The following is a 41,029-nucleotide window of genomic DNA, read 5'->3' on the forward strand; positions in this document are numbered from 1 at the left end:
GCTTTATGGATACATTATCTGTCTATTTAACATGTGATAATATAGCCTGGATCGATATGGCGATGGCTGCTGAAGAGGCCCACGCAATTGCAATATTTATGCGCGCAGGAGCTTACTATCTTTATGATGTCAATACAAAGTCTTTGGAAGATAATTACGATCCGCGCTACAGTGCACTGCAATTCGGTACTTTAAGTGCAGCCCGTGAGTATCTTTTGACCAAATATGAAAAGTATGCACAAGTAAAGGAGCCAGGTGATGGCTGTGTATTTTTTGTTGAACGCGGCGGAAGAGTACAAAACTATCCAACATGCACACAAGAAGAGGATCGTCTTAAATTTTTAGAGACTGTAAGGGCATTAAAAGCTTTTAAACTGAATGGCCAAAAACTAAAGGAAATTCAAAAAAAGATCTTCGAGACTGCACTCAAATTTGCAGCCGAAGGTAATGTTGATGCAGAATATCAGCTCGCTGAATGTTATGAGAAAGGCGAGGGGACAGATCTAGATCTTTCTAAAGCGCTTGAATATTACGAAAGAGCAGCAAAGCAAGGCCATGAAGGAGCCATAGAGGCGCTAAAAAGACTTGAGGGTTAACCTCAAGTCTTTTGTTGACGTTTGCTTTCCGTGGTTGAATTTTAACCAGGCCTATCAACTCAAAATGGAACTTCGTCATCAAGATCTGAATGGCCTGATTTTGGGCCTGCAGAAGGTTGCCCATAAGCGCCTGCTGGTGGGAAGCTTGAGAAAGAGTCGCTTTGATCATTAAAAGCCTGTCCGTTAGAAGCAGAGTTGTTGCCATAAGAAGATGAATCACCTGAACGGCCATCTAACATGGTCAAGATACCTGTGAAAGGGCGGAGAACAACTTCAGTTGTGTAGCGCTCTTGTCCTGATTGATCAGTCCATTTGCGTGTTTCCAATTGACCTTCAAGGTAAATTTTTGCGCCTTTTTTGAGATATTGTTCACAGATGCGCACAAGAGGTTCGCTTAAGATTGAAACACGGTGCCATTCTGTTTTTTCTTTGCGTTCACCAGAGGTTTTGTCTTTCCATGACTCTGATGTTGCAATTGATAGGTTTGCGACTTTTCCGCCATTTTGAAATGAGCGAACGTCAGGATCTGCTCCTAGATTGCCAACTAAAATAACTTTATTTACACTGCCTGCCATGATGAATGATCCTCTTGTTAAAATGAATTGTGATCAGGATACACAAGATTGTCAGAATTGCAAACAGAAATAAGCATCATGTTTCTTTTGTTTCGCGGCCTGATAAAAATCGATTTTTTGTAAAAATCCTCTTGTCAAAATGTGCTATAGACGATATCTTATATCCAATTCGTATGAATTGTCTCCTGAGAGGCCCACTTGGCGGAACCGGTAGACGCAAGGGACTTAAAATCCCTCGGCAGTAATGCCGTGCCGGTTCGAGTCCGGCAGTGGGCACCATTTGAAAGAATGGTGCCTTTTTTATTGTTTCCTATTGCGATTAAGACTTTTGACCCCCCTCTTTTGGAGAAAGTTGTTGTCTTTTGGAGTTGTTTCCATTTGCTGCTCTTACTCGTTTCTTTGGTTTTAGATCGCTTTCAGGAGAAGCTGAAGGTGCGTCACTCAACTCTTCAATAGATATGTTGTCAAGGGGTTGATCAGGTCGAGGGTTTGCTTTTGGTTCAGGGAGGAGAGAAGCCTGGCCTTGAAGAGTCCAGCGAATAACTTGATGATCTAAGCCTCTGGATTCAATCATCTCAATCCGGCAATGAAGGGCCTGAATTGAGGCATTGAATCTTTTTTCTAGTTTAGCGATTTGTTTTTGATGTCTTGCTTCCTTACTGCGCATTTCGTCTTGGTGTCTTTCATCCTTTTTCTGTATTTCCTCTTGATGTCTTTTTTCCATTGCCTGCATCTCCTCTTTATGGAGCGCTTCTCTTTCTTGCATTTTCAATAATATTTGCTGAAAATGATTATCGGGCCCTGGTTGTGTCCGTGCGTTTATCGCTGCTTGTTGCGCCTTGGCGGCTTCTTCTTGTAGTGCCTTAGTTTGTAGTTTTTTGATCTCTCTTTTAGCCCAGATGATACCATTCTTGGCCTCTCTAAATCCCTGAGTCGCTGCTTTTTTAAACCACTCAAGAGATTTGTGGAGATCTTGCGATACGTGAATGCCGTGTCCATAATACCAGCCGAGGTTGTATTGAGCGACTGCGATTCCTTGTATTGCTGCTTTTTCATACCATTCGAAGGCTTTCGCTCGGTTTTTGGGAGTTCCTTGGCCTTGATCATAGAGCGAGGCTAATCTTGTTTGAGCTTTAGCGATCCCTTGTTCGGCGGCTTGTTGATAATAATAGATCGCTTCTATAAGATTTTTCTCCATAGCAATGCCAAATTGAGAACAGATAGCCAAATTCCATTGCGCGGGAGCAAAGCCTTGCTCAGCAGAGAGCTTCATGAGTTTGAGACCTTCATCACTATTGAATTCATGGTCGGTTAGTGTCATTGGTAAGTAGCCAGATGGAATGATAAAGCGACAAGCTCTTATATAATTCATGAAACCAGTATTGTCTTTAAGGTCTGTAGGGAGGTTGACTTGTTGAGAGAGTGAGAGGTAGGCTATCGATCTTTCAAATAATTTCAGATTGTGAATTGTGATATCATGTTTTCGAACTTCTATTCTTTTAGGTAGTTTGGAGCTGACAATAAGGTGGCCTCCCTTATTTAGCTCATAAAGATCGAAAGTAAAAACCTGCGGCTGTGTTTGAACGGGTTGTATATTGGTCATTTTGCTTTTCCCATCATGAACAAGTTTAAAATTATAGAATATAATTGCATTTAAATATTATAAAATATGGAAAAGTCAAACCTGGAAAACGGTTGCCTTATAGCCTGCCTACGCCTCATCTTCGATGGATGCTTCGGTAGACACTCCTACGTCTAACTTGCTTCTGGCTTGTCGCCCGAAGCTCGACTTGTCCTCCGAAGCTTTGGCATAGGAGGAAGAGTATAGGGTGGCGGATCCGGCGAGATTCGAACTCACGACCTTTGGCTCCGGAGGCCAACGCTCTATCCAGCTGAGCTACGGACCCGCAAACTCTCATGATGAGAGAAATTTTCATTGTAAAAAGCTTAGGCGGCTTTTACAGCAATGCCTTTTTCAGCTAAAAGAGTTTTCAATTCGCCATTTTGGAACATTTCTTTGACAATGTCTGATCCGCCAATAAACTCACCTTTGATGTAGAGCTGCGGAATAGTTGGCCAATTGGTATATTCTTTAATCGCTTGACGAATCTCATCATTTTCAAGAACATTGACAGCATGAAAAGTCAAGCCCAGATGATTTAAAATCTGGCAAACAATTGATGAGAAGCCGCATTGTGGGAAATCAGGCGTTCCTTTCATGTATAAAACAATATCATTGTTCTTAATGTCTCTATCAATTTGATCAAGAATATTTGTCATTTTAGCCTCACTGAATAAATTACATTCGTCATTCAATAGAAACTAAAGGCTTCAATATAAAAAGTCAAGGTATTCTTAAAAGAAAAAGCTGCATGATTCTTCAAGAATCGTACAGCTTGACTCTATTTTTCATTAAAAAAGCAGTTTAAGACTGCGCTTTTGAGGTGCTGATTTTTACATCCATACCTCTAGTCGAAAAAATCTTTGTATCATGTTGTTTCACGTCTGTGAAGGCATCGGGCCGATACTTTTTAGCAGCCGATTGAAGTTGATTTGGATCAATTGCCAGTACAAAGCGACTTGTGTTTGTTTGATGCATCGCAATCGATTTTTTTAGCATATGAGCGAATTTTATGCCGTAGTTTAACAAAGAAGGTTCACTTTTAATTTTATTTATCAATGACATCATTACCTCCGATCAGTATGATCTTAAGTATCATAAATCTTGAAAACGAACACCGTGATAAAATTTATATCAGTTTATATCTTACATATATTTAAGGAATATGGATGTCAAATCCTTAATGGCTGGGTGACAATTAAACCATATTTAACCTAAAAAGATTTTGAGGGTATTGTTTGGAGTTGATTAGACAATTGGAGTCTTTTGGCCTTGATTATCAAGGGCTACATAAGTAAAAAGCCCTTCAGTGACTTGTCTTTCATCACCGCTTGCATAGTTTCTGACCCAGGCCTCAACCTTGATTTGAATCGAGGTCCTGCCAATTTTGGTAATTTCACAAAAACAGCTGACTTCATCGCCAACTTTTACAGGGTGATGAAATTTCATGGCTTCAATACCAATTGTCGTTACGCGAGATTTAGCTCTGATTTTTGCTTTAGCGGATCCAGCAAGATCCATAAGAGATAAAAGCCATCCGCCAAATATATCCCCATTCGCATTGGTATCACAAGGCATTGCCATCATTCGTAAAGAAGGTCCTGCATGAAAATCGGGTGTATCAGCCATTGTTTATCTTTCCTTTTTTATTGAGTTATCGTAACAAATAATGGTTAATAAGAATGAAAAAAGGAGGGTTGTGACCCTCCTTTTCAATTCTATTGAAGTTCGACTTATCGTGAGTAGAACTCGATAACCAAGTGTGGTTCCATTTGAACTGGGTAAGGAACATCTGACAAAAGCGGAACGCGTGTCATAGATCCTTTGTGACCTTCAGTTGAGTAATAATCAGGAACATCTCTCTCAGCCATAGCTTGAGCTTGGATAACCATTGGAATTTGGCGTGATTTTTCACGAATCTCGATCACATCGCCAATTTTAATTCTGTATGAAGGGATGTTAACGCGCTTGCCATTGACCAGGACGTGACCATGGTTTACAAACTGGCGAGCAGCAAAAACTGTTGGTACGAATTTCAAGCGATAAACAGCTGCATCGAGTCTTGTTTCAAGAAGGCCAATAAGGTTTTCTGATGTATCACCTTTACGGCGTGATGCTTCTTTATAGAGCTTAACGAATTGTTTTTCGCCAATGCTACCATAATAGCCTTTTAGTTTTTGTTTTGCTTTAAGCTGTGTACCATAATCTGTTGGCTTTTTACGGCGAACACCGTGTTGGCCTGGGCCAGATTCTCTTTTGTTCACTGGGCTTTTTGGTCTTCCCCAGAGGTTTTCGCCTAAGCGGCGGTCAATTTTATGTTTTGCGTCAATACGTTTAGACATAGTATAATGAACCCTAAATATAAAGGTTATGCTTCCAACAATTCAATTTGCCGATCCCTCATTGGATCAGAAATGACGGGGAATTCTTCGAAAAGAACACCCACCTGTCGGAAAATTCTGTTCATCCTATCAAAATGAGTGCAAAAGTCAAGGTGTTTTTAATTATTTTGAAAAAAAGACACTTGAATCCTTTTCTGGTGTGAAAAAAACTTTTAATCGAGAGAGAAATCTGTTTTAATCCTAGCATGTTGTCTTTATTTGAAAATTTATCGCTAAGTTTAAAATCCTCTGCTGGGAAGAAATCAGCTGAGGCTTTTCGTACGATTTCAGAGGTTTCACAGCTTTTGGATGTCAAGCCTCATGTGTTACGGTTCTGGGAGGGTAAATTCAAGCAAATCAGTCCAGTGAAGGCGAGCGGCAATCGTCGTTATTACCGCCAAGAAGACATATTGATTTTAGCCAAAATTCGAGATTTGCTTTATAAGGAAGGCTTTACGGTTAAAGGAGCGCAGCAGGCGCTCACTGATGCTTTGAAGCAAGAGAAAAAAGCGACAAGTTCTGAGCCGATTATAGAGCAGTCAGCTGATTCTATTGTTTTGCCAAATGAAGAAGTACAAGTTGTAAAATCAGCATTTTCTCAGGGCAAGAGGGATGCGCTTATTGATGACATTCAGGCATCTTTGATGGATTTAAAGGCTTTTTTAAAGTCAGCTTAATTATTTTATAAATTGCGTGATGATGATCTTGACATTTGACTTAGATAATGGTTTAAATGATGCATCATGTAAGGCACATATACATGAACGCTTTATGCCAACGACCAGATAAAATTATACTATGAACGAGGAACGAAGTGTAGTTAACCTACATGAGTGACGAGTGAAGCAGTAGAATTTTAAAATGGGGTTTGGCACTATATCCGGAGGGGTGGCCGAGAGGCTGAAGGCGGCGGTTTGCTAAACCGTTATACGGCGAAAGTTGTATCGTGAGTTCGAATCTCATCCCCTCCGCCAGCCTACGCTAAAGCTTCGGCTGGCAGGCCGAAGATTTAACGAAGGCTGTCCGCCGAAGCACGTAGTGCGAAGGAGGGCTGTTAATAAAATCTCATAAAGTCACAATATCCATGTATTATTATGTATATCTTATTCAATCTTTGCCTTATCCTGACCAACGCTATGTAGGTATTACACAGGGCCTTAATAATAGGCTTGATGTCCATAATTCGGGTGGTTCTGTTCATACAGCAAAATATAAGCCTTGGGAGTTAGTGATGTATTTTGCTTTTAAAAACGAAAGTAAAGCAAGGCATTTTGAGAAATATCTTAAATCTGGATCAGGTCGTGCTTTTGCTCAGAAACGATTTTGGATTTCTGATCTATCGTTTAAAAACGATGAGGCTATGTTGAATCGCAGCATGTGAAGTGGATGCTTTACAAGCCCAACATAAAGCATGAAACTCCACAACCCAACTTCTAAAAAAGGAAATTAAAATGAAAACAATTGGTCTCTTAGGCGGAACGGGTTGGTCTTCAACTATCGGCTATTACAAAGCGCTCAATGAACTCGTCGGAGAGCGGCTTGGTGGCTTGCATAGTGCAAAAATATTGCTGAAAAGCATAGATTACCACGACATCATGAGTCATTACGGGAAAGATCATGATAAAGTTGCAGCGCTCTTAAAAATGGAGCTGCTTGAATTAATCAGCTTGAAACCTGAGTGCATTGTGATTTGCTGTAATAGTCTTCATAAATATTACGATCGCATTAAGCACGAGCTTCAAACACAGATCCCTTTTATGCATGCTGTCGAGCTTGTGGCAGAGTATCTGCTTACTCAAAATCAGAAGTCGGTTCTTTTGCTTGCGACGACTTTTACCATGGAAGATGGATTTTTTGCACGCATATTAGAGCAAAATGGTATATCAGTGACGATTCCAACCAAAGAAGAAAGAGCTCAAATGCACGAAATTCATGACGAATTGATGCATAATATTGTGACTGACAAGTCTCGAGATTATTTTGCAGATCTCATCAAGAGGCATCAAAATCTCGATGCAGTTGTGCTCGGCTGCACGGAATATCCAATGCTTGTTGATGTTGCAAATTCAGTCCTACCTGTCGTCGATCCAGTCAAGCTTCAAGCAAAGGCTGCTGTTGATTTTGCTTTGGCTGATGCGTAAGAACTAAAAATGAAGAAATTTTTTAAGGGACAGTGAGTCTGGGATACAGGAGCAACCCTCTTGAGACCAACCCCAACGCATATTCAATGCCACAGCAAAAGGCTATTATTCATTCATTTTTAACTGTTTGTTTTTATAATGAAATTCCAAGAACGAATAACATAAAACTAAGGAGTCTACAATGTTCATGATGCATATGAGTTTACTATTGCCTACGGTGTTTTACTGGGTAGTACGGCCCTTTTAATTTGGTGCAAACAAAACCAAGGAGAAGGAAGTGCCTTTGGTAAGGCCGTCGGTTATGTAACCTTCATTTCTGCCATTTTTTCCCTACTTTGCATTACCTATTTTGCCTTTAAATATTGGAATCAGGGTTATTTTGAAACGTCAGCGTGTACGCCCATGGATATACTTGAAAACATGATGAAAAAGTGAGGATAAACAGCGGAATGCAAATAAAATGCCTTTTTTTAATAGTATCGTTGCTGATTCTACTAGGGGTGTCGACTCATTCACATGCTGAGACAGTTGAGTATAAGCTCATTATAAATGAGCAAAAGGTCAATATCACGGGGAAAGAAACAACAGCTCTAACGATTAATAATGCCATTCCTGGTCCTACGCTTAAAGCAAAAGTTGGGGATATCTTCCGCGTCAAAGTGACAAATAATTTAGATATAGATACCTCCATTCATTGGCATGGTGTGTTGGTTCCCAATGATATGGATGGGGTGCCTTTTATCAATGGGCCGCCTATTAAAGCGGGAGAAACTTTCACCTATGAATTTCCGATAAAGCATAGTGGCACTTTTTGGTATCATGCCCATTCTGCACTTCAAGAACAACAAGGTTTGTACGGTTCACTTGTTTTTTATCCTGAAAATGAGGTCAAGGATTATGATGAAGAGTATGTTCTCATTTTATCTGATTGGACGAATGAGAACCCTGATAATGTTTTAGCCAATCTCAAAAAAGATTCAGATTATTACGCATTGAAAAAAGATTCAGTCCAGTCATGGCTGAAAGTTTTACAAAATGGGTCTGATGCAGTTAAAATTAGAATCAATAATGCTCTGACACGTATGGGGCCAATGGATATGTCTGATATTGGATATGATGCATTTTTGATTAATGGCAAACAATCTTCACATCTGAGAGATACGAAACCAGGAACGCGTGTGAAGCTCAGGATTATAAATGCTGCAGCTTCATCTTACTTTATTTTTGAGTATTCTGGTGGTCCTATGAAAGTGATTGAATCTGATGGTGTACAGATTTCGCCGTTTACTGCTCAAAAAATCCGGATAGCAATGGCTGAAACATATGATGTTATTGTTACGATTCCAGATAAAAGAACATATGAATTTAGAGCTTCTGCAGAAGATGGTACAGGGTTTGCTGTTGTTCATTTTGGTGAGGGTGAATTGTTGTCTGCACCTGCATATCCGAAACCTAATTTGGTTTTAATGGATATGAGCGGCATGGATCATGGTGGAATGGGTGGGCATGACATGAGTAAAATGGACATGGGTAAGAAGAAAGTGGATCATTCCTCTATGAAGATGTCATCTACGGCGATAAAGTCTGATCATGATATGAAACAGACTCCAATGGATCATTCTGCAATGAAGGGTATGGGGAGTACTGATCATGGTGCAATGGACATGAAAAGTGATGAGTCACTGTCGGTTGAAATTCCATTACAACATATTGATTATTTGAGTGATTACAAATTGATTTCTTCACCTGTTATCACCACTCTGCCAAAAGGTCATCCGCAACGCATTGTTACATTAAGGTTAACTGGCTCAATGGAAAGATATGTATGGACAATCAATGACACGCCAATGTATGCAGCAGATGAAATTGTGATTAAAAAGGGTGAGAACGTTAAATTTGTGCTTGTGAATGAAACGATGATGAATCATCCAATTCACTTACATGGCCATTTTTTTAGAGTTTTAAATGGTCAAGGGGACTATAGCCCACTTAAGCATACAGTCAATGTATCTCCATTTGAAACTGTGGAAATTGAATTTGATGCGAATGAAGAAAAAGATTGGATATTTCATTGCCATAATCTCTATCATATGAAATTAGGAATGGGAGGTGTGATCCATTATGATGGTACTGTTCATGACCCGGTATTGAAAAAGCATGCAGGGGATCATTCTTCAGAACATGGAAATGTATGGTTTCATTCTTTAACGATAGAAGGATATTCAAACTTTGCAGATGTTATTGCGAAGCTGATGAGAAATGATGACAATTTTATTGTTGATGCACGGTATAATTACGATAAAGATCATGACATAGAAGCCACCTATCTTAGATATGTTTCCCAATTTTTGGGGTTTTATGCAGGTGTTAAGTTTGAAAGAGACGATGGTGATATCAAGAATAGGGGCGTCTTTGGCGCAGTGTATACATTACCTCTTTTAATTGATGCCGATTTAAGGGTTGATACGGAAGGGGATTTGCGTCTGGGCCTGTCTAATCATCACCAATTGGCAGATAGAATTTCTCTCGATTGGAATTGGAATACTGATAAAGACTATACGATTGGTCTTAGTTATGAAGTCACAAAACAGATAGAATTTTCTGGAAATTACGACTCCAGAGAAAAATTTGGTATCGGATTCAATTTTAAATTTTAGGAAAGGGCTAAATATGCTGCCGGAGATTATTCCAAATTGGCACCCAATTTTTATTCATTTCACGATTGCGCTTTTTTCTGTGGCAACGGTATTGATTATGAGTAGCTTATTCATTAAAAATGAAGTTGGCGAAAAAATATTAAATTGTGGATATTTTAATTTATGGCTTGGATGTCTATTTACAATTATCGCTGTTGCTGCTGGATTTCATGCCTTTTATACGGTGCTGCATGATGAGCCTGCACACATGGCTATGGTAACCCACAGAAACTGGGCTCTAATTACCGCGTTTTCTTTTCTCATTTTAACCCTTTGGTCAATCAAGCTATATCATGATCATAAAAAGCAAAACCTTGTCTTTATAGGGTGCTTGTTGGTTGCAACTTTATTTTTGTCCATCACTGCGTGGAAAGGTGCAGAGGTTGTTTATAGGTATGGTGTGGGAGTGATGTCCTTGCCAAATCCTGACGTTCATCAGCATGAAAGATAAAAACCTCTATGTGATCCTGAAGGAAGATAGCATCGGCAATTTAACTTTTCCGAATCGCGACAAAATCGCCTTTATATTCGACGGCAATGAGGCCCTTCTCTTGAATCTGAGCCGTAAGTGAAAGACGAGATAGATTTCTCTTTGTTAAGCGATCGCAAAATTGAGCATAGGCCTTTTCATCTTCAATTTGACAGGTAACTTCAAAATCACCAGTGACAGGGGATTTATAATCAATCTCGCCTTTTGAAATCACGATCTCACATTTGATATTTAACTGTTTTGCATTCAGAAATGCAAGGCTCCAGCAAGCGAGGGTGGCGATGCTATAAAGGCTTCCGCCAAAGACGGTCTTTTTGTGATTGATGTTCACATCAAGTGGTGCTTGTAAAATGATGCATTTGAGCTCAACCTTTTTCACGAGAATTCCTAATGCTTTTGCCATAGGGATCTGTTCATAAAGATAGACCTGAAGCTCACTTGGATTCATGTTTTTCTCTATGCTTGATAATGATGCAGAGTAGCTTCAATGCGCCATCCATTTGGATCAACTATAAAAGCGCCATAAAAGCCTGGATGATATTCTGGACGCGGTCCTGGGGTGCCGTTATCCCTGCCGCCTAGCTCTAAACATTTTTGGTACCAGGCATGAATGGCTTCAACTGTCGGTGCCAAGAAGGCAAGATGAAAGCCACGTGCTTTACCAATTGCCTCATTCAGGTTTGGTTCTTTTTCTTGAGCGATCCAGAAGGAGGGCTTTCCATTTATGCCGTAGCCCGCCAGTTCATTATCTTCCATGTCAAAGGTCATGACACGCTCATAGCCTAAGATTTTAAGGGTTTCATCATAAAAGTGAAGGCTCTGTTTAAAGTTATTGACTGAAAATGAAACGTGATCAAGCATTTGGTATCCTTTTTTGGCTTTACTTAGAATTGAGGTTATTAAAGCATTCTATAAGACATTTTTCCATATAAAATTTATCCTGATCAGTCATTGTCTTTGTCATGATGGCCTCAACCTCTGCAATGATTTCATGGGCCTGCTGGACAATGCGATGACCTTCATCGGTGAGTTCTGTACATAGAATTCTCCCATGGTCAGGATCGCCTTTACGCTGAACAAGAGCCTGTTTCTCTAAGTTTGAAACAATACCATGCATGGTTTGCGCTGTGATAAAAGAGGCTCTGGCAAGAGCTGCATTCGAAATACCAGGTCTTAATTCTAATTGTGCTAACACAGCATATTGAGGCGTGGTAAGATCTAGAGATCTGAGGGCCTCATCCATCTGAAGGCGTAAAATATGCTGTGTTTGCTTCAGTTTATAGCCAAGCAGTCCCGTTACTTTGAGTTCATTTTTTGGCCTTGACATATCAGTGTCCTTATATTACTTTATCAGTGTGCTGATATTATAACAGGAGATTAAAATGAAAACAACCACTCATGAGAGAGAAAATTATTTAGCTGTCGTCGAGGCTTATTATGGTTATATGTTACAAAAGAATTTTACTGCGATGGGGGCCTGTCTGCATCCGGATGTGCACTTCATTGGACCTCTTGCAGAATTGTCTGGGCGAGATGCTGTTGTTGAGGCAGCCAAAAGATTAAGCCAGATGTTGGCTGATATTCATATACGCGCTAAATTTGCTACAGGTGATCAGATTATGCTGGCTTATGATTTTATCTTCAGCGGCTCTATTGGCAAGCTGAGGGCTTCCGTTTTGATGGATTTTAGAGATCAGCAGATTTCAAAAATTGAATTATTTTACGACGCCCGCCCCTTTGAAGACAAAAGGGCGGAGATCTTTGGGAGGTGAGGGGGGGATGATTATGCTTCGTTGATCAAGCTCTCTTCGTTTGTATCTTCAGGATCGATTACCTGAGTTGGAGCTGGTGTATGATCGATGAATTCTAGATTAGGCATCGCTTCTTCAAGGTTTTGAAGGTTTTTAACATCAATATTTGAGAGGGTGATTCGTGTAATAGAAGGAAAGCGGTAATTGGAAAATTCAGAAAAGTCGAGTGTTTCTGATTCCTTTGTATCCTTATCTGGCTCTGTCATGGTATCAGCGTACTCTAACGATTTTTCAAACTTGATTTCTCTTAAATTCGGTGACATTTTTAGAACTGACAGAATATCAGTTGTTGTGATAGGTCTATAATCTTCAGATGTAAGATCACGCCGCGTTAAACTAAAGTTTGTGAGCGCTGGGAGAGAATCGATATTGAGCGCAGAGAGAGCACTTTCCAAATCTATTTTATCATCTTGAAGCTCGATGTCTTTTATATGAGGGGCGGCTCGTAGTAATGCTTGGAGGTAATTTGTTATATGACCTTGTAGATATACCTTTTCCAGAGACAGATTAAGCGGTGGAAATTTTTCTGCACCATTTTCAGTATATTCCAATATATTTAATTGTTTTAAATTGGGCGCTGCGAGTAAAACGCTTTGTAGATCTTTCATTGTGAACTCTGGGCCAAATACACAAAAGCGCCTTAGGTTAGGTAGTGAATTTGGTTGTAAGTAAGTGAAGTCTCCATTGACATTGGATGCGCAAAGAATGCTGATGCTTTTCAAATTGGGTGCAATTTCTAAAAAAGCTTGTAGATCTTGGGACATATCGATTTGAGAGTTATCAAAAACGAGTTTTTCAAGAGACACTAGGGGTGCATTTTTAAAAAGCCGTGTGAGGGCCTTGAATTCAAATCCGGTGTAGTATGCTGTCAGGCTAAGTTCTTTGAGATGGGGAGCTGCTTTTAGGCAAGCTTGAAGAGTTTGAATGGTCAATCTCCGTTCATCTAGAGATAGAGTCTCAAGTTCTGGAAGAGAGCCAGCTTCAAGAGCCGATAGGGCTGCCACTGTAATATCCCGATTTTCTTCTAAATCGATCTTTTTTAAATGGCCAACAGCTCTTAGAGTCGCCTGATGGTCTGTCGGCGTGGTTACTGAAAAAGCATGGAATTTGCCCAAGGTTTCATCAGATAGTTTGGATGTTTGTGTATTTGATTCTAATTGTGGTGTGTGATGTATTCCTGACATATTGATATTCTCTAATGTTAATATTACATAAGATATATAAAATGTATCGAATAGATAGTCAATAAAAAATTAATGTTTCCCATAATGGATCATATCAAGGAAAATGGCTTTTGAGCCTGATAGATTGCGATAGCCATGGGGCTGGTCTGCGTCAAAGCGCATGCCTTCATTTTCAAGGACATCGTGCCAAGTATCCCCTATAAGAACTTCGATATTGCCACTTGAAACAATCACATGCTCTATAACGTCTTTTTGGTGAGGAGGAGACAGGTGCTCGCATCCCGGAAGTAATTCGATAATAAAGACTTCAAAGCCTAACTGTGCATCAAATGCAAAAATAGGCATTATTTTGATCTTATCATCTGCAGGGTGCATTTGTTGTAAATGACCGCTACGGTGTGTAAAGTTTGGATCAGTGGGCTGTAGGTCTTCGACAAAGGAGGAAAATGAGACGTTAAAGCCACTCGCAATTTTCCAGAGCGTTGCAATTGTAGGGCTTGATTCACCCCGTTCAATCTGGCCGAGCATGGCTTTACTGACGCCTGTTTTTTGACTTGCGACATCAAGGCTCCAGCCTTTTTGGCTGCGGAGCGATTTTAAAGTGCTCGAAATTTTTTCTGCAAGATCAGTCAAGGCTCACCTATTCTTAAAAAAGACTTGTGCGTTATAACGCACGATGCTATAGTCTTTTTATTGTGCGCTATAACGCACAATATGTAAATCTGAATTTGAATCATGAGAGGAAAAAATGGATCATCAATTAACTAAAAGTGCGCAATCTGTTCAGGAAGCTTTACATAATGTTGGCCTGAGTTGTAAAGTTGTTGAGTTATCAAGCAGTGCCAGAACGGCGAGCGATGCTGCTGCGAGCGTTGGTTGTGACATTGCGCAAATCGTAAAATCTCTCATTTTCAAAACAAAAGAGACAGCAAGGCCGGTTTTGATATTAACATCAGGCTCGAACAGAGTTGATGAAAAGCAGATAGCGCAGCACTTAGGGGAACCTATTGTTAAAGCGGATGCTGATTTTACAAGAGATGTGACAGGTTTTGCCATTGGTGGTATTCCGCCGATTGGTCACAAAAATCCGATAGATTTGATTTTTATCGATGAAGATTTGATGGCGCTTGATGAGATTTGGGCGGCAGCAGGGACGCCAAATGCTGTCTTTTGCCTGAAGAGCAGGGACTTGCTTGCGATGACAAAGGGAACTGTTATAGATATTGGAGAAAAGCAATGATTTTTGAGAATAAGCTGGTGGTGATTGTCAATAAAGATCTGGAGACTGGTGTTGCCATGAATGCAGTGGCTCATGCTTCGCTCGCGCTTGGAGCACAGCTTGGGCAGGAGACATGTTTCCTGCAATCTAACATTGATGCAAGTGGGAATGATTGGAAAGTATCGGGCATGCCCTATATTGTTCTGCGGGGTAAGTCGAATGACATTAAGAAGGCTGTTTTGCGTGCGAAGGAAGCAAGCATATGGCAATTGGCCTTTGTCGATAGTATGACTGGCGGCACTTACTTAGAACAAATAGAGACAATCGCTCAGAAAACAGAAGAAGAGCATATTTACTATGCCGCCGTTCTCTTTGGGAAAATGGATACTGTTACTGATATAACCAGAAAGCTCTCGCTTTATAGGTGAGAGTGATAGGGCAGTGTCATGTAAAATCACCTATAGATCCGATAACGAGTTCAGGATATCTAAACCGCCTTAAACACGAGCGATGCGTTGGTACCGCCGAAGCCAAATGAGTTAGAAAGTGCAAATTTGAGCTTTTTCTCTTTTGGAACTTGTGGAACAAGATCAACACCAATACAAGATTCAGATGGATTCTCAAGATTCAATGTTGGCGGGCAAATACTATCGCGGATTGCCAAGATTGAATAGATCGCCTCAACAGCGCCAGCGGCACCTAAAAGGTGGCCAATTGATGATTTTGTTGATGACATTGTGATTTTATCAATTTGATTGCCAAAGAGACGTTTGACAGCGCCAAGCTCAATTTCATCACCAACGGGTGTTGATGTACCGTGCGCATTGATATAGTCTACATCCGTTGCAGCAATGCCGGCACGCTTTAATGCCATCTGCATTGAGCGGAAACCGCCGTTGCCGTCTTCAGGAGGTGAGGTGATATGATAAGCATCACCAGACATGCCGTAACCAACAACTTCAGCTAAGATATTTGCGCCACGCTTTTTAGCATGTTCGTATTCTTCAAGAACAAGAACACCAGCACCTTCACCCATGACAAAACCATCACGGCCACTGTCATAAGGGCGAGAGGCTTTTTCAGGCGTGTCATTGTAAGCTGTTGAGAGTGCGCGAGCTGCAGCAAACCCAGCCATACCAATACGATTGACAGCGGCTTCAGCGCCGCCAGCAAGCATAACGTCAGCATCATCCCACATGATGATACGAGCTGCATCGCCAATCGCATGAGCGCCGGTTGAGCAAGCTGTTACAACGGCATGGTTAGGTCCTTTAAAGCCATGTTTGATCGAAATCTGACCTGAAGCTAAGTTGATCAAGCAGCTTGGAATAAAGAAAGGAGAAACGCGTCTGGGTCCTTTTTCATGGAGAGTGATCGCTGTGTCAGCAATGCCGCCCAGTCCGCCAATGCCAGAGCCGACCATAACGCCAGTTCTGCAGAATTCTTCTTCAGTTTGGGGCTTCCAGCCAGAGTCAATGAGAGCTTCATCAGCTGCTGCGATTGCATAAAGGATAAAATCTTCAACTTTTCTTTGTTCTTTTGAATCAAGAACATTGTCGGGATGAAAGAGTCCTGATTCTTTTGTTGCAAGATCAGCTGTTTCAGCACGTGGTATAATACCGCCAATTTTGACAGGAAGATCTGAGACGTCAAAGTTTTGAATTGGGCGAATACCCGATTTGGAAGCTAAAAGTGATTTCCAGTTGTAGTCTACGCCAGCACCTAGTGGTGTGACCATTCCCATTCCTGTAATAACAACGCGTCTCATCTTTTCCTCATTCGGCTTTGTGTCAATGTTCTATGTCTCGAAAGACATAGGGTCGTAATTCGTTACTGTGATTGGATGAAAGAAACTGCATCTTGAACAGTACGGATTTTTTCAGCCGCATCGTCAGGAATTTCAATTCCGAATTCTTCTTCCAATGACATAACAAGTTCAACTGTATCTAAGCTATCTGCGCCTAGATCATCAATGAAATTTGCAGAAGGCACAACTTTTGCTCTGTCTACATTTAAATGTTTTACAATGATGTCTTGAACTCTTTGTGTAATATCACTCATATTTTCCTCGTTGTTTTCAAGTTTGTTTTTAGTCTTTGTCAGAAATTGACAGTGTCTTAGACCATAAAGCTTACCCATCTTTTACAGTAATTTCTATTCCTTTTATAAAATAGTCATCAAGAAAAAGATGGGTCAGTTTTTTAGTTCTCTTGGCTTGCGACGTAGTCGACAACGTCTTGAACAGTGCGAATTTTTTCAGCTGCATCGTCTGGAATTTCAATGCCAAACTCTTCTTCAAATGACATAACGAGTTCAACAGTATCAAGACTATCTGCGCCCAAATCATCGATGAGGTTTGCTGATGGAACAACTTTGCTTTCATCAACGCTTAGATGCTCAACAATAATCTTTTTCACTTTTTGTTCAATATCGCTCATTTTCTTACCTTCTTTCCTTTTGTGTATAATAAATAGTAAACCATTCTTTGATTGTCAAAGATGAGTCTATTCCTGGTTTAATTTGAAATATAAAACCCCTTTGTTGTCAAGTGAATGAAAACAATACCTTGAGTTTTTACCATAAATATCCCTGAGTGGCTAGTATTATTTTCATTTTTTGATCAAATCATAGCCATTCCACCATTAATATGGAGGGTTTGACCTGTGACGTAAGCAGCCTCATCACTTGCAAGATAAAGAACACCGAAAGCGATATCTGCTGGGCTTCCCATCTTTTCAGCTGGGATTTTTGAGAGGATAGCTTCTTTTTGAGTATCATTCAGTTTATCAGTCATTTCAGAGCCAATAAAGCCTGGTGCAAGAGCATTCACCGTAATGCCTCTGCTTCCAACTTCAAGAGCGAATGATTTTGTAAGGCCTGTAAGGCCAGCTTTTGAGGCGACATAGTTGACCTGTCCTGGATTGCCAGTATGGCCAACGATGGATGTGATGTTGATGATGCGACCCCAGCGATTTTTCATCATAGGGCGAATGGCTGCTCTGCAAAGGCGGAAAGCAGATGTGAGATTGACTTCAAGGACCTTTGCCCAATCTTCATCTTTAATGCGCATCGCAAGATTATCAGCGGTCAGGCCTGCATTATTCACCAATACATCGATTTGGCCGAATTTTTCAACAACTTGACCGATGAGGGCATCTACAGCCGCTCCATCGGAAAGATTGCATGGGAACAGCGCACTTTCGCCGTCAAGGGATTTTTGAACTTCTTCAAGGCGTTCAATTCTTGTGCCTGAGAGAGCAATTTTTGCGCCAGCCTTTGATAAGACACGGCAGATTTCTGAACCGATACCGCCTGATGCGCCAGTGACGAGTACAACTTTGTCTTTGAGTGAAAACATGTTTCTGTTCCTTACTTATTGTTATTGATAGGTTAAAGAGTGATGAGTGCTTGTTCAATTTCAGCAGGGGTGCAAAGGCTTGTTGATGTTGAGTCTTTATCAATCCGTTTGATAAGGCCTCCTAAAACCTTGCCAGCGCCAAGCTCGTAGAATGAATGAACGTCTTGTGATGCCATAAATTCAACGCTTTCACGCCATTTAACGGTTCCTGTGACTTGTTTAACAAGAGCATCCTTGATCTCTGCTGCTTTAGAGATAGGCTTTGCTGTAATATTTGTAATGAGCGGCACTGAGATGTTAGAGATTGTGACTTCGCCAAGAGCTTCTTGCATTCTGATGGCTGCAGGCTCCATGAGTGCACAATGGAAGGGGGCGCTGACAGGCAGTAGGATTGATCTTTTTGCGCCATGGTTTGTTGCAAGGGCAATCGCTCTTTCAACAGAGCTTTTATGCCCGCTGACGACAACTTGACCCGGTGCGTTATCGTTTGCTGCCTCACAGATATCGGTCTGAGCGGCTTCCTGAGCAACTTTGACAGCTGCTTCAAAATCAAGTCCTAGAATGGCTGCCATAGCGCCTTGTCCGAAAGGGACGGCTTTTTGCATGGCTGATCCTCTGATCTTGAGGAGTCTTGCTGTATCGGCAAGAGAAAAAGCGCCTGCTGCGCAAAGGGCTGAGTATTCACCTAATGAATGGCCAGCAACATAAGAAGCAGTGTTTGCAAGGTTGAGACCGCCTTGTTTCACAAGAACGCGATAGACAGCAAGGCTAACGGTCATAAGGGCGGGCTGGGTGTTTTCTGTTAAGGTCAGATCATGTTCTGGCCCTTCGAAAATAATTTTGCTGAGTTTGAAAGAGAGCGCATCATCAACTTCTTGAAAGACGTCGCGTGCCTCGGAGAAAGTATCGTAGAGTTCTTTGCCCATGCCAATGAATTGACTACCTTGACCTGGGAATACAAAAGCTTTTTTCATCATATCCTCATGATTGTTGAATCTATCTTGATCAGAGTGAACACCACTCTCTTCCTTCTGTCAAGGCAAAATAAATCTGAACTTTCTCCATTTTTTCAAAAGTAGCAAAATTTATTTCCCAAATCACAAGTTTTCTTGGATTGATCAGTCTGATGATGTTTTATCGTTCGTCCTGTAAGGGGGGGGTAAAATGATGCGGTTCTTGTTGCTCATGGGATGTAATCAGAATAGTTCAGAGTGACTGCCAGTTCGATATAAGATGAGCCTATCATTTGTCCTGTCTCGAAAATATATGAGCAGCCAATCTGGCTCAAGATGGATTTCCCAGCAAGGCTTCCAATTGCCTACTAATGGATGATTTTTATATTTTCTTTCTAAAATTTTATCAGAGATTAGCAGTTCTAAAACTGTCTCTAATATTGAAAAATCCTTTTGCTGCTTTTTGAGCTTTTTGATATCTTTCTCAAATTGTTTTTTTGTTATTATTTCCAAAGCTTTGACAATTCCTTAATGCTTTGGTATTGAGTCCCGCCCTCTTCGTTAAGCGCCCCAAGTGTGTTTTTGTTAGGGGTTTTCCCTATTGGTAGGAAAGGTAATCTTCCCTGATTTACCGATTGCGTCAGAAACATTCTGACGGCATCCGTTGTCGTAATGCCCATATCATTAAACAAGGCATCTGCCTGTGCTTTTAATTCATCTGGGATTCTCGTTTGCAATGTGGCCATCGTAATTTTTTCCTTCTCTGACTATAAGTAGAGTACCACAGAAAAATGATAATGTCAATGCATTTGTAATGAATTTGTAGTGCAATTGTATTGCTCCTCAACGCTGGAAGACAAAGCAATTTGTATCTTTGCAAAAATCTTTCATGCTTTGAATTGTTTTGCCGATTTTAAGGACATTGTCAATTCGGTTGCCAAGGAAAACCCAGCTTTCAGAAAATGACTCTGACTCATCAGCAAGCCAGTAGAGAAGTGTACTTGTATAAACACCAGCTAAAAGACCGCGTTTTGTGTAGAAGTTGAAGTCTGTTGATTGATCTCCTGCCCAATACCAGATGTCATCAACTGTTTTATAGAGCATCTTCATGCCGGCAGAGAGATGAAGGGGGTTTGCAAGAAAGGCAGAGCCCCGTCTAACTGCTTCTCTATGAGGAGCAAGACTTTCAAAGCGAGATCTGACAGCAATGGTGATACGATCGCGGATTTTTAATTTTGTTTTGTCGATTGCGTCTAACTTATGAAGCATTTGTGCATCAGCCCATTTGCCAAAATGAAGCAGAATATCTTCCATGCCGAGAGGAAAAAGAGTCAAACAATATTCAGGTTTGATATTAAGGTCAGCGCAACTTGCCTTGAGTGCCTTGTCACTCCATCCATCAAAGGGTACATAGGTGAGCATTCTCTCAAGAATTTGTGTGCGCAGCATTTCATTTTCGTTGTTTTGATTGTCTTTGATTTTTGAGTAGTTGTCTGTTTTTTTTGTCATTCTTAGCTCCAATGCTAGATGCTTGCTTTAAGTAGTATAATCTTGATTCATATTTTTTTCACCTTTTTTTAAAAAGAATGAAAAAACAGAGTGGAAAAAGGATTTTTGTTCTGTTATCGTATTCTTTACGCTAAATTTTATAGAGGAGATTAGATATCATGACATCAGTTAAAGACATTCGTAAGACGTTTTTGAATTATTACGCCGGAAAAGGTCATGAAGTCGTCGCCTCAAGCCCACTTGTTCCTCACAATGATCCAACTTTGCTCTTTACCAATTCAGGTATGGTTCAGTTCAAGAATAGATTTACAGGCCTTGAAGGTGGAAGCTATTCAAGAGCAACAACTTGCCAGCGTTCTTTAAGAGCTGGAGGTAAGCATAATGACTTGGAAAACGTTGGTTACACAGCGCGTCACCACACATTTTTTGAAATGCTCGGTAACTTTTCATTTGGTGACTATTTCAAAGAGCAGGCGATTGAATATGCTTGGGAAGTGATTACAAAGGAATTTGGGCTTCCGAAAGAAAAATTACTTGTGACTGTTTTTTCAGAAGACGATCAAGCTGCAAATTTTTGGAAAAAAATTGGGGGCTTTACGGATGATCGCATTATCCGTATTCCGACATCAGACAACTTCTGGTCAATGGGTGATACAGGTCCTTGTGGTCCTTGTTCTGAGATTTTCTTTGATCATGGAGATAAGATTCCTGGTGGTCCTCCAGGCAGTGCTGATCAAGATGGAGATAGATTCATTGAAATTTGGAACCTTGTTTTTATGCAGTTCGAGCAAGTGAGCCCTGATAAACGGATCAATTTGCCAAAACCATCAATTGATACAGGGATGGGTCTTGAGCGTCTTGCTGCGATTTTACAAGGAAAGCATGACAATTATGACATTGATCTTTTCCAGAAATTGATTGAGAGTTCTGCTCATTTCTCAAAAACCGATCCATATGGTGTTCACAAAAACTCACACCGCGTGATTGCGGATCACTTGCGGGCAACATCATTCTTGATTGTCGATGGTGTTTTACCATCTAATGAAGGCCGTGGATATGTACTGCGCCGTATTATGCGTCGTGCAATGCGTCATGCGCATTTGCTTGGGTGCCAAGAGCCACTGATGCATCAATTGGTGCAATCTCTTGTTGATGAGATGGGTGAACATTACCCTGAGCTGAAAAGAGGTCAGGCCTTGGTTGAGGAAACTTTACTCAATGAAGAACAGCGCTTTAAGAAAACGCTGTCACGTGGTTTGAAATTATTGGATGAAGAACTTGATCAGCTCGGTAGCCGTTCAACTCTATCAGGTGAAACAGCTTTCAAACTTTATGATACCTTTGGTTTTCCACTTGATTTAACGCAAGATATTTTGCGTGGTCATGGCAAACAGGTTGATACCACTGCTTTTGATGTCGCGATGGAAAAACAACGTGAAGAGGCTCGTAAATCATGGGTTGGTTCTGGCGAAAGTCAAACTGAAAATCGTTGGTTTGATTTGCGTCATCAATTTGGCAAGACTGAGTTTTTGGGTTATAAAACTTGCTCAGCAGAGGCGGCTGTTCTTGCGATTTGCAAATCAGGAGAGCCAATTGAAAAAGTATCCAAAAGTGATGACATTATTGAAATTATTACCAATCAAACACCATTTTATGGCGAATCCGGTGGCCAAGTTGGTGATATTGGTATTATTTCTGGCGCAAAAGGTCTTGTGATTGAAGTGGTTGATACGCAGAAGAAGCTTGGTGATTTGTTCGTTCATTACGGTAAAGTCATTGAAGGGACTCTGGTTGTTGGTGATTTTGTTGCGATGGAAGTGAATCAAAAGAACAGAAATGCGATTGCTGCAAATCACTCAGCGACTCACCTTTTACACGCTGCTTTCCATGAAGTTTTAGGAGAACAGGTGACTCAAAAAGGATCATTGGTGAATGCGGAAAAATTGCGTTTCGATGTGAGCATGAATCAGCCGATTGATTTTAAAACCATGCGTTTGATTGAAGCAAAAGTCAATGAGATGATTATTCAAAATGCTGAAGTAACAACGCGTTTGATGCCAACACAAAAAGCAATTGAAGCAGGTGCTATGGCTCTTTTTGGTGAAAAGTATGGTGATGAAGTCCGCGTTGTAACCATGGGTAAAAGCGCAGATGGGAAGTCGCATTATTCACTTGAACTTTGTGGTGGAACGCACGTGAAAAGAACAGGTGATATTGGTTATTTCAAATTCATTTCACAATCAGGTCTTTCTGCGGGTGTTCGTCGTTTTGAAGCGCACACAGGGCTGAATGCGGTAGTAGAAGCATCAGCTCAAGAAGAGACATTGATTGAGATTTCTGATGTTTTGAAAGCGCCCGTTCCAACAATTGTGTCGCGTGTTCAAGCTTTGGTTTCTGAGAAGAAAACAATGGAGCGTGAATTGTCTCTGTTGCGTCGCGATCTTTCGATGCTAAAAGGCGCAAGCACAGGTTCATCAGGGTCAGAAGGAATGAAGTCAATCCAAGGTGTTAATTTTGCATCACGTATTTTAGAAGATGTGCCGGCAAAGGAATTGAAATCTTTGGTTGATGAGTTGAAATCGTCTATGAAATCTGGTGTTGCAGCTGTTTTATCAATTGAAGAAGGCAAGGCTTCTTTAGTTGTAGGTGTAACAGATGATTTGATGGATCGCTTCAATGCTGTTGAGCTCGTGAAAGCAGGAGCGATTGTGATTGGTGGTGTTGGCGGCGGGGGAAGGCCTCAAATGGCTCAAGCCGGTGGCCCTAACGGATCAGAAGCAGCAAAAGCAATTGCAACCATTGAAACAAAAATTGCTGAGCTTGCAGCTGCTTGAAGATAATCTTAGTCCACGTCATCGCGAGCCGAACAACGTGAGGCGTGGCGATCTTATTGAGAGGATTGCCACGTCGCTTCCGTCTTTGCTGATGCTACGACGAGACGAGATGCTCCTCGCAATTGTAAGATAAATGAGTGCCGTCACTCAGAGGGCTCTCGAAAGAGAGCCCGTGGAGTCTCTGGAATATATCAATAAATATTGCACTATTTTCTAGTATTGCTGAGATTCCACGCCACCTCTTCAAGAGGTGGCTCTGAATGACGATTCTCTGAATATAAATCGAAGTTGATGACTGAATCATAAAACTTGTTTTTGAATTGAGGACTTTCTCACCAACATAGGAAACCTGTCAGATGCCTAAAAATGCTGCTCTCAAGATAGATTCTCTCTCTCAAGACCAAGCCTATTTTTGGGTTGATGGTTGTTATGGCGTTGGTGAGGCAAGTGACGTTCCTGTTTTAACTCATGCTCTCCATTATGGATTTGCAGTCTTTGAAGGTATCCGTGGCTATGGTGGCTCTTCTTTTGCTTTAAAGGATCATCTGGATAGACTCATTCTGTCAGCCGCAAGGCTTGGCATTTCTTCACCCTATTCTGCCTTAGAGCTGATAGACGTTGTCGAAGCACTTGAAGAGCAGGCTCAACTCAATCAATTTTATGTGAGACCACTTATTTGGACAGGCGGCAAAGCCATGGGGATTTCAGCGAGCAAAAGTGATGTTCATGTCGCGATTGTTTTGTGGAATTGGCAAGATCACTTTGCAGATATTCAGAAAAAGGGAGGGCTTCGTTTGATGATTTCTCCTTATGTGAGGCTCACGAATCAAATGGCGCCCTTACAAGCCAAGAGCTCTTTTTTGTATGGACCAAATGTGATGAGCAAAACAGTTGCAGAAAAAGAAGGGTTTGATGATGCTTTATCACTGGATGATCGTGGACGGATCATGGAAGGGACAGGCGCTAATATCTTTTTTGTGAAGGGGGATTGTTTGGTAACGCCAGTCCCAGATTATTTTCTGAATGGAATTACCCGGCAGACGATCATCGAGATCGCTCTGAAAAAGGGTCTGCGTGTCTTTGAACAAGATTTATTCTTGAGTGACCTGCCTCAGATGGACGAGGCCTTTTTGACAGGCACTGCTTATGAAGTTACACCCATTCAGCGAATTGGAGATGTCCGATTTGAGAGGCAGACAATCGCCAATCAGCTGAGAGATGATTACTTAAGCGTCGTCATTATCGATGGTTGTTGAACCAGTAGAGCGTGTATTGTTGAGAATTTTCAAAACGCCTTCGTAAAGGTAATCCCAGGCTGTAATCACTGTGATGATCGCTGCAACCCAAATGCCAAGAAGGCCAATGCTATGACCAGGAATTGTCCAAGGTGCAGAATCGCCAATAATCAGGAAACCAAGAGCAATCATTTGAACAGATGTTTTCCATTTTGCCATTTTGCTCACAGGAAGACGTACATGGATGGTTGCAAGGAACTCTCTAAGGCCAGAGACAACAATTTCACGTAAGAGGATAATCAAAGCAGGCAAAACTGACATGCCGGTGATTTTATTGGCAGCGACGAGTACAAAAAGAACTGTTGCAACAAGCAGTTTATCAGCGATTGGATCAATAAATTTTCCAAAATCTGATACTTCTTGCATGCTGCGTGCGAGATATCCATCCAGATAATCTGTAATACAAGCGATTGTAAATAAGATGAGGGCTGTCCAGGCTGCAAATTTTCCAGGAACAAGGATCATGAGAGCAATTAGAGGGATAATTGCAACGCGTGCGAGGCTTAAAATATTAGGAAGTGTTTTGAACATGTTTTTCTCATCCGTTTATCGTTATTTTTGGTTTTCCATTTTCTTTTTATCATAATATGTTTTCAATGAAAGTAATCATATATTTTTTTTGCGTAATTTGCACTAATTCCTTCAACTTTTTGTAACTCTTGCAAAGAGGCGGATTCAACTCCTTTTGCTGATCCAAAATAGTGTAAAAGTGCCTTCTTACGGGCAGGTCCAATGCCTGGAATCGCATCTAACGCTGAGCTAAACATTTTTTTCTCGCGTTTAGAGCGGTGAGATGTGATGACAAATCGGTGCGCTTCATCCCTGAGTCTTTCTAGGAAAAAGAGAATAGGATCGCCCTTTGTGAGATGAAATCCCTCACGATCACGCATAAAAAATGTTTCATCGCCAGAATTTCTATCTGGTCCTTTTGCAATTGAAATAATCGGGATGTGAGACAGATTTAATGTATCCATGACATTCATTGCAATTGAGAGTTGGCCTTTTCCACCATCAATCAAGAGAAGGTCTGGTAGATTGTTTGTTTCATCTTCTGAATTGCTGAGGCTTCCAGAAAAGCGGCGAGTTAGAACCTCACGCATCATGGCGTAATCGTCCTTCGTTTTTTCAGAAAATTGAATATTGAATTTCCGGTAGGCATTTTTTTGAAAGCCCTCATGTGTTGCGACAATCATAGCGCCAATGGGGTGTGTGCCTTGAATATGGCTATTATCATAGACTTCAATGCGTTTTGGATAAGATGGAAGTCCAAAGGTTTTTTGCAAATGAAGCATCAGTTTGTCTTGAGAGAGCTGCATGGACTGCTTGCGTAAGAGAGCTGCTTTTGCATTTTCAACACCACTTGCCAAAAGATCAAGTTTTGCGCCCTTTTGCGGTGTGATAATTTTAATGTTTTTTTCTTGTGTTTTGCCAAGCGTCTGCTTTAAAGCCTCTTCTAATAAGGCTTTATCTGGAAGCGTGACGGAAACACAAATTTCCTTTGGCGGCGTATGTGAGGTGTAAAATTGGCCAATGAAAGCGCTTAAAATTGCCTCATCAGATTCACCATCTGTATGAAGTGGAAAGTAGACGCGGTTCCCAAAGTGGTTGCCATTTCTGAAAAAGAGGATCTGGACGCAAGTTTCATGTTCATCTCGGTAGTGAGCAATCACATCAAGATCACCAATGCCTTCAAGATTGATATTTTGATGAGCTTGAATGGCGGCAAGTGCCTTGATTTTATCGCGAAATTGAGCTGCTTTTTCATAGTCCATGCTTTTGCTTGCTTGCATCATTTTTTCTGTGAGCATGTCTTTAACGGCTGAGCTTTTGCCGGATAGAAAATCAGTAGCCTGATTGACTTGCTCTGCATAGTCAGCAACTGTCACTTTTTTCACACAGGGCGCTGTACATCGTTTAATATAGTATTGAAGGCACGGACGTGTTCTGGTTTTAAAAACACTGTTTTGACAGTTGCGAAGCATAAAGGCTTTTTGGAGAGCGGTGATTGTTTCGTAGACCGCACTTGAGGATGGAAAAGGCCCAAAATAATCAGCTTTTTGTGTTTTAGCGCCGCGATGTTTCGTGATGAGAGGGTAGGGATGATCGCGTGTAATCTTGATGTAAGAAAAAGATTTGTCATCTTTTAATAGAATATTGTACTTAGGGTTGAGTGTTTTTATAAGATTGCATTCAAGAAGTAATGCTTCTGTTTCTGTGTGTGTATACAAAAACTCCATACTGCTTGTATGGGCAATCATTCTTTGAAGCCTATTTGGTAATTTCTGAGGCTGCGTATAGGAAAAAACGCGTTTTTTGACATTTTTTGCTTTGCCAACATAGAGAATATTTTGGTTAATATCAATCATGCGATAAACACCCGGGCGTTCCTCAAGAGAGGAAAGGTATCCTTGAATGACCTCTGCCCCGCGATCAATAGGTGAAAGGCTATGTTTTGAGCCTGAAATCGTAGTCATAGGTAAGGTGCCTCTATAGCCGTTTGTAAAATATTCTGTGTTAACCAAGATAAGAGCTTGAATTCGAACTAAAATCAGTATAAATATAAATGAGGATTTTATAAATAAAAAAAGACTCATTATTTTGAGCAGGAGGAAATTGAATTGCCGCAGGCTGGTGAACTGCCATATTTACGTGAAATCGTAATCTTGCTCGTCTCAGCTGTAATGGTTGTGACGATTTTTCATCGTTTTCGGGTTAGTTCAGTTCTGGGATATCTTCTTGTTGGCGCTTTTGTAGGGCCCTATGGTTTGCAAATCACAAGTGACGTTACGGAGGTTCAGCATTTGGCTGAGCTTGGTGTTGTTTTTCTTTTATTTACAATTGGCCTTGAACTCTCGTTAGATCGATTGTGGCAGATGAGGCGGCTCGTCTTTGGACTGGGTTCTGCACAGGTTGTTTTTTCGGCTTCAGCAATTGGTTTTATCGTTTATAAGCTTGGTTATTCATTGGAAGCTGCTGTCGTTCTAGGGGCTTGTTTTTCCTTGTCTTCAACGGCTATGGTCATGCAGCTTTTGGTTGAGGGTGGTGAATTTTCAACCAAGACTGGACGAAGTGCTTTTGCGATTCTGCTCTTGCAGGATCTTGTTGTTGTCCCGATACTCTTCTTGGTGAATGTTTTTGGGGCTCAATCATCTGAGTTTCTCTATATGGATCTTGCGATGGCAGGACTCAAAGCTTTAGGTGCACTTGCAGGTATTCTGATCATGGCGCGACTCTTCATGAGGCCTTTGTTTAAAGCCGTTGCCGGAACAAGATCTCCAGAATTATTCATGGCTATGAATCTGCTTGCTATTTTAGGAACAGCTTTGGTGACGGGCCGAGCGGGTCTTTCAATGGCCATGGGCGCTTTTTTGGCAGGTTTACTCCTGGCAGAGACCGAATTCAGACATCAAATTGAAACTGATATCAAGCCCTTTAAGGGCTTATTATTAGGTCTATTTTTTGTGTCTGTCGGTATGGGGATTAATTTCCACCTTGTGATGGATCAATATAAATGGATTGCTTTGGCTGTGTTCTCTCTTATTATGCTGAAGTCTTTCATTATCTTTATTCTCTGTTTGATTTTTGGTCAGTCAAAAGATGTTGCCTTTAGAGTTGCAAGTTTAATGGGGCAGGGTGGTGAGTTTGCTTTTGTTGTGATTGGGATCGCCAATGCACTTGGGATTCTGGATACTGAACTTGCTCAATTCATGCTTGTTGTTGCTACGCTTTCAATGGTTGTCACGCCATTCTTCTCCTTTATTGGTAAGCGTCTTATGCCTTATATGAAAAAGGTTGAAGTGACAGAGAGTCCTGTAACATTGCGTGCTGATCCAGATGATGTCTCTGATCTGGAAGGCCATGTGATCCTTGCAGGTTTCGGGCGTGTTGGACGAACAGTTGCAGCCTTGCTGGAGGCTCGTAAGATTAACTACGTAGGGCTTGACCTTGATGTGAAAAGGCTGACGGAACTACGTAAACACGCAATTCCTGTTTTTTATGGCGATGCAAGTCGTATCGAGGTTTTAGAAAAAATTCATGTTGAAAAAGCAGCAGCTATGGTGATCACGATTGATAATCCTGCTGCAGCCAGAAGAACTGTTCAATGTTTGCAGGAGCATTATCCTAATTTGCCAATCTTTGTGCGTGGTCGCGATTTAAAGCATACACAAGAGTTGATTGAATTGGGCGCAACACTTGTGGTTCCGGAAACGGTAGAATCAAGCTTGCAGTTGGCAGGGCAGGTGATTCATGCACTTGGGACCCCAATTGATGCTGTAAACCAAATGATTGAGCAGATTCGTGATACAAAATACACGCAGCTTTATAGTTTAAAACAGAGAGTTGAGATTGAAAAATAAGGATTCAGTTAAAAGAATGGGGTCAATCGATATAGGTGTTGAAGATCGTCATTGCTGTAAAGGTCACGTAATTCGTTGATGAAAAGGTTGTAAGTGCAATCTGTAAATACCGTTATGGTCACTAACTATGATTTTTAGCAGATAACCGTCATTCAGAGCCACCTCCTTAAGAGGTGGCGCCTGTCCCACCGAAGCTTTAGCGTAGGAGGATGGAATCTCATCTAATTAACAATTGAGCACAATTTTTATTGAGAGACTGCAGAGACTCCACGGGCTCCTGCAGGAGCCCTCTGAGTGACGGTTTTTTAGCTTTTCGTCAACGAATTATATGACCTTTACAATTGCGAGCCCTTTAGGGCGTGGCAATCTCATTATTCTCGAGAATGGCGTTGCAATGACGAGTATAAATTGTCCTTCATTTTTTTCATGCGTAGGACTAATTAAAAAAAAGCCCAAAATTCTTTTGAAGAGCTTTGTCTAAATCATTCATGCTGATGTTTATGTTGAGATCATGAAACGAAGTGACACCAAACTGTTTTAATCCGCAGGGAACAATGCCTGAAAAATGACTGAGGTCAGGGTTCACATTAATGGCAATGCCGTGCATCGTCACCCATTTTTTAACGCGTACGCCAATAGCCGCAATCTTTTTTTCTTGTCCCGTTTTGTCAATTACCCAGATGCCCACGCGATCTTTGCGTTGAAGGCCTTCAATGCCAAAATCTTTAAGAGTTAAAATGATCCAGCGCTCTAAATTGCAGATATAGGCTTTGAGATCCCGATTGTACTTATTGAGATCAAGCATCAGATAGGCAACGCGTTGCCCTGGTCCGTGATAGGTGAATTGACCGCCTCGACCTGTTTCATAGACAGGATATCCATTGTGGTCTAAAAGATCTTCTGATTTAGAACTCGTACCTGCTGTGTAAAGGGGAGGGTGCTCTAATAGCCAGACGAGCCCATCGCTCTGTCCGTTTTGAACAGCGAAAACTTCTTGCTCCATTTTGCCCAGAGCATCAGGGTATGAGATATGGTCAGGTGATATTTCCCATTTAAGCATTTTTGGTTTTGCTTTCTTTTCTGACATCAAATTTGGTGATGTAGAAAGCTGCAAGAATGATGATTGATGCGCCGTAGAGTGTTGTTGTATCAGGGGTTTGGCCAAAGGCAAAAAAAGCGATAATCGCTGTGATCGGGAATTTAGAGAAGCCAAAGGGGCTTAGGAATCCAGCGTCAGCCATTTGATAAGCTTTGGTGAGTGCATAGTGAGCCAGAGCTGCAAAACCACCTAAGGCACATAATTTAAAGATGGCATCTGATGCAATGGGATGCCAATCAGACAGAGCTGGGATCAAAGTTGCAGGTGTCATGAAAAGCAGCAAATAAAGGACCATTTTTTCAGGAGATTCTGTGGATGAAAGGGATCTTGCCATGAGTGATGAGGCTGAAAAACAAGCCGCTGCAATCAAAGGCAGAAAACTGTAAATCCCAAATTCGATGGAATGAGGTTGAATGATCACCATCGCGCCAATAAAGCCAATGATGGTCATTAAAAGTCGTTCTTTGCCAATCGATTCTTTGAGGAAAAATTTAGCGCCTAGAATTGAAAAGAAAGGGCCTGTTTGAACAAGTGCAACTGCTTGTGCAACTTTAGGAAGTGCTGCAATTCCGGTGTACCAGATTAAAACGCCAATAGCAGAGGCCAGAATTCGGCAGATGTGCAGAAGAGGTCTTTTCGTTTTTAAGAAAGAGGCTTTCTTTTGAGCCGCGATTATTGAGATAATGAATGGGAGCAAAAAGAAGAGAGCGAAGAAGTTTTGGAAAAAAGCGATCTGTGAAGGCGTTAGGTCTTGTGATAAGTTCTTCACAAAGATGTTGATAATTGAAAAGCAAGCCATAGAAAGACAAATCCAAAACATGCCTTTAACAGGAGAGTGAATGCGACCAGTTTGCAGATTTTGTGTTGGGTTTGACATTATTTTGCCTATAGTGAGGTATCAGCTCTTTTCCTTGTCTTAAAAAAGTATTATAAAGGATAAAGCTTAAATTTTGCAAGAGAAAACAATCAAAAATGGCGGATACCATGGCATTTATTAAAAAGAAAGAAGAAAAAATGACCAAATCATATAATACATTGATCATCGAAACAATTAACCAACATGTTGGTTTGATTCAATTAAACCGTCCTCAGGCTCTCAATGCCCTTTGTGATGAGTTGATGGAAGAGCTCTCAGAGGTGCTTAAGGTGTTTGAAGCCGATCCTGCGATTCGTGTAATGGTTCTAATGGGCAGTGAAAAAGCCTTTGCCGCAGGTGCTGATATTAAAGAAATGGCCGGGAAAAATTATGTAGATGCTTATCTGAATAATTTCATCAGAGGCTCATGGGCGAATGTTGCTGATTGCCGTAAGCCAGTCATCGCTGCTGTTTCAGGCTATGCTTTGGGTGGTGGATGTGAACTTGCGATGATGTGCGATTTTATCATTGCAGCAGATAATGCAAAATTTGGTCAGCCGGAAATTACCATTGGCACCATTCCCGGTGCAGGTGGCACACAAAGACTCACGCGCTTTGTTGGTAAATCAAAGGCGATGGAAATGTGTCTAACGGGCCGAATGATCGATGCAACTGAGGCAGAGCGCTCAGGTCTTGTGAGCCGTGTTGTGCCACTTGCGGATTTGCGGAGTGAGGCTATTTTAGTTGCTGAAAAGATTGCATCATTCTCAATGTTGCCTGTCATGATGATCAAAGAATCAGTGAATCGTGCTTATGAGACAACGCTTGAGGAAGGGCTGAATTTTGAGGCGCGTAACTTCCATGCAACCTTTGCAACAAAAGATCAAAAAGAAGGCATGGCAGCTTTTGCAGAAAAGAGAAAACCTCAATTTAAAGATCAATAATATCTATTCGCAAAGGATTTAAAATGACAAAATCAATTTCAATGGTTCAGCTTTCAAAAGATTTTCCTGATTTCAAAGGGCTGCTCGGTGTGCCTGATCAAGAAAATGCTCCAGGTCTTTTGATCATACAGGAAATTTTTGGGATCAATCATGTGATGCATGAACTTGTGGAACATTATACATCGCTTGGATATTTAACACTCTGTCCTGATTTGTTCTGGCGCTTTCAGCCAGGCATTGTTCTTGATGATCGTATTGCAGAAGATTGGAAAGAGGCCAGCCACTATTATCAGCATTTTTCTGTGGATCAAGGCATTGAGGATTTAAAAATCGGTCTAAACTATCTGAAAAATCATGACTCTTGTTCAGGAAAAGTGGGTTCAGTTGGATTTTGTTTGGGAGGACGCCTTGCCTTTTTGATGTCAACCAGAAGTGATGTTGATTGTAGTGTGAGTTACTATGGTGTTGCCCTTGATCAGAATTTAAATGAGGCAAGCCAAATCAAGAACCCTTTGCTTTGTCATTTGGCTGAACTTGATCAGTTTGTGCCCGCAGTTGTTCAGACTCAGATTCTCAAGTGCTTTGCGGGTAGTCGATTGGTGACGTGTCTTCAATATAAGGGAATGGATCATGCCTTTGCTCGGAAAGGTGGTAGTCACTATAATCAGCAAGAAGCCGAGAGAGCAAATCAAATAACGCAGACATTCTTGCAGACTCACTTAAGATAGGTGTGAGAGACTGCTCTGAAAATTGTCTACTGTCACTCAGAGGGCCCAAAGGACCCGTGGAGTCTCTAGAATTTCTCAACAGAAATTGTACTAAGTTTCTGATTTAATGAGATTCCACGTCGCCTAACGGCGACTCTGAATGACGGAGCTGGTTATTGTTTCTCTTGCATTATGAGTTTTGCAGCAGTCTCGTGTGAATGATCAAAAAAAACCGGAGCATAGCTCCGGCAAGTTTAACAGGGAGGTCTCAATTCAAAGCCTGATGGCCTTGCAAAAGAGATGATATTGGGAAATCCCAATATCATATTAAATTTATGCTAAAAAAATCACAATGTCAAGGGGAAAAATGTTCTTGGACATTTTTGCAGGTGAAGCCTCTGTCTAAGCCATGAGATGGTGAATCTACGCAATAGTCAATATTATTTTTTTACTATTTTTACTTTTTTGCTATTGAAATATTCTGAGATTGATATAGATATAATAGATAGGGTTATTATAAATGAGGCTAGTCATGACTGCAAAACAAGTAAAAGTATCAACTGATTACGAACCAACGTCAAAAGAAGAGTTTATGAATGACAAAATGCTTGCTTATTTTAAGCAAAAGCTTTTGGATTGGCGTCGTGAGCTTGTGCGTGAATCGAGTGAAACATTGATTTCAATGCAGGATGATGGCGGCATGCAAGAGCCAGATTCTGTTGATAGAGCTTCTGCAGAAACAGATCGTTTCCATCTTCTCAGAACAAGAGATCGCGAAAGAAAGCTGCTTAATAAGATTGACCAGGCTTTAAAGCGCATTGAAGATGGATCATATGGATATTGTGAAGTCACCGGTGATCCGATTGGCGTTGAGCGCTTAAAGGCGCGTCCGATTGCGACCATGAGTCTTGAAGCGCAAGAGATGCATGAGCGGAAAGAAAAAGTCTATCGCGACGAGTGAGTTTTTTCGGTTACCCCAGACTTCCGGCAGGATATTTCTCTATTCGTTATTCAGAGCCACACCCTAGAGGTGTGGCGTGGAATCTCTAGGATATAACAAATAAGTCCAGTTTATATTGATACTTTGCAGAGATTCCACGCCACCTCTTAATGAGGTGGCTCTGAATGACGATTCTTTGAATTCAATATCAAAGTTGATAACAATTACAGCACTTGTTAAAGCGTTCTCATCTTACGGATGAGTTCTTTTTCAACGTGCGGTGAGACGAATTTAGAAATATCGCCTTTGAGCAGGCAGACTTCTTTCACAAAACGAGATGAGATGAATTGATATTGTTCTGATGCCATCAGGAACACTGTTTCAATTGACGTGTTGAGCCGGGCATTCATGCCTGCCATCTGGAATTCGTAATCAAAATCTGTAAAGGCTCTGAGGCCGCGAATCAAGATATCGGCGTTGTTTTGTTCTGCAAAATGCATAAGTAGAATGCCAAAATCTTTCACTTTGATGCGAGAATCATCAACATCAGTTGCGATTCGAATTTCTTCTTTCACGAGTGAAACACGTTCTTCTGATGAAAAGATCGGACCTTTGCGGTCGTTCGAGGCAACGCCGATGATTAAATGATCAACGATCTTGAGCGATCTGCGAATGATGTCCATATGTCCGTGCGTGATTGGGTCGAACGTCCCTGGATAGATTCCACATAATCCCTTTTTCAATTTAATCTCCTTTTGGTTCACATATAGCCATTAGAGAAACGCCAAAAGGGAATTTTATCTTTGGGACAAAAAATCTCTCTAAGCCAAAAATCATTTTTAATGCAGAATTTATAATTGGGTTCACAGGACTGGAATCGGATTGAGGATTCTGCTGATCAATCCCACTTACCATCACTTTTAATTGTCGTATAGACCATATAACCGGGAAGAGGAAAAAGTTAAAATAGGAGATGTAATTTACATGATATTCAGCTTTTTCAAAAAGTTGTTTTAAATCAGATTGATTATAACGGCGCTTATGGTGCACAAAGATATCGTGAGAAGACCATAGAAATTGAAATGCTGGGACGGTGATTAAAATTTTTCCACCAGATTTGAGCTGTTTTCTGAGCACTTGGAGTGTTTGGAAATCATCTTGAATGTGTTCTAACACATCAAACATCACGATCAGATCAAATTTTTTGCCTTTAAAGGTTAGATCCTCAGGGAGACTCCCTTTTTGAACATCTTTGGCAAGGCCTAATTGTTGTGTATACTCAACAGCAATGTCGTGTGAATCTGTTGCATAAACAGTACCATATTTAACCAGCACTTCTAGATTGGCGCCAACGCCAGATCCAACTTCCAATATTTCTATCGGTCTTGTGAAGTTAAGACTTAAAATAACCTTTGAGATAATATTGCGCCTTGCAGCGTACCACCAATGATCCTTCTGGATCTTAGCCATTATGTGGTATTCCAAGATATTCATCAGTCCTCACTTAGTATTTTTATTGACCCATTATACGTCACTTTGAGTGATAAAAATACTGAAATATACGTAATGGGCCTTTATGAACTTGTTGACACTTTCATCATGAACGCGTTAGAATTTGACTCGTCTTCATTAGAATTACATAAAAAGTATAAAATGACCTTCTATACAACATTTGAAAAAACCCTTGCAGCCAAAAGAGTATTTATTACTGGACATACAGGATTCACGGGGTCTTGGGCATCTTTATGGCTTCAGTCCATTGGTTCTCAAATATCTGGTTTTTCGCTGCCTCCAGAAACATCGCCATCTCTGTTTGATGAGTTGAAGCTTGCTGAAGCAATACCCACGACTTTTGGAGATATTTGTGATTTTGAAACTTTGAAAGATGCAATTGCTTCCTTTCAACCTGATCTTATATTGCATCTTGCAGCACAACCTCTTGTGCGTCGTTCATACAAAGAGCCATTGAGAACTTTCTTAGTTAATGCACAAGGCACGGCTCATGTCCTTGAGGCTGCAAGGCAGGTAAAAAGTGTTAAGGGTGTTTTGTGTATTACAACAGATAAAGTCTATAAAAATAATGAATGGCCCTGGTCTTATCGCGAGAATGACCCTCTCGGTGGAAAAGATCCATATAGTGCTTCAAAAGCTTCAGCTGAAATGGTTATCCAAAGCTATATGTCTTCTTATCCATGGCAGGAAGATCAAGGTCCAGCAATTGCGATTGCACGTGGAGGAAACATCATTGGTGGTGGTGATTGGTCAGAGGATAGGCTCATTCCTGATTTTGTAAGGTCTGTGACACAAAATCATCCAATGACCTTGCGGTATCCTGATGCAACAAGACCGTGGCAACATGTTTTGTCTCTTGTCCATGGCTATTTCATGATTCTTGCGGGATTGATAGAAGATCCTGCTTTAGTCTCGAGAGCTTGGAATTTAGGGCCAGAAGAGTTAAAACAATATTCTGTGCGTGATGTTCTTGAACGAATGGCACAGCATTGGAAAAGACCTGATTTGAATTATATGGACGCGCCACTGCCTGAAGCTTGTGCTTTGGCTTTGGATAGTTCTCTTGCTCGTAATAAATTGAACTGGCAAGCAACTTGGAATACTGAGCAGGTCATTGAAAAAACAGCAAGTTGGTACAGAGATTATTATAAAACACCTAATAAGGCTTTGAAAATCACCGTAAATCAGATTAATGCGTTTCGTGAGGGATTAGTTCTATGATTTTTTTAATTGGAGGGCGTGGTAGGCTCGGACAAGCTCTGATGATGGAGTACTCAGATAAGCAACCGGTTTTGATTGATCGAGTCGTTTATCAGGATTGGTGGAAAGAAGGTTCTGAGAAGGAAATTTTTGAGTATTTTGAACAAGAAGATACAGATGATGCGGTTATTTTTGTGACAGCGGGTCTCTTAGACCCGACTCTTCCAGCAGATGATCTTTTGCGCGTTAATTACTTGTTGCCGAAAAATATTATTAAGGGAACAGCTGCTTTAGGCATTAAGGTTGTTACTTTTGGTACAATTATGGAAGAATTCGGTGAAAGTGACAATTCTTACATTCAAAGTAAGTGTGCTTTAAGCGCTTTTGTCAAAGATCAGCCTTTTGCGCTTCATATCAGAATTCATACTTTGTATGGAAATGGAGCTCCAAGTTCTTTTATGTTTTTGGGTCAGATGCAGGATGCAATTCTGAAGGGCAATCCTTTTAAAATGACTTCTGGGAATCAACTTCGTGAATATCATCATATTGAGGATGAAGTGAAAGCTATTAAGAAAATCGTTAACAGTTCTGTGAAAGGAGTATTTAATCTCAATCATGGTGATCCAGTTGCTTTAAAGGATATTGCACAAATTGTCTTTACAGCCTTTGGAAAACAGAACCTCCTTAAGCTTGGAAGTATTCCTGATCCAGTTACTGATAATTTCAATCAAAGATTTGAAAGACCTTCTATTCTAGAAAATAGTCGGTTTAGAAGTGCAGTGCCAGGGATTTTAAATTATTTACAAGAAAGCATAGGTCATAAAACTGTTTCTAAGGGGCATAATAAAAGACCCCTTATTTCAATTTCGATTCCTGTCTTAAATGAGGCGGATAATATTGAGCAGCTTTATGCAAGGCTTGTTGCAGTTTCTGAGACAATGAAAGATCGTTGTGATTTAGAATTTGTTTTCTCAGATAATCATTCAGATGATGATACTTGGTCGTTACTGAGAAATCTTGCAGCAAAAGATTCAAGAGTCAAGGCGATTCGTTTTTCTAAGAATTTTGGTTTTCAGCGTTCAATCCTTGCAAATTATCTGCATACAAAAGGGGATGCAGTTATGCAGATAGATGCAGATCTTCAAGATCCTCCTGAGATGTTAGAAATGTTTTTTGAGCAGTGGCAACGAGGGTTTCATGTTGTTTATGGAATTCGTAAAAAGCGCCAAGAAGGATGGATGATTAATCAGTTTAGAAAGTTGGGCTATTGGCTTATTGATAAAATTAGCGAATATCCAATTCCTAGAGATGTTGGTGATTTTCGGTTGATCGATCGCAAAATCATTACTGCAATCTCTGAGATGAAAACGCCAAGTCCTTATATTCGAGGTATGATTGCAGGTGTTGGTTTCGATCAATGTGGTATTCCATATGAAAGAAATTGTCGTGTTGCAGGGAGTAGTAAATTTAATCTGATACGTTTGATTCGTTTGGGTCTCACCGCTGTTTTTAATCATTCAACAATTCCATTGAGGGTATCATCCTTCTTGGGTGCTTTGATTCTTGTTATGACAACATTGGGTGCTTTGTATTATTACATTCTCTATCTGCTTGAGTCTGACTTGCCGCGAGGCTTTACAAGTACCCAGATTTTAATCTTATTCGGTATTGGCCTTAATTCATTTTTCTTGGGAATCATTGGCGAATATCTTTTAAGAATTTATCTTCTTCTCAGATCAGAACGTCTTGCTATCGTTGAACAAAGTATTAATTTTTCACCTTCAGAACTTAAGTTATAAAGGACATATAAATGAAAGTTGTTATTCTTGCCGGTGGACTTGGCACTCGTATTGCAGAAGAGTCAGATTTAAAGCCAAAGCCGATGATTGAAATTGGCGGAAGGCCGCTTCTTTGGCATATTATGAAAACGTATGCTCATCATGGCATGAATGATTTTGTTATTTGTCTTGGTTATAAAGGCTATATCATCAAAGAATTTTTCTTTAACTACTTTAAACATATGTCAGATATGACAATTGATTTGAAAACAGGTGAGCATCAGATTTTAAAAAATCATGCTGAAGATTGGCGGATCACCCTTGTTGATACAGGGCCAGAGACCATGACAGGTGGCAGGCTCAAACGCGTTGCACCTTATCTTGACAATCAGACTTTTTGTTTAACATATGGTGATGGTCTTTCTGATATTAATCTTTCAAAAGAACTGTCTTTTCATAAGCAGCATGGGAAATTAGCAACGGTTGCTGCCGTTCAGCCACCAGGTCGTTTTGGTGTTCTAAACATTCAAGATTCAACGCAGTCTGTTTCGAGTTTTGATGAAAAGCCAAGTGATGAAATTGGTTGGATTAATGGTGGTTTCTTTATCCTTGAGCCAGCTGTTGTTGAGTATATTGAAGGCGATAGCATATCTTGGGAACGAGAGCCATTATCAAATATAGCAAGGGATGGTCAATTGTCAGCTTTTCAACATAAGGGTTTCTGGCAACCTTGTGATACTTTGCGAGATAAGCGTGAGCTGGAGTCCTTGTGGATTTCAGGGAAGGCACCTTGGGCGAATTGGTTATAAGGATGAATAAGAATATACACTCTGAAAAATATTTACACTATGTCTTGCTGTTTTTGATTCCATTTATCCTTTGTTATTCCTCCACTGAATGGATGTTTACGAAACTGGGATATATCGATCCTTTTATATATGTGGGTTATGGTATAAATTATAGTGACCCGACGTTTCATAATTGGGGATATAAGATTACAAGATTGCCTTGGATTTTATATCAATCGATGGCTTATCAAACTTTTGGTGCTCTATATAGTGCTTACTTTGTTCATATTTCCTGCTTGTTTCTTGCAATTCTGTTTACATATAAAGCGCTGAGTCGACTGCTGAAGCCAATGAGTGCATTTTTTGGATCAGCTCTATTAGGCTGTTTGACAATTTTCCATGCTTCAGGTGGAGCAGATTATCATAATACACTGGCCGGATCTTTATATGCGATGTCGTTTTATTATTTTTTGTGTGCAATAGAGGAGCGCACTCAGAAATCTTATGTTATTTTTGGAGCCGTTATAGCTCTTACGATTCATACAAATATTACCATGATCAATTTAATACCGGGCTTATTATTTATTTGGTATCGGTTGCAGCCTGCCGCTTTTAGCAAAAAGAATGTTTGGGTTGTTTTGAAATATTGTTTCTATGGTGCGCTTGCAGTCACGCTATTGCTTTCTTTGATTCAACTTTCTGTTGGCAGAACGCCTTTCTTTTTTCTGTCTATATTAAAGTTAGTTGGGACTTTTGTTATCGATACGTCTCATCAAACAAGTTGGTGGCAGCCATGGTCCTCATTATGGTTTTTAAAAGCCGATTTTCTTTATGTTTTACTTTATTTGATAACAGGCATTTTTAGCGGCCTCATTTTGGGTCTTGGTTGGGTCTATCACAGATCTGATTCTCATGCGCCATTTTGGACAAGGCAAAATATTTTGATAGGATCGTATCTTGTATCATTCGGTATATTTTTGATTTGGCAAACAATTGGTCATACGGCATTGCAGCCCGAGTATTTTGCTTATGTGTTAATTATACCAATGATTGTCGCGATTGCTGGGATGTTTGAAAATATTTACATAAGCGAGAATAGGGTGCTGAGTGTTTTTTTCTCTTTGTTTATTGTCGTGTGTTTTTCTATTCCACTTCTATTTGATACAATCTTAAGTCGGTTCTTACATGAGGCGATCAAGAGTCCAGTGGCCTTAGTGATCATTTTATGGTCCTTAAGCTTTATTGTTCTCTTATCTAGTAGAAGGTTTCGTATTATGCTTGTTGCTCTGCCGTTGTTGATGGGGTTTGCGAATGCTGAATATAAGGCGAATGATTATAGAGAGACAACTGTGCCTATTGCGAAATGGGCAAAGGTGTCTTTAATTCATGCAAATCAAATGCTTGTTGATAAAATGATTTCTTTTCGGGTTGATAATAAGCCTGCAAAATCACGAGCGATCTATATAGATATTAAAGTTTGGTTCCAATATGGTGATATGATTGAAGTTAGTGGCAAAAATGTTAAATTGAGTGATTATGCGATGTCTCTTCGGTCTACAGGGCTTGGTGATTTATCACCTCCTTGGCCTTTAAAGCCTATCATGGATATTCCCATTGAGGACCTCCAAAAGGCCTATAAGAAAAAAGCAATGATTGTTTTGGTGACAACCTCAGATCAACCATTGAAAGATTTACAAATCCGAGTGACAGCTATGGGAAAAAAATTGAAAAAGCTTGAAAAATTCACAGTCCCTTTTGGACCAACTGAAGTGCCTTTTGAACTTCTTACGATCACGGATTAATGAGAAGTTGAAATTCTTTGATATAAGAAGGAGTCAGGTCGTCTCTTTCATCTTTTTTCTGTGCGAGTTGCGCTTGCACAGCATTCCATTTTTTTGTAAAATCTGAGGTGGCTTCAGGTAAAGTATCCAGCATTTTGACTGTTTCTTCATGTGGTCCATTGCAATAAAGTGGCAAGTCACATCCTGCATCTAGAATACGCGCTGCACGCTCATGAAATGGTCCTTCTAATGCGCCCATATCAATCGCATCTGAAAAAAGAATGCCTTTAAAAGAAAGTTCACCACGAATAATCTCAGTAATTGCTTTTTGAGAATGAGTGACGGGTTGATTAGGGTCAACTTGCTCATACACAATATGCGCTGTCATGGCACAAGGCATATG

General features: G+C 40.6%; 45 protein-coding genes and 3 tRNA genes. 21 read left to right on the forward strand and 27 right to left on the reverse strand.

Annotated features, from left to right (window positions below):
- Window positions 1–596 (forward strand): SEL1-like repeat protein (locus KBF71_03380; GenBank protein MBP9877359.1); only part of this gene is annotated, 596 nt, incomplete at its 5' end.
- A gap of 59 nt (window positions 597–655) precedes the next feature.
- Here KBF71_03380 and ssb read toward each other — a convergent pair.
- Entirely contained in the window at window positions 656–1,174 is a 519-nt protein-coding gene (gene ssb, locus KBF71_03385; GenBank protein MBP9877360.1) for a single-stranded DNA-binding protein, read from the reverse strand.
- Window positions 1,175–1,363: 189 nt separating this feature from the next.
- Here ssb and KBF71_03390 point away from each other — a divergent pair.
- Window positions 1,364–1,450: transfer RNA gene (locus tag KBF71_03390), tRNA-Leu, on the forward strand.
- A gap of 40 nt (window positions 1,451–1,490) precedes the next feature.
- On the opposite strand, the gene KBF71_03395 is transcribed toward KBF71_03390, so the two are convergent.
- The 6 genes from KBF71_03395 to rpsD all read right to left on the reverse strand — a co-directional run bounded on the left by KBF71_03395 (window position 1,491) and on the right by rpsD (window position 5,134).
- Entirely contained in the window at window positions 1,491–2,774 is a 1,284-nt protein-coding gene (locus tag KBF71_03395) for a sel1 repeat family protein (GenBank protein MBP9877361.1), read from the reverse strand.
- A 227-nt stretch (window positions 2,775–3,001) separates the two neighbouring features.
- Window positions 3,002–3,078: transfer RNA gene (locus tag KBF71_03400), tRNA-Arg, on the reverse strand.
- A 40-nt stretch (window positions 3,079–3,118) separates the two neighbouring features.
- Window positions 3,119–3,451 carry a Grx4 family monothiol glutaredoxin gene (gene grxD / locus KBF71_03405; GenBank protein MBP9877362.1) on the reverse strand — a complete coding sequence of 111 codons (333 nt, stop codon included), beginning with the start codon at window positions 3,449–3,451 and terminating at the stop codon, window positions 3,119–3,121.
- A gap of 145 nt (window positions 3,452–3,596) precedes the next feature.
- Window positions 3,597–3,857, reverse strand: a complete 261-nt coding sequence (locus tag KBF71_03410; protein MBP9877363.1) for a hypothetical protein — start codon at window positions 3,855–3,857, stop codon at window positions 3,597–3,599.
- A 183-nt stretch (window positions 3,858–4,040) separates the two neighbouring features.
- Complete coding sequence (locus KBF71_03415; GenBank protein ID MBP9877364.1) at window positions 4,041–4,421, reverse strand: acyl-CoA thioesterase; 381 nt, start codon at window positions 4,419–4,421, stop codon at window positions 4,041–4,043.
- Window positions 4,422–4,525: 104 nt separating this feature from the next.
- Window positions 4,526–5,134, reverse strand: coding sequence for a 30S ribosomal protein S4 (rpsD, locus tag KBF71_03420; protein ID MBP9877365.1), 609 nt, complete (start codon window positions 5,132–5,134; stop codon window positions 4,526–4,528).
- Window positions 5,135–5,379: 245 nt separating this feature from the next.
- On the opposite strand from rpsD, the gene KBF71_03425 reads away from it, so the two are divergent.
- The 6 genes from KBF71_03425 to KBF71_03450 all read left to right on the forward strand — a co-directional run bounded on the left by KBF71_03425 (window position 5,380) and on the right by KBF71_03450 (window position 10,461).
- Window positions 5,380–5,850, forward strand: a complete 471-nt coding sequence (locus KBF71_03425) for a MerR family transcriptional regulator (GenBank protein ID MBP9877366.1) — start codon at window positions 5,380–5,382, stop codon at window positions 5,848–5,850.
- 205 nt (window positions 5,851–6,055) lie between these two features.
- A tRNA-Ser gene (locus tag KBF71_03430) sits at window positions 6,056–6,147 on the forward strand.
- 110 nt (window positions 6,148–6,257) lie between these two features.
- Window positions 6,258–6,554 carry a GIY-YIG nuclease family protein gene (locus KBF71_03435; GenBank protein ID MBP9877367.1) on the forward strand — a complete coding sequence of 99 codons (297 nt, stop codon included), beginning with the start codon at window positions 6,258–6,260 and terminating at the stop codon, window positions 6,552–6,554.
- A 70-nt stretch (window positions 6,555–6,624) separates the two neighbouring features.
- Window positions 6,625–7,314: an amino acid racemase gene (locus tag KBF71_03440; GenBank protein MBP9877368.1), complete on the forward strand. Its 690-nt coding sequence runs from the start codon at window positions 6,625–6,627 to the stop codon at window positions 7,312–7,314.
- 500 nt (window positions 7,315–7,814) lie between these two features.
- On the forward strand, window positions 7,815–9,971 hold the full coding sequence (locus tag KBF71_03445) for a multicopper oxidase domain-containing protein (protein MBP9877369.1): 2,157 nt from the start codon (window positions 7,815–7,817) through the stop codon (window positions 9,969–9,971).
- 16 nt (window positions 9,972–9,987) lie between these two features.
- Window positions 9,988–10,461: a DUF2231 domain-containing protein gene (locus tag KBF71_03450; protein MBP9877370.1), complete on the forward strand. Its 474-nt coding sequence runs from the start codon at window positions 9,988–9,990 to the stop codon at window positions 10,459–10,461.
- 40 nt (window positions 10,462–10,501) lie between these two features.
- Here KBF71_03450 and KBF71_03455 read toward each other — a convergent pair whose 3' ends face one another.
- From KBF71_03455 to KBF71_03465, 3 genes are read right to left on the reverse strand one after another with little or no spacing between them, the layout of a single operon-like run.
- The gene (locus KBF71_03455) at window positions 10,502–10,948 is read right to left on the reverse strand and encodes a YiiD C-terminal domain-containing protein (GenBank protein ID MBP9877371.1); all 447 of its coding nucleotides are present in this window, start codon (window positions 10,946–10,948) and stop codon (window positions 10,502–10,504) included.
- Window positions 10,949–10,956: 8 nt separating this feature from the next.
- Window positions 10,957–11,361, reverse strand: a complete 405-nt coding sequence (locus tag KBF71_03460) for a VOC family protein (protein MBP9877372.1) — start codon at window positions 11,359–11,361, stop codon at window positions 10,957–10,959.
- Between the two features lie 19 nt (window positions 11,362–11,380).
- The gene (locus tag KBF71_03465) at window positions 11,381–11,791 is read right to left on the reverse strand and encodes a MarR family transcriptional regulator (protein ID MBP9877373.1); all 411 of its coding nucleotides are present in this window, start codon (window positions 11,789–11,791) and stop codon (window positions 11,381–11,383) included.
- A gap of 91 nt (window positions 11,792–11,882) precedes the next feature.
- Between KBF71_03465 and KBF71_03470 the strand changes: the two genes are divergently transcribed.
- Window positions 11,883–12,272 carry a nuclear transport factor 2 family protein gene (locus KBF71_03470; protein MBP9877374.1) on the forward strand — a complete coding sequence of 130 codons (390 nt, stop codon included), beginning with the start codon at window positions 11,883–11,885 and terminating at the stop codon, window positions 12,270–12,272.
- A gap of 11 nt (window positions 12,273–12,283) precedes the next feature.
- Here the strand turns inward: KBF71_03470 and KBF71_03475 are convergent, their stop codons facing one another.
- On the reverse strand, window positions 12,284–13,495 hold the full coding sequence (locus KBF71_03475; protein MBP9877375.1) for a hypothetical protein: 1,212 nt from the start codon (window positions 13,493–13,495) through the stop codon (window positions 12,284–12,286).
- Between the two features lie 69 nt (window positions 13,496–13,564).
- Entirely contained in the window at window positions 13,565–14,128 is a 564-nt protein-coding gene (locus KBF71_03480; protein ID MBP9877376.1) for a helix-turn-helix transcriptional regulator, read from the reverse strand.
- Window positions 14,129–14,243: 115 nt separating this feature from the next.
- On the opposite strand from KBF71_03480, the gene KBF71_03485 reads away from it, so the two are divergent.
- Window positions 14,244–14,735: a YbaK/EbsC family protein gene (locus tag KBF71_03485; GenBank protein MBP9877377.1), complete on the forward strand. Its 492-nt coding sequence runs from the start codon at window positions 14,244–14,246 to the stop codon at window positions 14,733–14,735.
- Window positions 14,732–15,142 (forward strand): DUF2000 domain-containing protein, encoded by a 411-nt coding sequence (locus tag KBF71_03490; GenBank protein ID MBP9877378.1) that lies wholly within the window; start codon window positions 14,732–14,734, stop codon window positions 15,140–15,142. Before KBF71_03485 ends, KBF71_03490 begins: the two co-directional genes overlap by 4 nt.
- A 59-nt stretch (window positions 15,143–15,201) precedes the next feature.
- On the opposite strand, the gene fabF is transcribed toward KBF71_03490, so the two are convergent.
- From fabF to KBF71_03530, 8 genes are all read right to left on the reverse strand, one after another.
- The gene (gene fabF, locus KBF71_03495; GenBank protein MBP9877379.1) at window positions 15,202–16,482 is read right to left on the reverse strand and encodes a beta-ketoacyl-ACP synthase II; all 1,281 of its coding nucleotides are present in this window, start codon (window positions 16,480–16,482) and stop codon (window positions 15,202–15,204) included.
- Window positions 16,483–16,544: 62 nt separating this feature from the next.
- Window positions 16,545–16,775: an acyl carrier protein gene (locus tag KBF71_03500; protein ID MBP9877380.1), complete on the reverse strand. Its 231-nt coding sequence runs from the start codon at window positions 16,773–16,775 to the stop codon at window positions 16,545–16,547.
- Between the two features lie 140 nt (window positions 16,776–16,915).
- A complete protein-coding gene (locus tag KBF71_03505; protein ID MBP9877381.1) occupies window positions 16,916–17,152 on the reverse strand; it encodes an acyl carrier protein in 237 nt (78 codons plus the stop codon).
- A 182-nt stretch (window positions 17,153–17,334) separates the two neighbouring features.
- Complete coding sequence (fabG, locus tag KBF71_03510) at window positions 17,335–18,072, reverse strand: 3-oxoacyl-[acyl-carrier-protein] reductase (protein MBP9877382.1); 738 nt, start codon at window positions 18,070–18,072, stop codon at window positions 17,335–17,337.
- Between the two features lie 32 nt (window positions 18,073–18,104).
- A complete protein-coding gene (gene fabD, locus KBF71_03515; GenBank protein ID MBP9877383.1) occupies window positions 18,105–19,046 on the reverse strand; it encodes an ACP S-malonyltransferase in 942 nt (313 codons plus the stop codon).
- 222 nt (window positions 19,047–19,268) lie between these two features.
- The gene (locus KBF71_03520) at window positions 19,269–19,538 is read right to left on the reverse strand and encodes a type II toxin-antitoxin system YafQ family toxin (GenBank protein MBP9877384.1); all 270 of its coding nucleotides are present in this window, start codon (window positions 19,536–19,538) and stop codon (window positions 19,269–19,271) included.
- Window positions 19,529–19,771 (reverse strand): type II toxin-antitoxin system RelB/DinJ family antitoxin, encoded by a 243-nt coding sequence (locus KBF71_03525; GenBank protein ID MBP9877385.1) that lies wholly within the window; start codon window positions 19,769–19,771, stop codon window positions 19,529–19,531. The genes KBF71_03520 and KBF71_03525 overlap by 10 nt, the downstream gene beginning before the upstream one ends.
- Before the next feature lie 97 nt (window positions 19,772–19,868).
- The gene (locus KBF71_03530) at window positions 19,869–20,534 is read right to left on the reverse strand and encodes a COQ9 family protein (GenBank protein MBP9877386.1); all 666 of its coding nucleotides are present in this window, start codon (window positions 20,532–20,534) and stop codon (window positions 19,869–19,871) included.
- Window positions 20,535–20,692: 158 nt separating this feature from the next.
- Here KBF71_03530 and alaS point away from each other — a divergent pair, with 158 nt between their 5' ends.
- Entirely contained in the window at window positions 20,693–23,368 is a 2,676-nt protein-coding gene (alaS, locus tag KBF71_03535; protein MBP9877387.1) for an alanine--tRNA ligase, read from the forward strand.
- Window positions 23,369–23,724: 356 nt separating this feature from the next.
- On the forward strand, window positions 23,725–24,624 hold the full coding sequence (locus KBF71_03540; GenBank protein MBP9877388.1) for an aminotransferase class IV: 900 nt from the start codon (window positions 23,725–23,727) through the stop codon (window positions 24,622–24,624).
- Here KBF71_03540 and pgsA read toward each other — a convergent pair.
- The gene (gene pgsA / locus KBF71_03545; protein ID MBP9877389.1) at window positions 24,595–25,194 is read right to left on the reverse strand and encodes a CDP-diacylglycerol--glycerol-3-phosphate 3-phosphatidyltransferase; all 600 of its coding nucleotides are present in this window, start codon (window positions 25,192–25,194) and stop codon (window positions 24,595–24,597) included. The genes KBF71_03540 and pgsA overlap by 30 nt on opposite strands.
- A 62-nt stretch (window positions 25,195–25,256) precedes the next feature.
- A complete protein-coding gene (gene uvrC, locus KBF71_03550; protein MBP9877390.1) occupies window positions 25,257–27,128 on the reverse strand; it encodes an excinuclease ABC subunit UvrC in 1,872 nt (623 codons plus the stop codon).
- A 153-nt stretch (window positions 27,129–27,281) separates the two neighbouring features.
- Here uvrC and KBF71_03555 point away from each other — a divergent pair, with 153 nt between their 5' ends.
- A complete protein-coding gene (locus tag KBF71_03555; GenBank protein ID MBP9877391.1) occupies window positions 27,282–29,021 on the forward strand; it encodes a cation:proton antiporter in 1,740 nt (579 codons plus the stop codon).
- 436 nt (window positions 29,022–29,457) lie between these two features.
- On the opposite strand, the gene lipB is transcribed toward KBF71_03555, so the two are convergent.
- Together lipB and KBF71_03565 are read right to left on the reverse strand one after the other, a co-directional pair.
- On the reverse strand, window positions 29,458–30,108 hold the full coding sequence (gene lipB, locus KBF71_03560; protein MBP9877392.1) for a lipoyl(octanoyl) transferase LipB: 651 nt from the start codon (window positions 30,106–30,108) through the stop codon (window positions 29,458–29,460).
- Complete coding sequence (locus KBF71_03565) at window positions 30,074–30,997, reverse strand: DMT family transporter (protein ID MBP9877393.1); 924 nt, start codon at window positions 30,995–30,997, stop codon at window positions 30,074–30,076. The genes lipB and KBF71_03565 overlap by 35 nt, the downstream gene beginning before the upstream one ends.
- A gap of 137 nt (window positions 30,998–31,134) precedes the next feature.
- Here KBF71_03565 and KBF71_03570 point away from each other — a divergent pair, with 137 nt between their 5' ends.
- The 3 genes from KBF71_03570 to dksA all read left to right on the forward strand — a co-directional run bounded on the left by KBF71_03570 (window position 31,135) and on the right by dksA (window position 33,588).
- Window positions 31,135–31,920, forward strand: a complete 786-nt coding sequence (locus tag KBF71_03570) for an enoyl-CoA hydratase (GenBank protein MBP9877394.1) — start codon at window positions 31,135–31,137, stop codon at window positions 31,918–31,920.
- A 23-nt stretch (window positions 31,921–31,943) separates the two neighbouring features.
- Complete coding sequence (locus KBF71_03575; GenBank protein MBP9877395.1) at window positions 31,944–32,648, forward strand: dienelactone hydrolase family protein; 705 nt, start codon at window positions 31,944–31,946, stop codon at window positions 32,646–32,648.
- 511 nt (window positions 32,649–33,159) lie between these two features.
- Window positions 33,160–33,588, forward strand: a complete 429-nt coding sequence (dksA, locus tag KBF71_03580) for an RNA polymerase-binding protein DksA (protein ID MBP9877396.1) — start codon at window positions 33,160–33,162, stop codon at window positions 33,586–33,588.
- 215 nt (window positions 33,589–33,803) lie between these two features.
- On the opposite strand, the gene coaD is transcribed toward dksA, so the two are convergent.
- Complete coding sequence (gene coaD, locus KBF71_03585; GenBank protein ID MBP9877397.1) at window positions 33,804–34,316, reverse strand: pantetheine-phosphate adenylyltransferase; 513 nt, start codon at window positions 34,314–34,316, stop codon at window positions 33,804–33,806.
- On the reverse strand, window positions 34,312–35,037 hold the full coding sequence (locus KBF71_03590; protein MBP9877398.1) for a class I SAM-dependent methyltransferase: 726 nt from the start codon (window positions 35,035–35,037) through the stop codon (window positions 34,312–34,314). The genes coaD and KBF71_03590 overlap by 5 nt, the downstream gene beginning before the upstream one ends.
- A gap of 183 nt (window positions 35,038–35,220) precedes the next feature.
- On the opposite strand from KBF71_03590, the gene rfbG reads away from it, so the two are divergent.
- The 4 genes from rfbG to KBF71_03610 all read left to right on the forward strand — a co-directional run bounded on the left by rfbG (window position 35,221) and on the right by KBF71_03610 (window position 40,647).
- Window positions 35,221–36,300 carry a CDP-glucose 4,6-dehydratase gene (rfbG, locus tag KBF71_03595; GenBank protein MBP9877399.1) on the forward strand — a complete coding sequence of 360 codons (1,080 nt, stop codon included), beginning with the start codon at window positions 35,221–35,223 and terminating at the stop codon, window positions 36,298–36,300.
- Window positions 36,301–37,091: 791 nt separating this feature from the next.
- Window positions 37,092–38,078, forward strand: coding sequence for a glycosyltransferase family 2 protein (locus KBF71_03600; GenBank protein MBP9877400.1), 987 nt, complete (start codon window positions 37,092–37,094; stop codon window positions 38,076–38,078).
- Window positions 38,079–38,089: 11 nt separating this feature from the next.
- On the forward strand, window positions 38,090–38,866 hold the full coding sequence (gene rfbF / locus KBF71_03605) for a glucose-1-phosphate cytidylyltransferase (protein MBP9877401.1): 777 nt from the start codon (window positions 38,090–38,092) through the stop codon (window positions 38,864–38,866).
- Window positions 38,867–38,958: 92 nt separating this feature from the next.
- Entirely contained in the window at window positions 38,959–40,647 is a 1,689-nt protein-coding gene (locus KBF71_03610; GenBank protein ID MBP9877402.1) for a glycosyltransferase family 39 protein, read from the forward strand.
- On the opposite strand, the gene KBF71_03615 is transcribed toward KBF71_03610, so the two are convergent.
- Window positions 40,637–41,029, reverse strand: a 393-nt coding sequence (locus KBF71_03615; GenBank protein MBP9877403.1) for a hypothetical protein, incomplete at its 5' end; no start/stop codon positions are given. The genes KBF71_03610 and KBF71_03615 overlap by 11 nt on opposite strands.

The organism is Alphaproteobacteria bacterium (genome assembly GCA_018063245.1).
GTDB lineage: Bacteria > Pseudomonadota > Alphaproteobacteria > JAGPBS01 > JAGPBS01 > JAGPBS01.

Bases quoted from the DNA above. Each gene is read 5' to 3' on its own strand.
- KBF71_03490 (MBP9877378.1), top strand. From the start codon at position 14,732: ATGATTTTTGAGAATAAGCTGGTGGTGATTGTCAATAAAGATCTGGAG.
- KBF71_03565 (MBP9877393.1), bottom strand. From the start codon at position 30,997: ATGTCAAACCCAACACAAAATCTGCAAACTGGTCGCATTCACTCTCCT.
- KBF71_03485 (MBP9877377.1), top strand. From the start codon at position 14,244: ATGGATCATCAATTAACTAAAAGTGCGCAATCTGTTCAGGAAGCTTTA.
- KBF71_03460 (MBP9877372.1), bottom strand. From the start codon at position 11,361: ATGCTTGATCACGTTTCATTTTCAGTCAATAACTTTAAACAGAGCCTT.
- rfbG (MBP9877399.1), top strand. From the start codon at position 35,221: ATGACCTTCTATACAACATTTGAAAAAACCCTTGCAGCCAAAAGAGTA.
- KBF71_03590 (MBP9877398.1), bottom strand. From the start codon at position 35,037: ATGGCTAAGATCCAGAAGGATCATTGGTGGTACGCTGCAAGGCGCAAT.
- KBF71_03610 (MBP9877402.1), top strand. From the start codon at position 38,959: ATGTTTACGAAACTGGGATATATCGATCCTTTTATATATGTGGGTTAT.
- KBF71_03435 (MBP9877367.1), top strand. From the start codon at position 6,258: ATGTATTATTATGTATATCTTATTCAATCTTTGCCTTATCCTGACCAA.
- KBF71_03570 (MBP9877394.1), top strand. From the start codon at position 31,135: ATGACCAAATCATATAATACATTGATCATCGAAACAATTAACCAACAT.
- fabD (MBP9877383.1), bottom strand. From the start codon at position 19,046: ATGAAAAAAGCTTTTGTATTCCCAGGTCAAGGTAGTCAATTCATTGGC.
- KBF71_03505 (MBP9877381.1), bottom strand. From the start codon at position 17,152: ATGAGCGATATTGAACAAAAAGTGAAAAAGATTATTGTTGAGCATCTA.
- fabG (MBP9877382.1), bottom strand. From the start codon at position 18,072: ATGTTTTCACTCAAAGACAAAGTTGTACTCGTCACTGGCGCATCAGGC.
- KBF71_03500 (MBP9877380.1), bottom strand. From the start codon at position 16,775: ATGAGTGATATTACACAAAGAGTTCAAGACATCATTGTAAAACATTTA.
- KBF71_03475 (MBP9877375.1), bottom strand. From the start codon at position 13,495: ATGTCAGGAATACATCACACACCACAATTAGAATCAAATACACAAACA.
- dksA (MBP9877396.1), top strand. From the start codon at position 33,160: ATGACTGCAAAACAAGTAAAAGTATCAACTGATTACGAACCAACGTCA.
- KBF71_03525 (MBP9877385.1), bottom strand. From the start codon at position 19,771: ATGGCCACATTGCAAACGAGAATCCCAGATGAATTAAAAGCACAGGCA.
- fabF (MBP9877379.1), bottom strand. From the start codon at position 16,482: ATGAGACGCGTTGTTATTACAGGAATGGGAATGGTCACACCACTAGGT.
- KBF71_03440 (MBP9877368.1), top strand. From the start codon at position 6,625: ATGAAAACAATTGGTCTCTTAGGCGGAACGGGTTGGTCTTCAACTATC.
- pgsA (MBP9877389.1), bottom strand. From the start codon at position 25,194: ATGTTCAAAACACTTCCTAATATTTTAAGCCTCGCACGCGTTGCAATT.
- KBF71_03455 (MBP9877371.1), bottom strand. From the start codon at position 10,948: ATGAATCCAAGTGAGCTTCAGGTCTATCTTTATGAACAGATCCCTATG.
- rfbF (MBP9877401.1), top strand. From the start codon at position 38,090: ATGAAAGTTGTTATTCTTGCCGGTGGACTTGGCACTCGTATTGCAGAA.
- KBF71_03425 (MBP9877366.1), top strand. From the start codon at position 5,380: ATGTTGTCTTTATTTGAAAATTTATCGCTAAGTTTAAAATCCTCTGCT.
- KBF71_03415 (MBP9877364.1), bottom strand. From the start codon at position 4,421: ATGGCTGATACACCCGATTTTCATGCAGGACCTTCTTTACGAATGATG.
- grxD (MBP9877362.1), bottom strand. From the start codon at position 3,451: ATGACAAATATTCTTGATCAAATTGATAGAGACATTAAGAACAATGAT.
- KBF71_03410 (MBP9877363.1), bottom strand. From the start codon at position 3,857: ATGTCATTGATAAATAAAATTAAAAGTGAACCTTCTTTGTTAAACTAC.
- KBF71_03470 (MBP9877374.1), top strand. From the start codon at position 11,883: ATGAAAACAACCACTCATGAGAGAGAAAATTATTTAGCTGTCGTCGAG.
- KBF71_03530 (MBP9877386.1), bottom strand. From the start codon at position 20,534: ATGACAAAAAAAACAGACAACTACTCAAAAATCAAAGACAATCAAAAC.
- alaS (MBP9877387.1), top strand. From the start codon at position 20,693: ATGACATCAGTTAAAGACATTCGTAAGACGTTTTTGAATTATTACGCC.
- KBF71_03575 (MBP9877395.1), top strand. From the start codon at position 31,944: ATGACAAAATCAATTTCAATGGTTCAGCTTTCAAAAGATTTTCCTGAT.
- rpsD (MBP9877365.1), bottom strand. From the start codon at position 5,134: ATGTCTAAACGTATTGACGCAAAACATAAAATTGACCGCCGCTTAGGC.
- lipB (MBP9877392.1), bottom strand. From the start codon at position 30,108: ATGTCAGAAAAGAAAGCAAAACCAAAAATGCTTAAATGGGAAATATCA.
- KBF71_03540 (MBP9877388.1), top strand. From the start codon at position 23,725: ATGCCTAAAAATGCTGCTCTCAAGATAGATTCTCTCTCTCAAGACCAA.
- KBF71_03395 (MBP9877361.1), bottom strand. From the start codon at position 2,774: ATGACCAATATACAACCCGTTCAAACACAGCCGCAGGTTTTTACTTTC.